The following is a 53,678-nucleotide window of genomic DNA, read 5'->3' as shown; positions in this document are numbered from 1 at the left end:
AAGAAGGAGGCGGAGAAAAAGAAGAAGAGGGGAAAAGAAGACGCCAGCGGAAAAGAGGCGGGGGGCAACAAGGGGGAGGAGCCCCCCGGGGGGGGGGGGGGGGGGGGAACCCCCCCCCCCCCCCCCCGCCGTTCGTCCCGTCACAGCCTCGTCCGGATGTTCGGGCGGAGGCCGCGGTGAGCGAGGCCGTCCGGATAGGGTGGACGGATGACGCGAGCAGAGCAGCCAGACCGCCTCGGTGATTCCGACGCCGCACTCGTCGCGGATTCCCGGGAGCGCGCCGTCAGCGCCCTCTTGCGCCATCAGCCCTTGCGCCGGCTGTGGAGCGCACACGCGCTCGGCAGCACCGGCGACGTCCTCGCGCTCCTCGTGCTCGTCCTCCTCGGACTGCAGGCGGCCGTCGCCGAGGGCGCGCTCGGGGGCGGCTACCGGGGCGCCGCGTTCGCCGTGGCCGCCGTCGTGGGCGCGCGCCTGCTGGCCTCGGTGGTCTTCGGCGCGGTCCTCCTCGGACCGCTGACCGCGCTCACCGGGCCCGGCGGCCCGCTCGACCGGCGCTGGACCATGATCGGCGCCGACGGGCTGCGGCTCGCGCTGCTCGTCATCGCCCCGCTGTGGATCGACTGGGTCCCCTCCGCCGCCCTCTGGTACGTGCTCGGCACCGTCTTCGTCACCGGCGCGGCCGAGCGGCTCTGGACCATCGGCCGCGAGGGCGCCGCGCCCGCGCTGCTGCCCGCCCCGCCCCTTGAGGGCGCCGCCGTACGGCCGCTGCCCGACCACCTCGGCGCGCTGCGCCGGCTGTCCCAGCGCACCGGCTTCCTCGCCGTCCCGGCCGCGGCCGCCGCCCTGCTGGTCGCGACCCTGGCCGGCAACCTGCTCGGCGCCGGATTCGACTGGTTCTCCCTGCACCAGGCCGCGCTCGGCTCGTACGTCGCCGCCGGTCTCTTCGCCGCCTCCGTCACCGTCGTGTACGCGCTGACGCTGCCCGGCGGCGAGACCCCCCGGCCCCGCTCGCCCCTGGAGGGCCTGCGCCGCCCGTCGGCCGCCAAGCCCGCCGCCGGCGACGCCGAGGCCACCGGGACGGCCCTGTCCTCCGGGAAGGCTGCGGCCTCCGGCAAGGCTGCGGCCTCCGGGAAGGCCGTGGCCGACAAGGGCCGTACCGGCGCCCTGCCGCTGCTCGTCCTGACCTGCGCCACCGTCGCCGGGGCGATCGCCGCCGCCGCGTCCGTCGCCGTACTCCACGCGTACGACCTGGGCGGTGGCCCGGTCACGTACGCCCTCCTGGTCCTGGCGCTCAGCGGCGCCACCGCCGTCGGCATCCGCACCGCGGGCTCCGTGCTCCCCGTCCTGTCCCGGCGCCGGCTGCTCGCGCTCTCGACCACCGTCACCGGCGTCGCCCTGATCGCGATGGGCCTGGTGCCGGACACGGCGACCGTGCTGTTCCTCGCCGTCCTCGCCGGATACGCCGCGGGCGTCGCCGCGAACACCGGCCACCACCTCGTCGACCAGGAGACCGAGGAGCCCCGCCGGGCCCGCACCACCGAGCACCTCCAGGCCGCCGCCCGGGTCGGCATGGCCGTCGGCGCGCTCGCCGCGCCGCTGCTCGCCGCCGCGATCGGGCCGCACCGGCTCGCCTCCGGCGACTTCGTCTTCGCGCACGGCGGCGCCGCCTTCACGCTGATCCTCGTCGGCGCGCTGCTGCTGCCCGTCGCCGCGCTCGTCCTCGCCAAGACCGACGACCGCGCCGGCGTCCCGCTCCGCCGCGACCTGCGCGACGCCCTGCGCGGCTCCGACCCGGTCCAGGCCCCCTCCGCGACCGGCTTCTTCATCGCCCTGGAGGGCGGCGACGGAGCCGGCAAGTCGACCCAGGTCCAGGCGCTCGCCGAGTGGATCCGCGCCAAGGGCCACGAGGTCGTCGTCACCCGGGAGCCCGGCGCCACCCCGATCGGCAAGCGGCTCCGCTCGATCCTCCTCGACGTGTCGTCGGCGGGGCTCTCGAACCGCGCCGAGGCCCTGCTGTACGCCGCCGACCGCGCCGAGCACGTCGACTCCCTGGTCCGGCCGGCCCTGGAGCGGGGCGCGATCGTCCTCTCCGACCGGTACATCGACTCGTCCGTGGCCTACCAGGGCGCGGGCCGCGACCTGTCCCCGACCGAGATCGCCCGCATCTCCCGCTGGGCGACCAGCGGACTCGTCCCGCACCTCACCGTGGTGCTCGACGTCTCGCCGGAGACCGCGCGGGAACGGTTCACCGAGGCCCCCGACCGTCTTGAGTCCGAGCCGCCGGAGTTCCACGCGCGCGTACGGGCCGGTTTCCTCGCCCTCGCGGCCGCCGACCCCAGCCGCTACCTCGTCGTCGACGCCGGCCAGGAGCCGGAGGCCGTCACCACCGTCGTACGCCACCGGCTCGACCGGATGCTGCCGCTCTCCGAGGCCGAGGTGAAGGCCGCCGAGGAGGCCCGCCGCAAGGCCGAGGAAGAAGCCCGCCGCCTCGCCGAGGAGGAGGCCGCCCGCAAGGCCGAGGAAGAGCGCCAGGAGCGCGAACGGCAGGCGCAGCTCGCCAAGCTCCGCGCCGAGGAGGAGGAGCGCAAGCGGCGCGAGGAGGAGGAAGCGCGCCGGCTCGAGGCCGAACGCCAGGCGGAAGAGGCCCGGCGCCAGGCCGAGGAGGCCCGGATCGCCGCCGAGCTCGCCGCCGAGGAGGAGCGCAAGCGCCTCGCGGCCGAGGAGAAGGCCCGCCAGGAAGAGGAGGAGCGGCTCCGCAAGGAGGCCGAGGAGGAGGCCCGGCTGCGGGCCGAGGCCGAGGAACGCCGTCTGGAGAAGCAGCGCAAGGCCGAGGAGGCCCTCCTCCGCGCCGAGGAGGCCCGCCGTATGGCCGAGGCCGCCGCCGCCGCGAAGGCCGCCGAGGAAGCCGCCGCCAGGGCCGCCGCCGAGAAGATCGCCGCCGAAGCCGCCGCCAAGGCGGCCGCCGAGCGCGCCGCGGCCGAACGCGCCGCCGCCGAGCAGGCCGCCGCCCAGCGCGCGGCCGCCACGAAGGCCGCCCAGGCCAAGGCCGCCGCCGAGAAGGCGGCCGCGGAGAAGGCCGCCGAGGAGAAGGCGGCGGGGGAGCGGGCCGCCGAGGAGAAGGCCGCCGCCGAGCGGGCCGCCACCGCGAAGGCCGCGGCGGAGGCCGCCGCCGCGGAGAAGGCCGCCGTCGAGGCCTCCGCGAACGAGGTCACCGTCGAGACCCCGATCGTGAAGCCCGGTGCGAAGCCGGACGCGAAGTCCGACGTGCCCGGGGTCTCGCCCGACGAGATCACCGTGGCCACCCCGATCGTGAAGCCGGGGGCCGACGAGACGGCCGTCCTGCCCCGCGTCCGGGACACGCGGGCCGCCGACGAGACGGCGGTGCTGCCCCGCGTCCGGGACACGCGGGCCGCCGACGAGACCGCCGTCCTGCCTCCCGTACGGGACACCGCGCGCGGTTCCGCTCCGGCGGCCGCCCCGCGCGCGTCCGACCCCGCCGACCGGGTCCCGCAGGGCATCTTCCGCGACGAGTCCGCCGGGCACGGCGCGCACGACGAGCCGCACGGGGCGAACGACCGGACCCGCGAGCTGCCCCAGCTCGACGAGCACGGCCGGCCGCGCCGCCGCTCCGACTGGGCCGAGGAGACCCCGCTCGACGACCTGCCGACCCTCGCGGACGAACTGTTCGGCCCGCACGACGACGAGGGCGACGGCCGCCGCCGATGATCTCCCCCGGGTGGGGGTGTAGCTAGCACCACCCCCACCCGGCCAGCCAGCTCCATACCGCTGCGACCTGCGCTTTTCTAGCGTGGTCGGCATGATGACGACAGCAGTGACGGAGACCGGCGCGGCCCTCGCCCTGGACGGGGTGACCCGGACCTACGGAGGCGGCGCGCCCGCCCTCGACCGGGTGGACCTGACCGTGCCGCGCGGCCGGTTCGTGGCGGTGATGGGTCCGTCGGGCTCCGGCAAGTCCACGCTGCTGCGCTGCGCGGCCGGACTCGAACGGCCGACGGCCGGAACGGTACGGATCGGGGGCACCGACCTCGCCACCCTGAAGGCCTCCGGCCTCACCCGGCTCCGGCGGGACCGCATCGGCTTCGTCTTCCAGTCGCTCAACCTCGTCTCCGCGCTGAACGTCCGCGAGAACGTCACCCTCCCGCTGCTCCTCGCCGGAGCCCGCGGCGGCCGTGAACTCGACGCCCGCGCGCTGGCCGGACTCCACGCGGTCGGCCTCGCCGACCGGGCCGACGACACCCCCGAACACCTCTCCGGCGGCCAGCGCCAGCGCGTGGCGATCGCCCGCGCCCTCGTCAACGAACCCGAGGTCGTCTTCGCCGACGAACCCACCGCCGCGCTCGACCCCGTCACCGCCGCCGGCGTCCTCGCCCTGCTCCGCCGCGCCGTCGACGAGCGGGGCCGCACGGTCGTCCTCGTCACCCACGACCCGGTGGCCGCCGCCTGGACCGACCAGGCCGTCTTCCTGGAGCGCGGCCGGCTCGTCGGCCGCCTCGACCGGCCGGACGAGGCAGCCGTACGGGACGCGCTCGGCGTCCGCGCCGGAGCCGTACGGTCCCTGGCGGCGGCCCGATGAGCCGCCTGCGGAACCCGGCCGTCGGGCTGCTCGCCGCCCGCTCGCTGCGGACGCACCGGAAGGCGTGGGCGGCCGTGTTCGCGGCCGTCGCCGTCACCTCCGCGCTGCTCGGCACCCTCGCCCTGGCCCTCGGCTCGGCCGGGCTCGGCCACGCGCGCGTGGAGCGGTACGCGGCCGCGCCCGTCGTCGTCGCCGGCGACCAGGAGGTCCGCTGGACGGCCACCCCGTGGGCCGGCGAGCCCACCACCGTGACGGCCGCCCTCACCGAACGCGTCCGCGTCCCGGCCGCCACCGCCGACGTCCTCCGCACGGTCCCGGGCGTCCGCGCCGCCGTACCGGACGACACGTTCGCCGTACGGGAACCGGGGACGGGCAAGCCCGAGGCGGAGGGCGGTACGGGGGTCGGTACGGGAGGCGGTACGGGGGCCGGGGCGCGGGCCTACCCCGGGCGGTCCTGGGAGTCCGCCGCGCTCGCCCCTTACCGGCTGGTCGACGGGCGGGAGCCGCGCCAGGCCGGAGAGGTGGTCGCGGGAGGGGGAGCGGGAACGGGAGGGGGAGCGGGTACGGGAGTGGGACCGGGCACGGCATCCGGTGACGGGCCCATGGGTGAGGTCCGGGTCGGCGACACCGTCGCCGGGCGGACGGTCGTCGGCGTGGCGGAGGGGCCGGCCGCGCTGTACTTCACGGCGGCCGAGGCGCGGAAGCTCGCCGGCCACCCGGGGTCCGTGGACGCCGTCGGGATCGTCGGCGAGCCCGGCGTGCCGGTGGACACCCTCCACGCGCGCGTGCGGGCGGCCCTGGACACCGCCGGCCTCAAGGACACCGCCTCGGGGCAGCCGTTGCGGGCGTTCACCGGCGACGGCCGGGGCGGCGCCGAGCACCTCGCCGCGCCGCCCGCTCGGTCGGACCTCCTCCAGCTGCTCGCCGCCGTCTCCGGGACCTTCGTCCTCGTCGCCGTACTCGTCCTCGCCTCGCTCGTCGCGCAGGCGCTCCAACAGCGCTCCGGCGAACGGGACATGCTGCTCACCGTCGGCGCGACGCCCCGGCAGGTGCGGGCGGCGGCCGGCCGTGAGGTGACCCGGGTCGCGGGCGCGGCGGCGCTGCTCGGCGCGCTCGCGGCCGTACCTGCCTTCCTCGGGCTGTGGTCGATGCTGCGGGGCCGTACCGGAGTCGTACCGGAGGGCCTCGAACTGCCGTCGCCGCCCTGGCTGTTCGCCGGCGTCCTCGTCGTCGCCGCCGTCGTGGTGGGCCTCACCCGGCTCGTGGTCCTCTTCGCCACCCGGCGGCCCGGACGTCCGGGCAAGGGCGTCGCGCGCAGGGTCACCGGGATCGCGATGTTCGCGCTCGGCGCGATGGCGGCCGGGACCGCCACGGTCCAGGGCGGGGAGGCGGCCTCGGCCGCCGCCGGGGCGGCCACGGTGACGCTGGTCGCCGGGTGCGCGCTGCTCGGGCCGTGGATCGCGCGGGCCGCGATGGCCGTCCTCGACCGGCCGCTGCGCCGGCTCGGCGGTGCGCCCGGGCGGCTCACGGCGGCCGGTGCGAACGCCCACTCCCGCCGCCTCGGGGCCGCGCTCGTCCCGGTCGTCCTCGTCACCGCCTTCGCGCTGGTGCAGCTCTCGGCCGGCACGACCATGGAACGGGCCGCCGAGGCCCAGGCGCGGACCGCGACCACCGCCGACCTCGCGTTCACCGGCACGACGGCGGAGCGCGTACGGCGCCTGCCCGGGGTGAAGTCGGCCACGGACGTGCTGCGTTCGACGGTCGTCCTGGCCCGCACCGAGGCCGGAACGCCACGCCTCGACCGCCTCCCCGTCCTCGGCGTCGACGCCGCCGGACTCGCCGGCACCCTCGACCCCGGCGTCGTCGCGGGCGACCTCGCCGCACTCGGCCGGGCCGGCACGGTCGCGATCGGCTCCACCATGGCCGACTCCCTCGACGCGAAGCCCGGTTCGACGGTCGAGCTGCGCCTCGGCGACGGGACGCCGAAGCGGCTGCGGGTGGTCGCGGTCTACGAACGCTCGCTCGCCCTCGGCGAGTTCCTCCTCCCGAAGTCCGAACTCGCTCCGCACATGGGGGACCCGTACCCCGCGCGCGTACTGGCGTCCAAGGGATCGGCGTCCAAGGGATCGGCGTCCAAGGGATCGGAGTCCACGGGATCGGCGTCCACGGGACCGGCGTCCGCGCACGGCTCCCCGGCACCCGAGCAGGTGACCCTCCCCGGCGCCGAACTGAACGGGATCGTCTCCGCCGCCGTCGTCGGATCCATCGGCGGCCTGACCCTCCTCTCGGTGCTCAGCACCCTCGCCCTGATCGGGGCCGGTCGGCGCGACGAGCTGGGGCTGCTCCGGCAGGTGGGCGCCTCGGCCGGTCAGCTCCGCCGGATGCTCGGCCTGGAGGCCGGCTTCCTCACCGCGACCGGGCTCCTCATCGGGGCGGTGGTGGCCGCCCTGCCGCTCACCGCCTTCGCCTGGGCGCTCACCGGCGGCCTGCCCTACCTGCCGCCCGCCCAGGCCGGGCTGATCGCCGGGACGGTGGTGCTGACGGTGGCGGCGGGCGTGTTCCTGCCGGGGGCGGGGCGCCGGGCGAGGGGCTGACCCCCGCGCCTTCTCAGGCGTCGAGGTACGCGAGCACGGCGAGGACCCGGCGGTGGCCGCCGCCGTCGCTCGGCGGCAGGCCGAGCTTCGCGAAGACATTGCCGATGTGCTTGTGCACGGCCCGCTCGGTGACCACCATCGAGCGGGCGATCGTGCCGTTGTCGTGGCCCTGCGCCATCAGTTCGAGGACCTCGCGCTCGCGGGGCGTGAGGGAGTCGAGCGGGTCGTCGCGCCGGCGGGCCAGCAGCTCGGTGACGACCTCCGGGTCCAGGGCCGTACCGCCGGACGCGACCCGTTCCAGGGCGTCCAGGAACTCGTCGACCCGCCCCACCCGGTCCTTCAGGAGGTAGCCGACGCCCCGCGCGCCGCCGCCGAGGAGCTCCGCCGCGTACGTCTCCTCCACGTACTGCGAAAGGACGAGCACCGGCAGCTCCGGCAGCCGCTCGCGGGCCGCGAGGGCCGCCCGCAGCCCCTCGTCGCGGAAGCCGGGCGGCAGCCGCACGTCGAGGACGGCCACGTCGGGGCGGTGCTCCAGCAGCAGCGGCAGGATCTCGGGCCCGGTGGCCGCGACGCCCGCCACCTCGTGGCCGGAGGACGTCAGCAACAGCACCAGGCCCTCCCTCAGGAGGGCGTTGTCCTCGGCGATCACCACACGCACGGCAGCTCCACTTCGATCACGGTCGGGCCCCCTTCGGGGCTGGTCAGTCGTACGGTGCCGTCCAGCGCGGCGACCCGGCGGTGCATGCCCGTCAGGCCGGACCCGCCGCTCTCCCCGGCCTCCGCCCCGCCCCGCCCCTCGTCCCGCACACGCACGCGTAGCCCGGTCCGCTCACGGGCCAGACTCACCGAGGCCCGCGCCGCCCCGCTGTGCCTGGCGGCGTTCGTCAGCGCCTCGGCCACCACGAAGTAGGCGGCGGCCTCGACGGCGGCGGGGGCACGGGGCTCGTCGGAGCCGCCGGAGCCGCCGGAGCCGCCGGAACCGTCCGAACCATCGGAACCATCGGAACCATCGGAACCGGAAGGGTTGGAGACCTCGACCTCCACCTCCAGGCCGCTGCTCGCGGCGAGGGCGCGGACGGCGCCGGCGAGGCCGCGGTCGGTGAGGATCGGCGGGTGGATGCAGCGCACCACGTGGCGGAGCTCGGCCAGGGCCTCCTCGGCCTGCGTCTGGGCGTCGTCGAGGAGCTTGCGGGCGGTCGCGGGATCGGAGTCGTACGCGCGCCGGGCGAGGCCGATCCGCATGGAGAGCGCGACCAGCCGGGCCTGCGCGCCGTCGTGGAGGTCGCGCTCGATCCGGCGCAGCTCGGCGCCGTGCGCGGCGACCGCGCCCGCCCGGGTGGCCGTCAGCTGCTCGATGCGGGCCGCGAGGGCGGCGTCCCGGGCGGCCGAAGGGGTCGGCGTCAGGAGCGCGCGCGACCAGTCCGCGGCCAGCCCGGCGAGCCGGCCGATCAGCGGCAGCGCCACCGGCCGCCGCCCCGCGAGCCCGGTCCACACCCCGTCGACCAGCAGCGCGGGCCCCCACGCGATGAGCGACAGGTACCAGAGCACGGAGCCGTACAGCAGCTGTGCGGCGGCCCAGACCAGGTCCTGCCGGGTGCCGGGATCGGTCACGGCGGTCCGCACGCGCGCGGGGAGCGGCCCATCGAGCGGAAGGTACGCCTCGGGCACGGGCGTCCCGGTCCACGCGCCCGTGCGCCGCCGCTCCCAGCCCGCGATCCGGCGCAGCAGCAGCACGCTCTCGGGCAGCACACCGGCGCCGATGACCGTGACCGTCAGGAACGCCGTGAACAGGGCCACGCCCACCATCAGGCAGCAGAGCAGGGAGATCGCGGCGCCGACGGTGAGCTGCAGCCACCCCCGTGCCGCCTCTTTGATCGCCTCGCGCATGGGGCAAGGGTAGGCGGCGGCCGCCACGCGGGCGGTGGAGCGGGCTACACCATCGATCCGGGGGCGGGCACCGCTGTGCGCGGGCCACGCGCGCACGAGGATCGAAGAGCCGCCGGAACACGGCCGGCCACCATCCCGCGATCCTCCACGGAGTCCTCTCATGCGCGCCCTTCTCTGGCTGCTGCTCGCCGCGAGCGTCCTGGCCAACGTTTTCGTCACCACCTTCGCCGGGTGGACCGGCGCCCTCCAGATCGCCGGAAGCGTCTGCACCGGCGCGGTCCTGCTCGGCTCGGCGGCCGGCCTGTGGCTGACCCGGCCCCGCGACGAGGCCTGAGACTCCACGCGGTCGCGCCGTCCGGCAGGGGTTGTCAGAGGACTGCCCCACAATGGAGTGCGTACCTGAGGAGGGGCAGACATGGCCGTATGGGACGACTTGGTCGGGCAGGCGCGGGTCGAGGAGCAGCTCGCCGCGGCCGCGCGCGACGCCGACGCGCTCGTGACCGCCCATGCCGCCGGGGAGCCCGCTCCCGAGGCCTCGAAGATGACCCACGCCTGGCTCTTCACCGGTCCGCCCGGGGCGGGCCGGGAGACGGCGGCGCGGGCGTTCGCCGCGGCGCTGCAGTGCGTGAGCCCCGACCGGGCGCTGGGCGGGGCGCCGGGCTGCGGCTTCTGCACCGGCTGCCACACCACCCTGGTCGGCACCCACGCGGACGTGACCACGGTCCAGGCGGTCGGCGCGGTGGTCCGCGCCGAGGACATGCGCGACACCGTGCGGAAGTCGTACACCGCCCCGGCGAACGGCCGCTGGCAGGTCATCCTGGTCGCAGACGCCGAGCGGCTCAACGAGAAGTCGGCCAACGCGGTCCTGAAGGCCGTCGAGGAGCCCGCCCAGCGGACCGTGTGGCTGCTCTGCGCGCCCTCCATCGAGGACGTGCTCCCCACGATCCGCTCCCGCTGCCGCCACCTCAACCTGAGCACCCCGTCCGTGCGGGCCGTCGCCGACGTTCTCGTACGCCGGGACGGCATCGAACCCGAGGCCGCGTACGCGGCGGCGCACGCCACCCAGGGCCACGTCGACCGTGCCCGCCGCCTCGCGACCGACGACCGGGCACGCGCGCGCCGAGCCGCGGTCCTCAAGGTCCCCCTCCGCGTCGCGGACATCGGCGGCTGCCTCAAGGCGGCCCAGGAGCTCTTCGACGTGGCGGAGGAGGACGCCAAGCAGGTCGCGGAGGAGCTCGACACCAAGGAGACCGAGGAGCTGAAGGCGGCCCTCGGCGTGGCCCCGGGCGGCCGGCTCCCGCGAGGCACCGCCGGCGTCATGAAGGACCTGGAGGCCGACCAGAAGCGGCGCAAGACCCGCACCCAGCGCGACAGCCTCGACCTCGCGCTCACCGACCTCACCGGTTTCTACCGGGACGTCCTCACCCTCCAGCTCCGCTCCCGCAGCGCCCTCGCCAACACCGACGTGCGGGACGCCATCGAGCGCGTCGCCCAGGACTCCACCCCCGAGCGCACCCTCCGCCGCATCGAGGCCATCCTCGCCTGCCGCGACGCCCTCGACCGGAACGTGGCCCCGCTCCTCGCCATGGAGGCCATGACGCTGGCCCTGCGCGACTAGCCCGCCGTCCGGCGATGCGGGGGACGCGCGATTGGACACGGTGCGTACTCGTCCGGATACGCTCCGGGAATGGACTCCAGGCGCTTGCTCCGCACGTCCGCCACGGCCCTCGCGGCCGCCGGACTGATCCTCTCCGGCTGTACGGGCGGAAGCGACGCCGCCGCGTCCCGGAGCACCCCGCCGGCCGCCCCCGCCGCCGCGTCGCCCGAGGCCGGGGCGCTGAAGAAGTACTACGGGCAGAAACTGAAGTGGCGCGACTGCGGGGTCACCGGCTTCCAGTGCGCGACGCTGCTCGCCCCCCTCGACTACGCGAAACCCGAGTCCGGGGACGTCAAGCTGGCCGTCTCGCGGGTGAAGGCCACCGGCCCCGGGAAGCGGCTCGGGTCGCTCCTCGTCAACCCGGGCGGGCCCGGCGGCTCCGCCGTCGGCTACCTCCAGGGGTACGCGGGCATCGGCTACCCCGCACCGGTCCGCGCCCGCTACGACATGGTGGCCGTCGACCCGCGCGGAGTCGCCCGCAGCGAGCCGGTCGACTGCCTGACGGGCCCGCAGATGGACGCGTACACCCAGGTCGACCAGACGCCCGACGACACGGCCGAGGTCAACGCGCTCAGTGCCGCCTTCAAGGAGTTCGCGGCCGGCTGCGAGAAGAAGTCCGGCGCGATCCTGCCGCACGTCTCCACCGTCGAGACGGCCCGTGACATGGACGTCCTGCGGGCGGTGCTCGGCGACGAGAAGCTCACGTACGTGGGGGCTTCGTACGGGACCTTCCTGGGGGCCACGTACGCCGAGCTGTTCCCCGCCCGGGTCGGCCGGCTGGTCCTCGACGGGGCGATGGACCCCTCGCTCCCGGCGGTCGACCTCAACCGCGACCAGACCGCGGGCTTCGAGACCGCCTTCCGCGCCTTCGCCGCCGACTGCGTCCGCACCCCGGACTGCCCCCTCGGCACCGAATCCGTCGCGGCGGCCGGCGAGGCCCTGAAGGCCTTCTTCCGCGACGTCGACGCCAAGCCCGTGCCCACCGGCGAGAACCGCGCGCTCGGCGAGTCCCTCGCCACCACCGGCGTCATCGCCGCCATGTACGACGAGGGCGCCTGGCCCCAGCTCCGCGAGGCCCTCACCCGCGCCATCGGCGGCGAGGGCTCGGCCCTCCTCGCCCTCGCCGACAGCTACTACGAACGCGAGGCGGACGGCACCTACGCCAACCTGATGTTCGCCAACGCCGCCGTGAACTGCCTCGACCTCCCCCCGGCCTACGCCGACCCCGCCGCCACCCGCGCGGCCGTCCCCTCCTTCGAGAAGGCCTCCCCGGTCTTCGGCGCCGGCCTCGCCTGGGCCGCCCTCAACTGCACCTACTGGCCCACCCCCGCCACGGGCCGCCCCCACCGCATCACCGCCCAAGGCGCCGCCCCCATCCTCGTCGTCGGCACCACCCGCGACCCCGCCACCCCCTACCAGTGGGCCCGCTCCCTCGCCGACCAGCTCTCCTCCGGCACCCTCCTCACCTACGACGGCGACGGCCACACCGCCTACGGCCGCGGCAGCGACTGCATCGACACCGCCATCAACACCTACCTCCTGGAAGGCACCCCTCCACAACGCGGAACCCGCTGCTCATAGCCCCACCCCCCACCCGAAACGCCCCTGGTCGGACCACCTCCGGAAACTGTGTAGACTTGGCCGCGCTGCTGCACCCAACATGGGTCCACACAGCACGCCGCCTTAGCTCAGTTGGCCAGAGCAACGCACTCGTAATGCGTAGGTCTCGGGTTCGAATCCCGAAGGCGGCTCGGATTAACCCCAGGACTCACTCGCCGTGACCTGGGGTTTTTTCATGCCCGGACCAATCGAGGGCGGAACGCGATGATCTTCGCGCCGTCCTGCGTGCCCATTGCGTGCCCATTCTGCTGAGCAGGAACCGGTGTGACCTCGACCACGGCCTCGACCTCGGCGACGACTGCAACGGGACGTCGGACGGCCCCCCTCGGGACCATGGCGGCCGTAGCCTCGGCGGCGTCGCGCGCAGCCTTGGGCATGACCGACTGATAGATGTCTCGCGTGATCCGGCTGTCACTGTGGCCGAGGGTCTCGGACACGATCTTGACGTCGACGCCGGCCGCGAGCATGAGCGAGGCGGCGACGTGGCGCAGATCGTGCAGGCGGATCGGCGGCAGACCGGACAGCTCGACGAGCCGCTCGAACTGGTCGGTCAGCCACCCGGGGTGAATCCACTCGCCGCTTTCCTGAGTGAACATCCGGCCCGTGTCCTGCCACGCCTCGCCCCATTCGATGCGCTCGGCGCCCTGCTTGGTCCGATGCGCTTCGAGCACCTCGACCGTGTACTCGTCGAGCGAGATGATCCGCTCGCCGCTGTCCGTCTTGGGCGCCGACTCGACGACTTCCCAACCGTCCTGCACGAGCTGCGTTGCGACCGTGAGCTCGCCCGTGCCGGTGTTGTAGTCGGACCACCGGACGCCGCACGCCTCGCCGCGGCGCAGACCTCGGAACGTGATCAGGTGGAACAACGGCAGCAGCCGGTGCCGGAAGTCGGCGAGGAAGTCGAGGAACGCGCCCGCCTGCTCGGGCGTCCACACCATGACCGCGCTCGGCTTCTCGCCGGTCCGCAACCATTCGGCGATGCGCTCGTCGGTCCACACCATCGCTTTCGGACGCTTGGCCGCGACGAGCTCGACGTGCTGCGCAGCGTTGAACGTGATCGAGCCTCGGGCTATCGCCGTGTTCAACGCAGCCCGCAGCGTCGCCCTGATGTGCTGCTGCGTCGAGGGCCCGGTGATCCGCCGAAACGGCGGCATGGCGTCGATGGCTTCGCGCATGGCCTTACGTCGGGCGCGGTTCTCCCCTCCCTTCCAAGGGATCGTCTTGAGCTCGGCGACCGCGGCGCGACGCGTGGTGTTCGCCTCGGTGATCTCGATGTTCGTCTCGGCGATGCCCTCGAACATGGCGTCGAGGTGCGGCACGGTGAGGCGGTCGAGGCGGATGTGCCCGATCCGGGGGCGCAAGTGGCACCGGATGTCGAGCTCGTACCGGTCGTGTCCGCTCTTGCGCAGCGCCTTTTTGCCGGCGAGCCACAGGTCGAGCCACTCGGCGACGGTCATGTGCTGCGTGAGCGACTGGCCGGTGCCGAACTTGCGCTTGGTCTCGTCGTAGTCGGGGATCGCTTCCTTGGTCGCGCCGACGGATTCGAGCAGGTCGCCGATGCGGGCGCGGCCGTCCTTGTCGTCCTTGTCGGCGATGTTCAGCAGGGCGCGAACCTTGTCGAGGTCTGCCTGCGCATCGGTCTGCGTGTCGTATCCGGCGCGGCGGAACAGTCGGCGATCGCCGTCCTTGGTCGGGGGCAGTTCCTGCCGGATCGACCACACGCCGTGGGTGCGCTGCTTGAGCTTTGGGCAGGAACTGCCCAGCGGCTTACCGGCCTTGTCGCGGCAGTAGCAGCGTTTCGTCGTTGTGCCTTTCGCGGTCACTCAGTACCTCTCGGGTCGATCTGGTCGGGATGGTCGAGCAGGCCGAGCCGCTTCAAGTCCTCGCCCAACTCGGTTGGCAGAGCGGGGGCGGTGAGGCTCGCGCGGTGCATGTCGTTGACGATCTGCGCGAGCTCTTCGAGGCGGTCGACGTACTCGGTCTGTGCGGATGGGTCGAGCGCGGCGCGTAGTCGGGCCTTGTGGGCCGTTTCGCGGCGCCGTGCGAGTTCGGGGTACAGCGAGGCCGGATAGGCCGCTGTGGCCCATGCGGCGGCCCACGTCTGGCCGGTGCCGGCGATCTGCCGGGAGTCGGTGACGTACCGCCCGTCGAGGGGGCCGTCGAGCGTCGGCGTCGCCTCGCCGGTCATCCACTGCCACACCGTGTACGGGTCGCGCGGGGCGGCGGCCGGAACGGTGGGCACTGTGGTCTCGCTCCCGAGAGGGAGCATCAGGAGCAGTGGAGGAGTGGCGAGGGCGAGGCCGAGCACGAACAGGTCGTCGACGTCCACCGGACGGCGGCGCTGTTTGCCCTCGCCGCCGGATCGGCCGGTCTCGATGCTGACGATCACGGCGTACGTGATGTCGGGGCGCCCGAGGCGGGCGCACTCGGCGGCGAGCTCGTGCCTGTTCATGCCGAGGCGCTCACGGTGCCGGCGGATCTGCGCGGCGACGACGTCGCCCGCCGTCTGGTGACTGTGCATATTGCAAAGCTAGCTTTGTCAGTTGCAAAGCGCCAGTCTTGATCGTACGTTGCTGATCTAGCACTACTCGGCACCATCGGGCCGACGTGCACACCGATGTCACAGGGGGCAGATGATGAGCAGCACAGAGCAGGGGATGACACACGACGAGCTGATGACGCTTCCCGTCGCCGTCCCCCTGGAGACCGCAAACCGCGCGCTCCACCTCGGCCGAACAACCGGGTACCACCTCGCGCGGACGAACCGGTATCCGGTGCGGGTCCTACGCCATGGGCGCGCGTACAAGGTGTCGCGGTATGACCTGCACCGGCATCTCGGCGTCGCGGAGTCTCCCGAGTCATCCGGTGTTCAAGGAGAGGTGTAACAAGCGAGCAGGCCCCGCCCGAGAGCGATCCGGGCGGGGCCTGCTCGTGTTTCAGAGTCCTTGACGCCTGACGTGTTCGCCCGCGGTCGGTGCGGGCGTGTAGCGAGGGGCGCAGTCGGGGCACGCCGAGACCGTGACGGGCGCGCCGCTTTGGCGCTCGATCGACCTCACCGGGATCGGGGCGGCAGTGTCGCGGTGACAGCCACAGCAGACGGCGGCGATCACAGGGCAGCGCCCGCGGGGATCGGCGCTCCGGGGTAGCTGTACGGGTATTCCTTGCCCGCCGCCGCGAACGCTGCTGCTCGGCATCGCTCGCGTTGCCATTCCTGCTCGGTTCGAGGCGGGGGGAATCCTGCGACGTAGGGGCGGACAACGTCGGGTAGCTCGTCCTCGAACGGTTCGTTTCGCTCGGCGATGTGCGGCGAGGGTGGTGTCGTCCACTGCTTGAGCCAGATCGAGGGAGAGAGCTCGACGGGGGTGGGCTGCGCCGTGAAGTGGGCGGCGGAGTGCCGGCCCGGCTGCCTGGTGCGGAAGACCAGCAGGAGTAAGGGGGCGGCCCACAGCAGCCATAGCAGCGGGTACAGGGGGGCGATAAGGTCGCGCATGTCGTCAGCTCCTCGAAAGCTGGTGATGTTCGGCCCCCGGCGGGCCGGGCCTAATCGGCCTGCCGGGGTTCTTCGTTGGCGACGGTAGCCAACTTGTCTACCTACGTCTACCGACGTACGGCAACGAGTGGCGACGCTCGGCGATGTGGCCAGTTGTCTACCCTCTTGGCATGGCAGTTAGTGAAGGACCCGCCCGAGAGGTCGACCATGGGTCGGCGACCCCGGTTTATGTGCAGATCGCACGATTCGTGATCGAGGACATTGAGAGCGGGAAACTGCCCGTCGGGCGGCGAATCCCGTCCGAGTCGGCGATGAAGGGCGAGTTTGGGGTCGCGCGAGACACCGCTCGCCACGCCGTCGACTACCTGCGCTCCGAGGGGTACGTGCACACCGTGCCGCAGCGCGGGACGTTCGTCCTCGACCGGAGCGCAGCACCCGAGGCCGAGTAACCGTCCGCTCGCCGCCCTCGGGGGATGGGGCGACGAGCGGACGGGCACGGCGGGAGCTGCGGCCCCGTGGGGGAGCACGAGTACGGCCGCGGCGATCCCGGTCGGGGCCGCGGCTCGGTCAGCCGCGGGTCGCGGCGAGCACGCGGCTTCGCAGGGGCTCAGCGGTGAGCGTGTCCGCGAACTGCCATGAGAAGTTCGTGACCTCCTCCTCCTGGAGCTCGACCGCATCCGCGGTGGTGCGGAACAGGAACCGGAAGTCGAAGTGCATGTGCTCGGGTTCACCCTTGGCGTCGTTCGCCGGGATGACGTGGGCGTCGATGTGCAGCGGACCGTCGCCGACGACCTCGACCTGCTCGGCCCTGATGCCGGTTTCCTCGGTCAGCTCGCGCAGCGCGGCGTCGAGCAGCGTGTCGTCGTCCCCCTCGATGTGGCCACCCGGCAAGAGCCACTTCTGTAGGGCGCGGTGTTCGATGGTGAGCACGCGACCGTCGGCGCGGAGCAGGATGGCGCCGGCCGTGGCGTGGCCTCGGAACTCCTTCCGCGATCCGATGGTGTCGCCCGCGACGTCGAGCGTCTCGGAGAGAGGCGCAAGCGGGTCCTTGTCCGCCGGATGCTGGTCGAGATAGGCGTCGAGGGTCTCGCGTACGTGCTGTGCCGTGATCGGCATGGTGCGGTGTCTCCCTACTGGTTGCGGTTGAAGAAGTCGAGCCAAGTAGCGGCGATGGTGGCCCGGTCGTCGGCGCCAACCTCGTGCATACCGTGGCCGAGCTCGCCGTGCGTGAGCTTCTTGATTCCGGCGAGTATTTCGGCCTGAACCAAGAAGATGAACGGCCCTACGCTGGCGCCGTGCAGGAAGTTGACGGCGTTCCCCCCGTTGAGGAGGTAGAAGAAGTGACCAGTGGTCTGGTACTTCGTGACGTGGTCCGCGCTCGGCGTCTGCTGGTAGACATCCGGGAGCGCGGCGAGGTCGAGCTCGTCCTCGCTTGAGGTCACCGTGGCGACGTAGGCCCCGTTCCTGAGCGTCGCGAAGTCCTCCCCGCGTAAGGAGACGCTGCCCGTCGCGCACAGCACGAGCCCGGCGCCGTGCAGGGCTGTGTCGCGGTCCCGGGCGACGCCGAACCCTTGCGAGAGCGCCTGAGTGGTTCGCACGGGGTCGATGTCGTACACCGTGACCCTGATGCCCTTGGCGTGCAGCAGGCGAGCGATGCTCGAACCCAGCTTGCCGAACCCGAGGACCAGGGCGTTCCGGCCGTGCAGGATGTCGCCGCGGCTGCGCATGAGCGCCTCTGTGGAGAACACCACGCTCTGACCAACGAGGTAGTCCTCGGGGTCCTTGAGGGGTGAGCGGGCCACGGACACGACAGGGCACGGCAGCTTGTCCCGCTCGGCGTAGCGACGGTGCCCGTTCTCGGTGTCCTCGACGACGCCGAGGATTCGGCCGGAGAAGCGATCACACAGGGCGTCGAGGGCGGGCGCGAAGTACCCGCCCACGTCGCACAAGACGACGTCCTCGCCGGCGGCTCGGGACTCCAAGTAGTCGACCGCAGTGTCCGGGTCCTCGAACATCTCCCGGGTCAGTGTGTCGCACTGCGTCATCTTCTCGACCGTGCGGCGGGCGGCCGGGTCGATGCTCTTGGGCTTCGGCAGGACGACGCGCAGGTCTGTTGAGGTGCCGATGCCTCGGACGAACGAGGGGCGCTCGGGGAGCAGGTGGGTGATCAGGAAGGACGCGGGGCGCTCGCGAGGTGCAAAAGTGCGCGAGATGCGCGCGAAATACGAGTCGAGGCGGGCACGCTCGAACTGTTCCATGGACTCACTTCCCTTGGGGGACGGTAAGGATCAGGACAGGTGCGGTGGGGGTGGGGAGCGTGGCGGTGGTTAGGCGCGAAACGGCGCTCGGCGATGACGGCCCGAGCCCCCGAGGGTGAAGCGGGAACGCGCTGCGGGCGCCGGTGGGGCGGACGGCCCGCGAGCCGGAACGGGATAGACGTTCAGGCAGTACCGGGCGTCGTAGTCGCTGATGCTGATCAGATAGGCGTCGCCGGCGCTGAGCACACGTATCGCCCGCTCGTACTCGGTTTCGCTGTGGCGCCAAGCGCGTAGAGCATCGTCGGGCCGTGGATAGGACGGATCGACGATCGAGAGCGGGGCGTCCCGCAGAGCCGATGACTGAGGATCGAGAGAGAATCGGCGCGCGAGCCGTTCCGCCTCGACTCGCAGCCATCGGGCGGCGAGGCGCGGTGTACTAGCGCGATAGACAGCGAGCAGTACCTCGCGGGAGCCAGTGAGGTCGGTTGCCGTTGTCTCGCACCGGTACGCGAGGACGGTCTGCGCGAGTGGACGTGCTGACGCCGGCGGGGCGAGCGTCAGCACGCGCGCGCTCACCGCGCGCCCCTCGCCTCTTCGCGGCGCTCGATGAGCTGCCCGAGCTGGATGTAGTACAGCTCGACCTGACTCGGGGTGAGGATGAGTACCGACTCGGCAGAGCCGCCATCCTCGTTGTGAATCAAGACCGGTAGGGCGGCCTGCTCGGCCCTGTGGTCGTAGATCACATCACCGCGCATGGGTGTGATGTGGGTGGGCTTCGCCGGAACGGGGCGCAGCGTCGTACCGTCTGCGCGGGCCGACCACTCGGGGCCACCGCCCGGGGGGCGCAGGTGGTACGACGCTGAGGTGTCGCTCGGCAGAGTGACCACGACACCGATGTTCCCGCCCTTGGCGAGGTCGGCGGCGAGGTCACCCAAGCGTGGTTGGAACGGGTCGCCTGCACGTAACTGGGCGTCCCGCGCAGGGCGTTGCACTGCGGTCTGTTCGGCCATGCCCCGAAGTTAGGGCGCGGGTAGCAGCCCAATATGAACCGGAGGAATACCGCACTCAGCCGTCGAGGTGGAAGCGGTCTGACATGCGGCGCAGCTTCTCGCGAGTGACTGCCCGTTCGGCGTACACGATGCCACGCAGGGTTGACCGGGCGATCGGGTGGTTGCGGATGAGCTGCGGCGCGATCCGCTCGGCCGTCTCAAGCTCGGTCAGCGCCTTGTCGCGGTTGCCGTCCCACAGCCACGCGCGGGCGAGATCCATGTGATGGTGGCCCTGTCGCGAGTTGGGCAGCGCCTCAATCAGCGCCGGATCGGTGCGCCGGCTTATGGCCAGGGCATCCCGCTGCTCGCGCATCTCCAGGGCAACGCTGATCGCATGAATCTGCACGTTCCCCGGAGAGAAGGTTAGAGAGTGACGGTCGTACACCGGCGGGCCGGCGTACTGCCCCAACCGCTTTGCGGCGGTCTTGGCGTGCTTGATTCGGTCCTTGGCCTCAGACTTCCGTCCGCCCCGCGCTGCGGAGACAGCAGCGCGCAGTTGCAGCGATCCCCATGCGCGCAGGGCGAGCGGCTCACCCTGGTCAAAGCCCTGCTGCACGCTCTTGATCGCCTTGTCTGAGAGGGCAATGGCGTCTTCCCAATCGGCAGTTGCCCACATGTCCCAGACTCGCATCCAGTCGGCCACGGCGGGCATGACCGAATCTCCGGACAGCCGAGCCGACCATGCGGCACGCTCGCACGACATGGCGACTAGCTCGGGGTGCCCAAGGGCGTGAGCGGCTGTGTGCGCGAACTTGCAGCACACGGCGTAAACGGCGTACGCCTCTTCCCGCTCGTGGCCGGTGGTCACCTCGGCCAGGGCGCGCGATTCGCGAAAGAGGTCGGGCAGAACCTGGATGATCGCAGTGTTGGCCGCCGCGTCCCGCAGACGGTGCAGGCGGGTCGCCTCCTGCCACAATTCCCGCGCGGGTCGCGGCGTTCCTTCGAACACTGGTGCAAGGTCGTAGCGGCGCAGCTCGCGCAGAATGGACGACGCCGCGACCTGCCACTGATTCTCGGTTGGTGAGCTGCTGTATGGGCGCCCGATGAGGTCGTTGGGGTGCACGTGAAGTTCTGCGGCAACCAGATTGAGCAGGCCGACGCGGTCGAGCTCGATTTGACCGCGCTCGACCTTGGAAACCCAACCCTGCGACTTGCCAACGGCGGTAGCGAGGTCAGCCTGCGGCATCCCCAACCGGAGGCGAGCGCGTCGTACGCGGCGGCCGATCTCTTCGGCTTCTTCCAGCATCAGCGCGCCCCCCTTTCGGGGGCGGGGCGGTGGCGCTCAAGCGATCGGCTACGCATCGGGGCTCCATCCGTTCAGGCTCATACTCCAGACGGTACCCACGGGGTGGGGGGCGTGTGGAGCGCTACCGGCAAGGAATGACCGGCAAGAACGCCAAAACCGCCCCCTGCCCGCCGGATGGCAAGGCAGGGGGCGGGGAATCAGCGGGCCGCGGCCTGCCAAAGCGTGATGGCGAGACCGACTACGGCGACCAAGGCAACGATGCTGGGGACCGGCCATCGGTTCTTTTCGAGGGCGTCGAGCCGTTGCTCATGGTCGGCGAGGCGGGTGTCGAGTTGGTCGGACCGTTGGACGAGTAGGGCGAGCGCTCCGTCGAGGCGGGCGAACCCGGTCTCGACGGTCGCCCGCAGCCTTTCGAGTTCGAGGGCGACGTCGCCCGGGGTCGGATCGGTCACAGCCGACCGTCGGGGCGGCGGTCGAGGGCGAGCAGCTCGGCGTCGCGGTCCGGGCCGGTCCGCAGCCATGCGGGCAGCAGGTTCTCGACGACAGGCAGGGCCATCACGCGGGTAACGCCACCTGCGACGGCGAGGGCGAGGCCGACGCCGGCCGCGGTCTGCGGGATGCCCGAGGCGTCGATGATCAGGGGGAGTCCGGCGGCGAGGGCGAGCACGGTCTGCACCACGGTTCGGACGGTGCGGCGGGTCGCATCGGTCATGGGGTGTACCTCTCTTCTGTCCACAGCTTGGGGAAGGGGCGCCCGCCCGCGGTGAGCGGGCGGGCGCAGGGGGAGTGCTCAGACCCTGGGGACCTTGAGCGCGGCCCACGAGGACGGGCCCGGCCACCCGTCGGCGTCGTCGCCGGAGTAGCCGAGGTGGCGCTGCCACGCGGCGTAGGACTGGCGGTCGGACTCGGTCCACTGCGGGCCCGGTCCCTGCGAGTAGCGGCTGCACCCGACCGCGACGAGGCGGCGCCCCATGGCGGTGATGAGCGGCGAGCGGGGGTTCTGCTTGAACCACGAGACGCCGGGGAACGGCGCGTACTGCGTGGCCGGGGGCTCGGTGGGCTTGGGCTGCTCGGGGGCGCGGCCGAGGCGACGGTCGATCCGCTCGCGCATGTCGTCCATGGACCACCCGCGCGGGTCACTCTTCCAGTCGCTCCACTCCTTGTGGCCGATGACCGATGCGGCCGACCACCCGTACGCTCGGCAGATCGCCGCCGAGGTTCGCTCGATCGCGTCGAGCTGCTCGGCCGGCCACGGGTCGCGGCCGTCGCCGAGGTTGATGCACTCGAACCCGTAGAAGTGGGCGTTCCCGTCGAGGGCGCCGGCCGACCCCTCGTGCTTGTTCGTCGCGGGCAGGGACTGCTCGGCGACGACCGCGGCGAGCACCCGCCCGTCGCCCCCGCCGGCGTGGTTCGCGCGGCCGGCCGAGATCAGGTAGACGGTGCCGTCCTTGGCGATCACGCCGTGACACAGCGGGCCGGGCAGCTCGTCGTATCCGTCGTAGCAGAGCCGCACCGATGAGTCGGTGCCGCTCGAAACGGTGTGGTGGATCATCACGCCGTTGATCGGGCCGAACGGCCCCTTGTGGTTGCGGTTGTGGGTGCGCCACTCGTCGACCTCGACGACGCGCACGCCCTCGGCGCGCAGGATCGACACGAGTCGATCAGGGCTGAAAGGGACTGCCATGGGTGGTGTCTCCAGACATGAAAAAAGCCCCGGCCAGAGCGGCACGGGGCGTACGAGAGAGGGGGTTAGGCGAGGGCGCACCAAAAGCGATTGGCGCCGTTCTCCATCGAGGCGACGTTGATCGTTGCGGGAGCCGTGGCGGCGCCGGCGGTGTAGACGCCGAAGCGGCGCACGGGGGTGTGCCCGAACACGTTGGGCGGGGCGCCCGCGCCGCTCTCGGCGGCGAGGAGCATCGGCCCGTCGCCCGTGGTCGTGTTGTACTGCCAGCGCGAGGCGACGTAGTAGACGCCGGCCGGCGCTGAGTAGGACGCGGTCAGGGGCGAGCTGATCGTCGCGCCGCCGGCCGTGTGGACCTCGGCGGGCTCGTACGTGGCGGTGGACATGTCGCCGGTCTGCGCCACGCGGTTACCGGCCGAGTCGTAGAGCGCGGCCCATGAGCCGGTGGTGAGTCCGCCCGCGTAGCCGGTGGCGAACCACACGATCCGGGTCACGGTGGCGGTGGTGCGCAGGATGACGGCGGTTACCCGTATGGGGCCACTGCCGGGGTAGAGGGCGGTCGACTGGCCGAGCGCGGGGTCGAATGCCCACGTGAGCAGTCCGTGATCGGACGGGAGCCACTCGCCGCCCCCGAGCCCGTCGACGTAGCTCTTGCGGGTGAGGTGGTTCGAGGTGGTCGGCGAGGCCGAGCTGCTCGGCACGCTTGAGAACGTCTTGCTCCCTGCGACGGTCTGCGTCCCGGTCAGCAGTACCGCCGTACCCGCAGCCTCGGCGCCGACGTCGCCGGCGACGAGCGTCACGGCGCCGGTTTTGCCCGCGACGGACTGAACGGGAATCGCTGCGGGCTGGACGTACCTTGCATCGGCCGCGCCCTGGTCGAGCGCGCCGACGTCCGTCGCGGTGAGCACGACGGCGCCGGTCTTGCCATTGACCGAGGCGACCGCGCCGCCGGACGCGGGGAGCTGCGCGGCGGGAACCTTGCCGGTCGCGTCGAGCTGCGCGACGCCGTTCGCGACGCCGGCCGCGGTGGTGGCGAGGGCGCCGACATCGGCCGCGGTGAGGGTGACCGATGCGGCGCTCTTGCCGTTTACGGACTGGACGACGCCGGCCGCGCCGGTGGCGCCGGTGGCGCCGGTTGCTCCGGTGTCTCCCTTCGGTCCCTTCAAGTTGCCGAGGGCGGTCCCCCAACCCGAGGCGGTGCGCTGCCAGAGATCGCCGGTATCGGTGCGCAGCAGCAGGTCGCCCGGTTTGGTGTTCGTGCTCGGGGTGGTCGTGTTGTTCAGGTACCACGCGGCGCCGCGGACATCGCCGCCGATCTGCGTCCACGCTCCGGCAGAGCGCTGCCACGTCGAGACGGTCGTCGAGGTGACGCCGAGGAACGTCGTCGTCTCGTACCGCACGTAGAGGTCGCCGTCGACGCCGAGGGCGGCCCCGGGGGCGGCGGTGCCGCTGTAGATCCGCGATCCGGGCGCCCCGGTCGCGCCGCGGTCGCCCTGCGGTCCGGGTACGCCTACGTAGTTCGGTTTCGAGGGGTCGGTCGGGGCGATGTCGGCGAGGTCGACCTCGGGCTGCGCGCGGGGCAACAGCACGTTGTACGAGCGGCCCACGGGGGTTCCCGAGAGCTGCTCGGTCACGATGTACGCCCACCCGCCGGGGTCCATGTCGGGGGCGTCGGTCGCGGGCAGGGTGACCTCGATACCTCCCTGCGCGTCGAGCTGGACGGTTACCGGGCCGCCGAGGATGACGTCGGCCGCGGGAAACGTGAGCGTTGCCGGTGCGCGGAAGACGAGCGCCCCCGACAGCGGCGTGCCGTCGGGGGCGAGGAAGCGACCGCGCACGGTCACGGTGGGGATGGACGGGGGCAGCAGGGCAGGACCCTCCTTAGTCGTCGATCGTGCGCAGCCCCGACGGGGCGCGCGTCGGGTCGGGCCGCCGCTTGACCTCGGCCGGCGGCGTCTCGGTCGCCGCGGGGCCGGTGCCCTGCTGCGCGGTGGTCGTGGCCGTCGGGGGGCGGGTCGGCACGCGGGGGGCCTCGTCGGGCGTGTAGGTGTGGCGGTAGAGGGCCGAATAGAGCCGCGTCTCGACGTCGCGGTTCGGTTCCTTGTTGCGGTGTTCGACCGTCCACGTGACCCACTGCATGAACTCCACGTCATGCATGGGCTGCGTAATGAACCGGTTGGTCCACTGGCCGGGGGCACAGTCGTACTCGGCGACCGTGACGGCGGTTCCTCCCTCGGGCGCCATGGTGACCTTGACCTGTCCGCCGCCGGTGTTGGCGTAGGTGAAGAGCTCGAGTTCGGCGACCGCGTGCGTTGCCGGCCCCGAACCCCACCACGCCGGTTGATAGGTGGTGAGCGCCGTGTTCTGTCGCTCGGTGGGGTGGAGCTGTATCGGCAGCATGGGGCGGCCGAGGAACCGGTCGCTAAACGCGTCGTCCATGAGGATGGGCGTCGGACGTTCCTTGTCGCGGCTCCAGATGCGGATCATCTGATCCTCTTCGAGGATGTCGTCGCCGACCGTGAGCGCCCGCGTTCCGGTGGCGCGGCGGATGAACACGCCCCAGTCACCTTGGGGGGTCTGGCCGACCTTGAACGTCGCGGTTCCCTCGGGCGTCTGGGCGATGAGCTGTCCGCCCTCGCCGATGGTGATGTCGCCGTGCAGGATCTGATCGAGGGCGGGGCGGATGTTCGCGCGGCCGGCGAGGGTGCGCACCTCACGTTCGAGAGCGCGGATGCGGTCGAGCAGGTCGAGGGGGATTGCTGCCACTAGGCGGCCTCCAGGAACAGGCGGGCGGTTTCGGGCCGCCCGCGGAGTGCGGGTGAGATCGCGAGGCCGACGACGCGGTACCTGCGGTCGAGCCCCTCGGCCCACCACAGGTCACGGATGCGCACGCGGATGGTGGCCCCGAGCAGGGCCGGCGAGAGCGGCGTGCGGTCGAGCGCGACCGTCACCTCGGGGATCGTCTGCGGGTGCAGTGCGGCGGCGAGGTCGGCGCGGGCGTGGGCGTCGAGGGTCTGCTGCTCGGTGATCGTCGAGTAGTCCGAGGTCCCGTCCAGCCGCGGCCATCCGGCCTTGAGCATGTCGTCGTCGACGAGTGGCTCGCTCATCAGCGGCAGTGACTCTTTGGTCTGGTTGCGGTTGTCGGATGCGCCGCGGGACTGCCACGTATTCGCCTGCACGGTGGCGTCGACGGGCCAGCCGTAGGACGTGATCGGGCCCGGGTGGTCGAGGATGATGTCGCTCGCCCCGGTGCGGATCACGGGGGAGCCGAGATGCAGCTCTTTGATCCGCCGGCCGGTGTTCGGATCGCGGTAGCTCGCGATCCTCCACTCGAATCCGCCCTCGACGGCGGCGAGTTGGTCGATCAATTCGCGGATGCGCGGGACGTCGTAGCGGCGAAACACCCGGTCACGCTTGACGCCCGAGAGATGCTCGCGGTCCGCCTCGATGCCGATATCGCCACCGGGCAGACTGGCCGAGTAGTCGATCAGTCCGCGCACGATGTCGAACTGGTCGACCTGCTCGGCGAGTTGGGTGTCGAGTACGGCTCGGTGGTCGAGGTAGGACGCCCACCCGCCGGCCTGCACCTGTAGGGCGAGAAACCCCCGGTTGTTGCTGGTGAGGTTCGCGGTCCACAGGATGCCGCCCCACCAGATTTCCCGCCCGCGTTCGATCCACAGGGCCGTACGGCCCGGTTCGACGGCGGCGCGGGCGCGAGCGGCGATGGCACGGTTTGGCAGTGGGATCGTGGCCGAGGCCGAGCCGATCTTGCCTATGTAGTCGTCGAACGACACGTCGGTGACGGGCAGGACGTCGAGCACCTGGTCGGTGCGGACGTCGCACAGTACGGCCCGGTAGGTGGGGGCGATCAAGGATCACCCCCTACGCGTCGAGCGGGTACTGCACTCCGCCGAGCGCGGCCCACGTCGTCAGTCCCGTGGTGGAGATCAGGCGGAGTTGCCCGTTCGTCTGAGCATCGAGCTTGATCGCTGCGCCGCCGCCGGCGATCGCCACGGAGGTGAGGGCCGCCGGCCGGCAGTTCGTCGGCAGCATCGAGGCGAGCAGGTTCCCCGTGTTGGGCGGGTTGCCTGACGCAGTCCAGGAGACGCCGCCGCGCAGTTGCAGGTGCGGTACGCCGCCGAGCATGATCCGCCGGTACCTGACGTTCCCCTGCGAGTTGCCGTTGTTGCTGTAGCCCGCGGCCAGGGTGAGGGCCGTCCAGCCGATCACGGGGTCGAGGGTCTGCCACGCCGCGCCGTCCCACCGATCGAGCCCGAGCCCGTTGTCGCGGTACTGGCCCGGGTAGGACCCCGAGAAAGAGAGCCCGTACCCGCGCGGGATGATCCCGCCGTACGCCGAGGTGTACCGGCGCCGATCATTCAGCGCCGACGCCCACGTGATCCCCCCGGTGCCCGCGGACACCCCGGCGGGCACGGTGACTTCCCACAGCCGCAGTGCGGCCGAGGGGAGCGACGGCGCGCTCGGGTTGGCGTTGGGCTGGCCTTGCAGGATTTCGAGGCGGGCGAGGGTCTGGTCGCCGAGGTCGTACAGCGAGTCGTACACGCGCAGCACCACGGCGTCGATCCGCGGATTCTGCGCGTTGCCGTCGGCGATGGTGAGGGTCTCGGGGGCGGTGATCGCCACGGGGTAGGCGCCTTGTGTGTCGGTGCCCTGTACGAGGGCGCGGCCGACGCCGATCTGCACCTGCATGGCGCCGGCCCCGGTTGCGTTCAGCGCCGTACCGCCGGCGATCACGCCGTCGCGGCTAGCCATCGCGGACTCGGGCGCCATGGCGCCGAGCGGTACGAGGCGGGTGTCTTCACGGGTCTGCCCGGTGGGGAGCAGCCATCCGGCGCGCACGGTCACGTCGTGTCCTCCTTTACCAGTAGGCGGAACGCCACCGGATCTCGGCCGAGGCGCGGGGGTCGGTCGAGCCGGGGGCAGCGCGAAAGAGCAGCGAGACCGACCCCGGGGGCAGGGTGAACACGTTCTCGGGGCTGCTGCGCGCGGTCGCGGTGTAGAGGCGGCTCGCGGTGCCGTTCAGCGTCACCGTGCCGTCGCGGGTATCGACGAGCAGCTCGTCGTCGGCGGCGAGGTCGAGGTCGTACTCGACGAGCTCGCCCGTGTTGATGTTGGTAATCGAGGGACGCGAGACCGGGCCGCGGATCAACAGGGTGGGGTGCGCCGGCGCGTCGCCGTCGTTGACGGCGCGCAGTGACCCCGTGCTGCCCGGGGCGCCAAAGTCGAGCGGGTACGTCACCCCCTCGGGCCCGGGGGCGAGGTGCCAGTCGAGACCGGGCTCGGCCCGTGGAAGGTTCGCGGTCGCCTGCTGCTCGGCCACGCTGTACCGGCGGGGGTCGGTCGCCTCGAACTGCGCCGCGGCCCCCGTCACGACGCCGATCGCGTACCCGCCCGTTCCCACTGGCACTACCCGTCGGATGCACCGCACCCACGACAGCAGCGGCGGGGAGTCGTCGAGGCGGATCACGAGCGGCTGCTCGTCGTCCCGCAGCGCGGTCGCCGCGGACAGAGCGCGGACCGCGGCGCCCATGCGTCCGGGGTCCGTACGGATCACTACACCATCGAGGGTGATCGTCCGCGGCTGAGCGAGCAGCCGGCCCGGGTAAGCGCCGTGGGCATCGGACCGGTTGACAGTGCCCGAGTCGTACGCGGGTGTCTCCTCCCACCCGGTCAAGGTCTGCCACCCGTAGCCGGTGCGGGGGCCGAGCAGCAGGTCGCCAATCTGCACGTGTCCGGGGAGGGTGACGAGATCACCAGGGGCCAATTCGTCACCCCCTTGCCTTGGCGTGCCACGCGAGCGCGACCGCGGTCTGATCGGCGGTGGCCTCGCCCGCGTGCCAGTTCTCGATGTGGACTGCCGGACCGCCCCAACCCCCGCCCGCGGCAACGCCGTTGGCGGGCGCGCCCGCGGTGGCGAATTGCGGGCCGGCGGGAACCGAGACGAGATTGCGCATGGTGCGGTCGATCGCGGGGGCACCGGCCTTGATGCCCTCGACGATTCCCGCCGGAATGAACTTGCCGATCTTGTCTCGCATGAGACGCGACGGAGAGTGAATCCCGAGTGCCTTTGCGATCGGCCCCGGAATCAAGTTCTTGGCCCAAGACATGAGCGTTGATCGCAGCCAACTGCCCATGCCCTTAATGCCGTTCCACAGGCCCATGATCAGATCACGGCCCTTGTCGTACAGCATCGAGCCGAAATCGCCGAAGTAGCCCGCGATCATTCCGGGCAAGCCTCGGACCCAATCGAGCATTTCGCCGGCCTTGCGAACGGTGCCCGACTTTATGGAATCCCAATGCTTGATGATCAGCCCGACGAGCGTCCAGTTAAGGAAGAAGTCGACGATCCGGCCGGGGATGCCGCGAACCCAATCCACGGTTGCATTCCACGCGGATACGGTTCCGCTCTTAATGGAATCCCAGTGCTTGATTATCAGCCCGACGAGTGTCCAGTTAAGGAAAAAATTGAGGATCGCCTGCCCGACCCACTGGAGTTTCCCCCACACCCAATCCCAGGCGGCCGACGTCGCCGAGACGATCGTGTCCCAGTTGGCGACCACAAGCGCGACGATGCCGACAACCGCGGCGATGATCAGCCCGACGGGGCCCATCGCCAGCAGCCACGCAGCAGCCATGCGCGCGCCCTGAATCATGGACTGTGTACCCATGAGGACCCACGCCCCGACCACCCGCAGCGCGGCGGCGCCGGCGCTTGCTCCCTGCGCCACCCAACCCGCCAACATCAGGGCGTTGACCAGCACAAACCGGGCTGCAGCGGCTACGCCGGCCGCGGTCTGAGTGGCCCATCCGGTGACGACTGCTGTCGTCGTCGTCCACGCGGTGACGCCGAGCGCGACGAGCGTCGGGAGCATCAGGAGCGTGATCACGCCGGCGGCGATCGAGAGCGCCGTCGAGTGCTCGGATATCCACCCCACTGACGCGCGCAGCGCGCCGCCGAGGCCACCCTCGCCGATGAAGTCAGCGGCTTTTTCAAGGGCGGGTACAACGTTGTTTCCGAGGACGGTTACGACTTTGTCAATCGCCGCCCGCTTGAATGCCTCGAACTTGGTCGCAGCGTTGTCGCGCATCGCGTCGCCCGCCGCATCCGTCGCGCCCTTGACGTTACCGAGAGCGGCGACGGCAGTTTTTGGGTCGAGCTTGAAAAGGGCTTGCTGTAGATCCTCGGCCTTGGTTCCGAAAAGGGCGACCGCGGTCGCATTCCGTTCCGCGGGGTCCTTAATCGCCTTGATGCGGGTAAGGACTTCCCCGAGGGCTTTCGAGGCTTCCGGTCCACCCTTGGTGAACGTGGACGCCATCTTGTCCGCGTTGAGTCCGATCGACGTGAAAGCGTCGACGGACGTCTTGCTCATGTCCTTTGAGCGGATCGCGAACTCTTTAAGGGCGTCCGCGACGGTGTCGGCGTCGCGTGCACCCCCTTGCAGCCCCTGCTGCATGAGGCCCATTGCGGTCTGCGCATCGAGCCCCAAGTCGCGGAACTGCGTCGGGTATTCGCTGAACGTGTCGAGGAGATCCTCGGCCGAATTGACGCCGTTCTGACTGCCCTTTACAAGGACGTCCATCGCCTCTTCGGCGTTCTTCGCGATGCCCGATTTCAGCATCACGCCGACCGCACGCGAGACCTTCCCGACGTCCTCGCCCAGGACCGAGGCGGTATCGGCGACCTGCGTCGCCATGGTCTTGATCTGGCCCTGCGTGGCCTCGGGCGGCAGCAGACCCTGCTGCGCGATCCCCTTCAAGATGTCGGCGCCGTCGGCGACCGACTCGACGATCGCGCCCGAGTAGAGCTGTCCGGCAACCGCGCCGTACTCCTTGGCCACCGGGCCCGACGTGCCGAGCTGCGCCTGCAACTTGCCGGCGACCTTGCCGCGGTCCATCGCTTCGGCGATGCCGCCCATGAGCGCCGTACCGATCGCCCCGCCCACCGCGGCGGCGGCGAAACCTTTCAGCGCGGTACCGATACCGCCGGCCGCCCGGTCGCCGCCGTCGGCCGCTCCCTCGGCGAGACCGTCGCCGAGGCGGTCGCCCGCTTCCTGCCCGGCCTGATCGGCCGCGGCGGCGATCTGGTCGCCGCCCGCCTGCACCGCAGCGCGGGCGCGCGCCATTCCGGCATCTGCGCCCGAGTCGTCGATCGTGATTGTGGCGGCGAGCTCGCCCACCATGAGGGCCACGGGGACTCACCTCCTGGCGGGTGCACCTCCCGTCGGGGAGGCATCGGGGGGAGGGGTGAGCACCCGGGCGAGGCGAGACTCGGCCGAGAGAAGCGCGAGGATGCGTGTCCGCAGCCATCGCCAAGACCGGGCTTGCAGCAGCCCGGGGGCGCCTACGTCGATGCCGTAGACCTCGTGCAGATCAGCCTCGACGAGCGGCCACTCGCCGAGGATCGCCGCCCACGTCAGCGACGCTTGCGGCCCTTCTTGCCCGCGCCGCGGGCGGGTGCCGGGTGGGTACTCGTACCACTCGTAGAGCCCCGAGACGGGGTCGAGCTCGCCGCACCCGACTGGCTGCGGCGGGCCGCCCGGTTCGGGGCCAGACGAGAAGGGTCGCCGGCCGCGCCCCAGTAGCGTTCGGCCGCGGCCTTGTCCTGCGCGATCCACACCATGGCGGTGATCGCCGCGTGCTTGAGGGTCGGCCACTTCACGCCGTCGGCGATCATCTCGTCGTGCGCGGGCCCGAGTACATCTCGGTACAGGTCGCGCTCGGCGGCGTCGCCGAGCACCTGCTCGTCGGCGCGTCCCCCGTCGGCGGCGACCGCGGCGGCATGGATGAGCGCTTGCGTCCGCAGGCCGATCTCGGCCGACGGCGCGGGCACCTTGTAGAGGCGGCCGGCGACGGGCAGCTCGATCGACTCGTCGAGCAGTTCGCCGAGTTCCTCGAACGCCACTACGCGTCACCCCCCGTCTTGGCCGCGAACGTTCCCCCGCCGGCCGCGGGGTTGGTGATCTCGGCGAGCGGGCCGGACCCGGTAAGCGTGACCTTGATCGTGTCGACCTCATCCGGGCCGCCCCCGTCCGGCTCCCACGTCACCAGGGCGAGACCCTGCTGCGCGTCGTCGGCGCCGTTGCGGTCGTAGTAGCGGATGCTCACGTACGACTTTGCGCCGAAGCTACGGGATGCCTTACGCAGGGCCTCTTGGGCGGCGTTGAACTTGCCGGTCACCGGGTGGGCGCGGTGGGCGATCGTGGTCTCGATGCTCCACGCGAGCATGGTTACGGCCTGCTCGCTCCAGCCCTCGGCGTCGTAGGTGGTCACCTCCTGCTGAGTGGGTTCGATCTTCGGCGTGAACTCGGTGACCCCCGGAACGAGGGTCCATAGCGGCGTACCGGGCGTCGTGCCCATGTCCAGCTCAAGGCGGTACCGGCGGGCGAGTGCGGTTACGGTCTCGGCCGGGGGCGTCGGGGTGCTCAAGTGGGCGCCTCCTATTCGAGGTGGGGGTGCGCGCGGTGGGCGCGGGCGTAGTAGTTGGCGGATCGCTCCCAGCGGCCGGCCGAGTCGGCGCCGATCGGGGTGGCCGAGACGCGATAGACGAGCTGCACGGGCACGGCGCCGAACCGGTGCGGTCCGGACGCGTGCAGCAGCTCGTGCACCTGGTCGTCGAGGGCGTCGACCTCGCGCGGGTCGGCGCCGGCGCGGGTGCGGACCTGAATCCCGGTGGTCGTGTCGGTGAGCACCGACGAGTCGGTGACCGGGTAGGCAGACAGGCAGATGACGCGGTCGGGCGCGGGAGGAAGGGCAGCGACGGTGATCGCGGTCTCGCCGGCGGCGTACGGGCCGTCGGTGCGGTAGGTGCCGACGCCGGCGGCGTGCAGCAGGCGGGCGAGACCGTCGAGCAGGTCGACGGTGTAGGTCATCGCAGCGCGCGCCGGATCTGCGCGGCGATCAGCGCCTGTACCTCGCCGGCGGTTTCTGGCAGCACGCTTTCGAGGTACTTCGCGCTGCGCCCGGGGGAGTGCCGGGCGGTCATGTCCTCATGGACGCGGGCGGCGTACGGGGTGTCGTAGGACACCGCGGCGACGAGCTGCTGCTCGTCGACCGAGGTCGCGCCCGAGCGTTCGAGGGTGCCCTCGTTGATCGGCACGCGCTGCCTGCTCGCGGCGAGGACGTGCTCGGCGCCGAGCAGCACCCCGCGGGCCGCGGCGTCGCGGAGCGCGCCGGTTACGGCGTCGCCGTTCCAACGGAGTCGGGCGCGCTGCGGGCTCATTCGCACATCACCTCCGTGGACGCGGGGACCGGTAGGCCCGGGGCGGTGTGCGAGGCGGTCGTGATCGCCGTGGTGATCCGTCCGCCGGGCAGGGTGACGCGCGATCCGGGCGGACAGTCGAGGCCCGGGGCGGCGATGATCTGCGCGCTGCTGGTGACCTCGCGGCCGTCGGGAGCACGCACCATGCGCACGGCCTCGCCGACGAGCGCGGGGTGCCCGACGAGCGGCCCGTACGTCGGGCCGTACGCGCCGTCGCCGAGGTAGGGCTCGACGCCGATTCGGTGGCGGAGCAGGGACGGGGGGACGCGGGTCACCACGGGATCACCCGCCCCGGTTCGAGGCCGGCGCGGCGCAGCGCGCGGGCGGCGCGCGGGGCGAGCTCGACGCCGGACGCGCCGGCGGTCGAGGCGGCGCGGCCGGAGAGGGATACGGGGCCGATCGAGACCGAGTCCCACTTGCCCGCGGCCCCGGTGCCGTCGTCGCCGGCGGCGAGCCAGTATTCGACCTGCGCGCACGTCGCCGAGCTGAGCGCGGCGGCGATCGTCTGGTCGAGCGGGTCGCCGTCGTCGTCGACGGGGTAGATCGCGGTCAGCAGCGCCGAGTCGATGTCCTCGCCGGCCCGCGCGATCAGCCGCTCGGCGTCCGGCGGGGCCGGCGTGCCGAGCCATGCGGCGAGGGCCTCGGGGGTGGCGTAGGGCAGTCGCGCCACCCGGTCACCCCCTCGGCTTGCCGCGGCCAGCAGAACGGCCCGCCGACTTGTCGTCTGGCGGGCCGTCCGGTTCGGTGCTGAGCTCGTCGCCCGGGGGGTCATGGTCGAGGGGCTCGACGGAGTAGCCGGCCCCCTGGCAGTAGCCGATCACGGCCCGGTCGCTGGTGGTGGCGATGCCGTTCACGAACGGGACGCCGCCGGGCCCCTCCCCGGTGAAGTCGGCGACTGGGGCAGTAATGCGCACGGTGATCATGTGGTGCCCCCTCACGCGCTCTTGATGTTGCGGAACACGGCGGCGGCGCGGGTGGCCTTGAGTACCGGAGCCACCGGCCCCATCTCGACCTCACCGACCTTGACGGCGCCGGCCCGGTCGAACTCGGGGAGCCACGTGTTCACGAGCGGCGAGCCGCCCCCGACCGAGGCACCGTGGAAAGCGTCGAGCCCGTACCGGACGGCGTAGAGATCGCCGAGGCCGGTCACGTTCCCGCCGGCGCCGGCGCCGTCCGGGTCACGGGTGACGAGCGAGATCACGTCCGTGTTCGAGCCGGCCTTGCTCTTGAGGTCGACGAGCGGGATTCCGTTGTACGCGGTGACTGGGCGGCCGAAAGCATCGGTGCTCTTGTCGAGCTGGTCGGTCCACGCCGCGATGGTCTTGAACAGAGACAGGGTCTTGCGGTTGCCGTAGATCACATCCGGCGCGTCATCCATGGTGGCGAGCCAGTCGTCGACGTGACGCTGCGCGGCGAGCGCGGCGCCCTTGTCGGTGATCCCGGTCCAGTCGACGAACCCGGTCGCGACGCCGTTGTTCAGCGGCAGGTACTCGGTGCTCGACCCGGTGAGGATCTTCGACAGACCGTCGAACCCCTTCGCGTCGGTGGCCTTGTCGCCGTTGATCACGGCGTCGGCGAACCGCGCCCGCGATGCCTTGATGAGCTGCTGCATGTTCAGCGTGACGGCGCCCGATGCGGCCGGCCCGATACGGGCGATCACGCGGTCGATCTGGAAGGACCCGCCGAGCGGTACGAGATCGACGGTGTAGCGCTGCGTCGAGACCTCGGCGGGGGTGTACTCGGTGTTCAGCGCGCGGAAGTCTGCGGCGCGCTGCGTGATCAGCCGGCGGTACCCGTACGTGAGGGTGTCGCCGCCGGTCGGGGAAACGACGTTGTCGAACGTCATCCGGTCGAGGATGTCTGAGCTCTTACGGAACTCGTCAATCACGTTCACGTCGAGGTCATCGGCCGCGTTGTTCCGGGCCTCGGCAAGGGAGGTGGGCAAAGGTATCTCCTAGGTGATTCAGCCGCCGAGGCGGGCGGCGACGGCGTCGTGCAGGGAGGTCGCGCGCCGGTCGCCGGCCGGCGGGCCGTTGAACTCGCCGCCCCCGCGCGGGGGCCCGGTCGGGGTGGCGCGGTAGAGGTCGGGGTCGGCGTCGACCGCGGCTTTGATTGCGGTCGTGAGCGCGGCGTCGAAACCGGCGTCGATGGGGTCGAGCTCGGCGACCGAGGCGAGGAAGGCACGGGAGTTGAGCAGGCGGTCGCCGCGGGCGCCCTGATCGGCGGCGACGCGGGCGACGGCGAGCTCGACGCGCGCGGAGCGCAGCGCGGTCGCGTTCTCGGCGAGCAGCCGGTCGCGTTCGGCGACGGCGGCGGCGAGCGCGGCGGGGTCCTTCTCTGACTCCGGATCGTTGGGATTGAGCGCGCGCGTCACGGCGTCCAGCGCGGCGCGCAGCTCGTCGCGTTCGGCCGCGGCCTGCTCGGCTCGGGTCGTGGCCGCGGCGAGCTGCTGCTCGGCGGCGGGGTCACCCGTTGGCGGAGCGCTCGGGGCCGGTGCTGGGTTGGGGTCACCGGTCGGGGCGGACGGAGTGGCGGGGTCGCCGCCCTCGCCCGAGCCGCCCTTGATCGGCCAGATAGCGCGGCCGTCGCGGCGGCGGCCGAGGGCGCGCTCGCCGGTGCGTGGGTGGACAGGAAGGCCAGTATGTTCGGTGATGGTGAACTCCAAATCAGTGTGGCTGGAGGCCGCTAGAGTCGCGAGATGACGACTGCTGCGAATGGCCAGCCCAAGAAGAAGAAGCCGGAGGACGCCGCCTTCTGGCTCGCGTACGAGAAACGGGTAGCCGCTCTCGTCAAGGCTCTGGATGAGAATGCGACGATCACGCACAACGAGAGCCGACTCGGCGAACTCAGCGGAGTTGCACGCCAGATCGACGCCCTTGCCGAGGGCTTGGTGGCCGGGCAACAGCTGAGGGTTGTCATTGAGGCCAAGTGCTACGGCCGACGGGTGTCAATCGGCACCGTCGACGAGTTCATTGGCAAGCTCCTCGACCTTGGTGCAGAACGGGGCATTCTCTACGCAGCGGGCGGGTTCACGAGCGGCGCGGTAGCGCGTGCCGAACGTGCGTTGAATCCCCGTGTGGGCCTTGAGCACGTAGTGCACGCTTCCCGGTGGCCTGCTGGCGCGACACGGCCGAAGGTGCGGCGAGGGGCGGCGAAGCGAGCGGATCGTCGCCCCCCACTGATTGACGAGCATGGGGCACTTCAGCGGGAGGTACCGATCGCGCAGTACCTGCGGCAAATCCCAGACGCCGGCCTGAGCCTGGAACGACGATATGAACCGTCGGTAACGACCACAACGAGCTACCGGCAGTTCTTGCGCGGGGAAGCCTTCTTCTACAAGACGTCGTGAGGGGGTGGGTGGGTACGTTCGCAGTCCGTCCTACCTTCCCGCAGCCACGTAGCCGCGCATCCATGCGGCAGTCAGCCGTGGGTCGGTGTAGCGGGGGGCGTCGGTCGGCGGCCGGCCGGCGCGCGCGGCGGCGAGCCCCTCGCGGCGGGCACGCAGCGCCTGCTCGCGGAACCCCAACAGATCACCCCCTACTGCTTGAGCCACTGGGCGTGTGCGGAGTGGCGGGCGGTCTCGCCGGCGCCGGTGCGGACGCCGGTCACCTGCTCGGTGAACTCGGCGAGGGTGATCCGGGGCGAGACGTCTTCCCAAAACCTGATCAGGTCCTCGCTCGCGCGGGCGTACGCGACGTGGGCCGGCCCTGAGAACAAGAGGTTCGGGTTATGCCCCGCGGCCCGGGCCTGGCGGTTGAGCAGGTTCCCGCGGGTGTAGTCCTCGGCGGCGAGCAACTGCACATAGATGTGCTCGTCGTACATCTCGCGTATCTCGGCGCGGCTGTACGCCCCGCGCGCCGAGCGGGCTTCGAGCTCGCGCTCGTACACCCATCGCTCGGTTGAGGACATGTGCTCGGTGCCGTCCGGGCCGCGCTCGACGTCGGCGCCATACGGCCCCCACTCGTCGGGGTCCGCGGGCGACGGATCGTCGAGGCGAATCGGGTGCATCGCGTCCTCGAGGGCGTCGCGGGCGGCGAGGGTATCGGCGACCGTCGCGCCGGCCGCGGGCGGCGGCGGGGCGGGTGGGTGCCGGCGGTCGATCTCGCCGGCGATCCGCTCGGCGTCCGCCGGCGAGGCGTAGCGGATGCCCCACACGAGCAGCTCGTCGCCGAGCTCGGAGAGATCGCCGGCGAGGCGCCCGCCCGGAAACAGGGAGTCGAGCAGGCGGCGCCGGTGGATCTCGGCGCCGATCGCCGGCCGGTCCTCGGGCACGTGCCGCGCCCGGTTGGCGAGCGCCTGCTCGGACATGCCGAGCAGGTCGGCCCGCACTCCTGGCATGGCGGCGTCGACGTCGCGGCGGTCGGCCTCGGCCATGACGCGCAGCAGACCGTCGTCGTCGAGGTGCAGCGCGACGCGGGCGAGCTCGTCGTCGCTGAACTCGGCGAGGCTGTCGACCATGCGCCCGCCGGGGCGGATGCGGTCGAGCAGCGCCCGCTCGTCGCGGCGGTCTGCCTCGGCGGTGATCCGGTCGCGGTCGCGCTCGTCGAGCACCCCCGGCCGCAGCGCGGCGCCGAGCTGCTCGTCGGTCATCTCGGGCAGGGTGCGCTCGTCGCCGGCGCGAACCCGCGCAGACTCGAACGGGTCCGACCCCGGGCCGCTCGGCGTACCGGGGCGGCCGGCGGTGCCGCCCGCCGGCGGGAGGTTGCTCGCGCCGGGCTGCTCGCGTTCGCGGCGGCGGATGAGCTCGGGGTGCTGCGCGAGGTGATCGCGCATCCGGCCCTGCCACTGCCGTACCCGCGCCTCGGCCGCTTGCTTGGCCTCGGGCGTCGTGGCGGTGGCGCTGCGGTTCTTCCACTTCCTGATAGCGCGCTCGATCGCCCTCTGCCTCTGTGTTGCTTCGTAGCCGACGGGGTCCTCGGAGTGCTCGACTGGGGCCCGGGTGACCCCGGGGAGATAGGCGCTCGTGCTGTGCCGGCAGTTGGGGTGTTGCAGCCCGTGCCGGCGTGCGTCGTCGAGCGATCCGGCGACGTGCACCTGCACGGTGCGGTCGTCCTCGGTGGCGTGCTCGACCTCGATCGTCCGGGCGCCGCCCGGTCCGTCGAGCGCAAGCACCTTGCCCTCGAACGGGTCGCAAAGATCGCAGTTGTGGGGGGCGTTGGAGACGATCACGAGGGAAACGCCGGCGGCGCGCAGCTTGTCGCCGTGCGCCTCGACCGCGGCCCGGCCGACGGCGGTCCGTACCGCCATCTCGGCGTAGCTCGTCATCTGCCACGCGCGCCCGCTCTTGTCGACGAACGTCCGCAACCCCCGGTCGGCGAACCGTTCGAGGGCGCGCTGCGTAGCCTTTCGACGGGTGTCGATGCCGAGGAGCGGCGTCGCCGATACCTCGCTGATCACCTGCCGGTATCCGTCCTCGACGCCGCGCAGAATCCCGCGATGCGTCTCGGTGACGAGCTCGATCGTCTCGGCGGCGAGGCGGTCAACGGCCCGGGTGCTCGGGGTGCTGTCGGCGATCCGTCGGGCGTCGGCATCTGTGAGCGCGCCGAGCTCGGCGAGACCGGCGCGCGCCCCGACGTCGTATGCCTCGGTCACGGCCGAGAACACTTCAAGGTCGGTGGCGGTCGCGAGTGCGTCGACGACGCTCTGCGCTGCTCGCCGCAGGGGCTGAATCGCGGCGAGTTTGGCGACCGCCCATCCGGGGGCGTCGAAACCCTCGGCGAGCTGTCGCGCGACGATGCCGAGCAGGCGCTGCTCGGCGTCCGCGTACAGGTCGCGGACGCCGGCCGAGAGATCCTCGGCCATGGCGGGGTGAATCGGCATGACACCCCCCGCCATGAGTCACAGCAGTGCGCCGGCCTGCATCGGGTCGGGGACGGCGGCGCCGGTCTCGGTGAGGATGCGGGCGACCTCGGCCTGCACGGCGGTCGCGTCCCACTCGGGGTGAAGCATCCGCACCCGGGTCTCGGCCGAGACCGCTTGCGCCTGCTGGAGCAACGACAGGGTTTGAGCGAGCGAGGACGTGTCCTCGGTGATCGAGTCGCCGAACTTCACACGGGGTCGCTCGGGAACGATCCGCGGGGTGAAGAACTGCCGGTCGAGCAGCAGCAGCACGAGCAGCATGTCGGCGACGGGCGGCGTCCAGTACCTCACTTTCTTCCCCCGAGTGATCAGGCTCTTTCGCTCGCGCGCCTTGACCTCGGTCGCGGTAACGGCGGCGCCCTGGTCGCCGAGCCCGAACGTCGCCGCCGAGTATCCGGCGCTCATCACGGCTTGCCGGGTGATCGCGGCCGAGGTGCGCTCGTGCTCGTCGACCCGGATCGAGAACTGCGACAGGGTGATGCCGGCGCCGCCCTGCTCGGTCGGCGGGATGTTGAGCAGCGTCCAGATTTCCCGGTCGTCGTCAAAGCTCGCGCCGCGCCCGGGCCCGTGGTCACGTAGGTAACCGTCGGGCACGAGCAGCCGCGCCCGGGCGAGCCGCAGATCGCGAATCCAACTCGTCCATGTCGTATCGAGGCTGTCGAACAGGTCATACAGCGGGGCGGCGTAGTCGCTGCGCCCGAACGGTGAGCCGCGGTGCTTGCGGTGGGGGCGGATGTTCGGGCAGTAGGCGGCGGTCAGCAGGTCGATACCGGTCTCGATCGCGTCGCCCTCGGGGCCGAGCGAGTCGGCGAGCGCGGCGACGTCGGGGTGCTCGGTGAGCGGCACCCTTACGCCGAGGGCATCCTGCGATCCCTGGTAGAGCCCGTGCTCGATCCGGCCCGGGGAGTGCCGTTCGAGGTGGCGCCACATGGTGACCGAGTCCGAGGTGAGCTCGCGCCAGAACGTGACGGCGACGAGCTGCCCCCAGCGCCACTCGGGCACGGCGGCGTCGGGGTGCACGGTGGTGAGCAGCGGCCGGCCGGCGAGCGAGCGATCCCACGTGACGCGCAGATAGACACCGCCGAGCGCGGCGGCGACCTCGGCCGCTTCGAGCAGGGTGTTCGCGATGCCGTCCGACTCGGCGAGCTCGTCGAGTCGGTCCTGCGTCGTGGTGTCGGCGACGGTGAGAACGGGCGGCTCGGCGAACAACAGATCGGCGCTCGCGGTAGCGATGTCACCGGGCAGGGGAATGTGTAGCCGCTGATCGGGCACCCCGGGCTGCTCGGCCCGGTCGCGCCCCCACAGCCGGCGCCGACCGTCGCGGCGCTGCGGCTGGTTGCGGTAGACGCTCGCGAGCTTGTCGCGGTCGCCGGAGTACCAAGCGTCGTCGACCCGCAGCTCGGCATAGTGCCGGGTGAGGGCGGGCGGCGGCCACGGGGCGCCGGTGTCAGGAAGCGGCACAGCTCACCCCCTGCCGACGAGCCCGAGCTCGCCACGCTGCGCACGGCCGACAATGCCGGGTGCCGTTCGGCGCGACGTAGGTGTTCGCTCCGTTGAACCGGTGCCCGCGGGCGCAATGGGTCTGACGGGCGCGGCGCGCGGCGGGGGAGATCCCGCGCCGGATGTTGGTCCGGTGGCTCACCACTTCGAGGTGGTCGGGGTTCACGCAGTGCCGCCGGCGGCACAGGTGGTCAATCACGAGACCGCGGGGGATGCGACCGCGGGTGAGCTCGTACGCGACGCGGTGCGCGTACTGCGGCCGGCCAGCGATCTTGAACTGCCCGTATCCGTTGGGCTTGACGTGTGCGGTCCAGTCCCAGCACCCGAGGGGGCCGGGGGCGACCTTGTCGAGGAACCGGTCGGTCAGCTCACGCACGCGATCACCCCCTCGCGTGCTCGGGCCCCGGCGCAGTGCTGCACCCGGGCGGGGGAGTTGGGGGCGATCAGGCGGCGGTCGTCAGCAGGCCGCGCCACTCGTGCACGGTGGAGTGCACCGCGTACCGCAGCGCGTCGAGCGAGTGGTCGTCCTGCTTTACGGGGCGGTCTTCACCGCGGGCCGCGGCGGCGTCGTCCCACACGTACGTGGGGAACTCGGCGAGCAGCCCCTCGCACGACCGGTGGATGAGCAGCGCGCCGGCGTCGAGCGCGTTCGCCACGCTGCGGATGCCGTCGAGCACTGCGTTATTGGCGCGGGCGACGTTCGGGTACCCGTCGGCCCACAACTGCGTGGAGAACGACGCCGCGCTCGGGTCGATGAACGTCCACTCGGGCCGCACGCCGAGCGTGTCGATCCAGTCGCGGACGGCGCGGCTGTACTGCGCGTCGGTCATCTGCCGATGCACGGCGCGGGCGTCGTGTCTCCACTCGCTCACCGCGTACAGCCGGTTGTCGACGCCGAGGCCGAGCAAGATCGCCGAGAACGGATTGCTCGTGCCGTAGTCGATGCCGACCCAGTAGCGGCGCATCTCGGGCAGCTCGTCGACGACGTGCTGCTGCTCGTCGTACATGTCGTAGATCGCGCCCTCGGCGACCACCCACTCGCCGAGGATCATCCGGCGCCGCCATAGCCCGGTGTACTCGGCGGACAGTGCCTTGACGTAGGCAGGCGACAGGGCCGGATTGTCGGCGAGCTTGAAGTGCCAGGAAGCGAGGTCGAGCTCGGGAGCGCGGTCGAGGTACTTCGCTTTGAGCCAGTGCCGCGGCCCGTCGGGGTTCGTGGTGCCGATCAAGATTGCGCCGGCGACGGACAGGCGGGCGAGTAGCTGCGTGAAAAACGCCTCGGGCAGCAGCGTGACCTCATCCGCGTACGCGACCGACGCGGTCAGACCGCGCAGCCGCCCCTCGGACCGGGAGTCACTCGCGCCGATCAGGTGCACAACCCTGCCGAGGATCACGGCGGTTGTCGCGCCTCGGGTGTGGTGGACCTCGGCCGCGGTGTCCGAGAACAACTCGGGGTCTTGCAGCGGCTCGATCACGTTCCGCTCGATCGTGGCGAGCGATCGACCCACGATCAGAATGAGTCCCGAGGCGGGCGCCCGCCGGACGGCGAGCAGGAAGCGCAGCAGCGACGAGATCGTTTTGCCGGAGCGCACCGACCCGTGCCAGAGATTGATACGGGCGGTCGCCTCGCGGATCGACCGCAGTTGCTTGTCGGACAGGTGGCCCGTCGAGGGAATCACCCCCCGTCGGCGTCGTCCCCCGTGGGCCCGAGCAGGGCGTCGGCGAGGCGGTCGAGCATCCCGCCGGCGCTCGTCGACTTGTTGGAGCGTGCGAGCTCGGCGACCTTGGCGTGTACCTCGGTCAAGGCACGGGCGGCGGTGGCGTAGTCGCGGGCGTCGCGTGCTGAGTCGGCGGCGCCGACCCGCTCGACTTGAGCGAGGGCGCCGTCGAGGGCGTCGTCGGCGAGCTGCTCACGTCGAGCGGCGGCGTCGGCGCGACGGGCCTCGGTGGCGGCGGCGACGCGCGCCCCGCCGCTGAACGCGAGCCCGAGCTCGGCGGCGATCTTCGAGACGGTGGCGGCGCTGCGCCCGATCGCTCGGGCGATGGCGTTCCGGGACTTGCCCTCAGAGTGCAGGCGGCGGACCGCCTCGCGGTCGCGTTCGGTGATCGGCTCGGCCATGCGGTCACCTCCTGCCAAGCGCCCCCAATGCAGAGCGGGCCCGCTCGCGGAACTCGCCGGCATTGCTGCGGAGTTCCCGCAGGGCGCTCATGAAGGCGTTGGTTCTAATGATTGAGGTGGCAGGCGTGACGTGAGCCTCTATCGCGATGTCGTGTGCGGCCGAGGCCGCGGCGAGTACGTCGTACGCGATGTGGCAGAGGGCATCCGTTTCCGTGACCTGAATCCGGCCCACTTGTTTGCGCAGCTCGCCGAGCTTGGTGTCGAGCTCTGTCGTCAGCTCGTCCGGGACGGGGCTAGAAGCCTCCCAGAACCGTTCGAGGAGACCGCGCAGTTCCTCAGTGAGAGCTAGGAAGTCGCCGTATCGCGACTCGCGTTGGTCTCGGAAGCGTTGGTCTTGATCACGCGTCCACTGGGCACGTTCGCGTGAGTTGGTGAGCCATCCGCCAAGGTAGGCGCCACCTAAAGTGCCGATCACTCCCGTTACAGCCGTAACCAACGCCACCCATGATGAAGCTGTCATGGGGCGATCATGCCCCGTCGTCTGTGTGGGCAGCAGGGCCTAAGAGCGAGGAATGTTTCCGGGCACGCCGGAGGCGCTCCCGACTCTAGGTCACGAATGCATAACGGTGCAAGCGTCATCGTGTCGCCGAGTCGCCGCGATCTTCCCCCAGAAGGCGTAAAATGGGGCTAAACCTCCTCTAAAGGGCGCTGGTGGTGTGAGCGCGGTTGGCTGCCACGGTCCTCGCCGCCTTGTTCCCGGCAGAGAGAGGTGAGGGCATGGCCGAGCCCGATGACGGTGAGGTTGCTGTAAAAAGCAGGGCATTTGGGGTCTGGAAGCGCACAGTGAAGGTGCGTAGGGCAGTCGTTTCATTTGGTAAATGGGTGCTCATAAAGCTCCTTTGGGACGAAATTGCAGGTGATTGGTTCTAATGCCCTACGCCCCCGAATGCCCCAGTCGGCAAGCGCTTGCCGACTGGGCGTTCTTTGGGCTCAGCACCCGTTGGGAAGCCCGCCCGGTAGGGCGGCGATCAGGTCGGGAAGGTCGTCCCACCCCCACACCCGCAGCCCCTGCTCGTCGAGCGACGCGGGCGCGGTGCAGCTCGCTCGGCCCGAGCAGGTTACGGCTGGCGGCCCGTCGGGGGCGGTGTGCAGGACGAGCTCACCCGCACACCATGGGCACGGCTCGGGTAGCAGGGTCTCGCGCTGGTCGAGGCCGAGGGCGCGCAGCACCCGGGCCTCGGCGATCCGCGCGATACGCCTCGCTTCATGCAGCAGGTGGAGCGGCAGCACCTCGTACGGCGGGGCGCCGATCGCTCCGTCGAGCTCAGCCTCGGGGGCGGTGTCCTCATTGAGCACCCGCCCCTCGACCCACACGCACGCGAAGTGCAGCCCGTGCCGCCTGCTGCCCGCTGCGCGGTGGCTGTCGGGCGCGTCCGGGTCCGGGGACAGCCACGCCCGGGGGTCGCCCGGCTCGGTGCGTTGGACGGCAGCGGCGAGGGTGTCGGCAAGACCGAAGATCAGCCGCTCGATCCCCTGCCCGGCATCGAGCGCGGAGAGGTTCAGCGGGGCGGGGTGCTCGCGCAGCACGAGCGGCGCCCGGTCCTCGATGAGCAGCTCGTCGTCGCCCTCGCGCATCGAGTGCGCGAGCTGCCGCGGCGGCCAGTGATCCGCCGGCGGCGTCTCGATCGCGAGCAGCAGGTCGGCCCACCGGCCCCGGATCACACGCAGGGCGCGCACGGTCTCGCCCACAGCCTGTGAGTAACTCATCGGCTCCCCTCCTTGCCGAGCAGCGCCTCGACCTCGGCGGCGTACGCGTCTCGCTCGGCCTCGATCTCCTGCATGGCCTGCTCGGCGGCGTTGATCCGGTGGCGCAGCTTGAGCGCTGCCGCCTGCTGCCCGCCGGCGGACTGCCGGAAGCGCTCGCAGTCGGCGATCTCGGCCTCGGCCAGGTCGCGGAGTTGCTTCGCGTCCCCCGTGGTGAGAGCGCCTCGGTCCGCACGGGCGAGCAGCAGCCGCAGGGCCGTGCGACGCTGCTCGCGCACGCCCTCGCGGGTGGCGGTCCGTCCACGCCGCGACCGGGTACGGGTGTTGTCGTTCATCGGGTCTCTCCGTTCTCGGCTCGGCGGGTCGTCGAGCAGGCGGTGCAGGTGGTCGAGCAGGGGCGGCGGCCGAGGCGGCGCAGCTCACGGTCGAGGCGGTCGTCGATCCGGACCGTGTAGGCCAGGGACGCGCCGAGCGCGAGGGCGAGCACGACGGCGAGAGCGAGCAGGGCGGAGCTCATGAGGTTCTCTCTTTGTTCGTTGGGGCACGGCCGAGTAGCCGGGCGAGGGAGCGCCGAGCGCGCGGGATCTCCCGCGCGCGAGGCGCGACCGGTCGCGCGGGGTAGCTGTCGGTCATGTGCCATCCCTCGATGGCGAGGCGGTCGGCGAGGGCGGCGACAACGACGGTCGCGAGATGCGGGTGCACGTCGAGCTCGTCGGTCAGGTGCGCGGCGATCACTGCGCGCGCGGCGGGCGGGATCATCGGGCGTCCCCGCCGCTGGTGTGGCGAGCTCGGCCGTCTCGTCGCGGCGCGGGCGGTTGGCACATGATCCGGGCGAGCTTGATCTGTTCGGCCTCGGCCTGCTCGTCCACCCCGAGGTGAGCGACCAAAGCATCGACGCGCGAGGGGTGGATGCCCGCCAGGGGGCGCCTGCCCTTGCCGCGGTTGCGGAAGCTCGATCGGCACTGCTCGTCGATGGCGGCGAGGCAGTGGGGGCACTTCACCCCGAGCGGGTCCGGGATTCCCTCGGCGGCGAGCTGTTCACGGTGGGCGCGAGCCTTCCGGAACGGGCGCAGTTCGGCGGCGACGTGGGCGGGCATGTAGCGGCGCGGTCCGTCGCCCACTCCCGACAGCAGTGCGGCGAGACGTTTCTGCCCGGTGCGGTCGATCTCGGGCCGGTGGTGCGAGGGCGCGGCGTGCCCGGTCGCGACCGCGGCCCGGGTGCCGAGCAGTTCGGCCCGCCACGCTGCCGGATCGTCCGGGTTCGCCGCGGGTACCGGGTCGGTGTGGCGGTTCATGAGCTCGGCCCGGAACGGGCCCCATGCGGCGAGCAGGTCGTGCGGCTCGATCGGCCGGTACTGCGCCGACTTGTCGCCGCCGCGCTGCTCGTAGTAGCGGCGAGTCGCGCGGGCGGCGTCCCATGAGACACCCGGCATGGTGGCCGGAACGTCGGCGACGGCGGCGGTCCACTCGGCGATGGTGCGGGCAGCCTGCTGCGGGTCGGCGAGGGCGCGGCGTACCCGGGAGTCGAGCGTTCCGGCGAAAGCGAGCAGGGCGGCGATCTGCTGCTCGTTCATGGGGTGCCCTCCTTCTGTGCAGTGATCAAGGCGAGGCCGGCGGCGAGGTTGTCGGCGTAGGCGGCGGTCGACGACGGCGCACGGCGGGGCGCTGAGGCTGCCGGACGGTCGAGGTCGGACCAGACCTTGAGCCAGTAGCGCGCGGCCTTCGGTGCCTCACCCGGGACGGTGCGGCGGGCGGCGAGGTCGACCAGGGCCTCGACGCCGTGCTGCTGCATCAACCGGTAGACGTCGCGCTGCTCGCCGAGGCCGAGCGACCACCGGACGGTGATCGAGGCTGCGGTGAGGGCGTCGTCGAGCGGGCGCAGTTCGGGAATCAGAGCGGACGAGCTCGCGCGCGGCTGCTGCTGAGTTGGTGGTGAGTAAGTAAGTAAGTTCTGGGGGCCGGTATCCGGCCCCCCGGGGGCCGATCTGCGGCCCTCCCCCGGGCCGGTCTCCGGTCCCCCCGGGGCCGATGTCCGGCCCTCCCCGGGGCCGCTCACCGGCCCCCCGGGGGCCGATTCCCGGCCCGGGGCGAAATCCGGTCCGGGCCGATCCTCGGCCCCCCTCTCATCGAGGAGCGGGAGACGATAGACCGTCTCGCCACCGGGACCGATCCGGCCCTCGACGATGGCGAGCTCGCCCGAGGCGAGTAGCGCGTCGACCGCATGGCGGACGGTGGAGCGGGCGGCGCGGGTCCGCTGCATGAGCGCGGCCGTACCGGCGTAGGCGACGCCGTCGGCGCCGGCGCGGTCAGCTACGGCGAGCAGGACCAGACGAGCGGCGCCTCGGGCGCGGGAGTGGGTCCAAACCCAGTCCGTCGCGGCGAGGCTCAACGGTTCTTCTCCTGACTGGTGTTGGCGATCCGGGGGATTCGGGCCGCCCGGCGAGTGCAGCGGGTGTGTGGGCGGGGCAGCGGTGCCCGGTGAGGTAGTGGCGTACGCCGCGGGCGGCGCGGCAGTAGCGGCGGGCAGCGCCGTCCCAGTGGCCGCAGATCACGCGGCGGGAACCAGACCGGCACGGTCGAGGAGCAGCCGCAGCGCTGCCTCGGCCTGCCGGACGACGACCCCGTTCCCAAGGGCGCGCAACTGTGCGTTGCGGCCCAGACCGGGAACCCCGGTCACGTGGCCCTCGCCGAGTCCGTGCATCCACTCGACGAATGGCGGGTCGAGGCGACCTCGATCGTCAACTGCCCGGGGAGCGGGGCGGGTGAGTCGTTCCCACCGGTCGACGGCGTCGCGGTAGATGCCCCAGTCGAGGGGAGCATCGTCACCAGCAGAGGCAGGGGCGGTGCCCCGATCCCGTTCCGGTGCTTGGCCCGCATCCGCTCGCGCCGTGCCCGCCAGACTTCCGGCGCCTTCCCGTCGTCGTGGCCGGACGCCGAAGGGGTCGGCAGCAGGTGCTCGACCTCGTCGGCGAGCGTCGGCCCATGACCACCCGCACGCCGCTTGTCCGGGTGCTGAGAGCCCCCGTTCGACCCCAGGTTCGACGTCGGGGTTTTCAGCAGCGGGCCACGCGACGATGAACACGCGCTCGCGACGGTGGGGAGCGCCGATCTCCGACGCGCTTACGCACGCCCACTCCGCATCGAACCCGAGGCGGGCCAGGTCTGCGAGTACGGCGCCGAGTGCGCGCACAGCAGGCTTACGGCTTCCGTCTCCCACGCACCACGGGCAGCGTTCCATGTCGCTATGGGCCGCAGCCGAGAGAAGTCCGCGGACATTTTCGATCACCACCAACGAGGGGCGTAGGGACTGGATAGCTCGGGCGACGTGGAGCCACAGGCCGGACCGGGTGCCCGCCGCGATACCGGCGCCGAGGCCGGCCTCGCTCACGTCCTGGCACGGGAACCCGGCGGTCAGCACGTCGGGACGGTCGACCAGGGCGAAGTCAACGGCGGTCAGATCGCCGAGGTTCGGCACCTCGGGCCAGTGGTGCCCGAGGATCGCCGCGGCGTTCGTGTCGTTTTCGACGTGCCACGCCACCGAACCGCCGAGCACGGACTGCACGGCCATGTCTAGACCGCCGTACCCCGAGCACAAGCTGCCGATCCGCGGACCGGCAGTCACTGCTCTGCGCTGCCGATGTACCGGGCGTATACGCGGTACTCGGTCGCGGAACCTTCGGTCACTGTGCGCGCGACGGCTTCAAATGAGCCACGCGGGGCGTAGCTGGGCAGGCGGGCCTCGCGGATCGCGCGGGCGGCCGAGGCGGCGCTGTCGAGGCTTGCCGGGCGTCGTACAACTCCCCACACCTGCGGGCGAGATCGCAGCTCGCGAGCGATTCGGGCGTGCTTGGTGTTGCGCTGCGCGGGCGGCGGCCCCAGGTACTCCACTGAACTCATGATCAACCCCCTGTGTCAACAGACGTGAACAGCCCTGGTTACGGCACGGCAAAACCGGCAGGTAGGCTGTAAACGTTCATGAACACTTACGACCCTAGGTCGACCAAAAGTGCACGTCAACGAGATTCGAGACTGGGTGTTTCGGGTGCTGGCTGATTAGATGGCCCCCGACGTTCACGTTTGCTGACAAAGAACGGGGGTGCCGGGGCCGTGCCCGACGCCGACATACACGCGCCCGAGCCCGAGCTCGGCACGCCTTTCGCCGACCTCGTACGCGAGGCGCGCGCAGAGCGAGAGTGGTCATTCCGGGAGTTCGCCGAGGCGGCGGTCGACCCTGCGACGGGCTACAGCCCCTCACACACAACCGTTTGGAACATCGAGAAGGGCAACCCGGTGAAGGTGTCGCCCGCGCTCGTGCGAGCGGTCGCTGCTGTGGTGCCTCAGTCTCTTCGGGAAGTCCAGATAGCTGCCGCAGCGCAGTACATCGGCATGACGACGAGCGCCTCGGGGGCTGAGCGTGCGCCCCTCATCGCCGAGTCGTCGGGTGAGCAGACGGTCGTTGCCCACGTGCCGGGACTCGACCTGACCGCGGAAGAGATGCCGCTCGTTCGCAAGCTGTTGGAGAAGATCGACCAAGCGGCGCAGCGGGCCGGCTAGTCCTGCTCGATCGCCCGCTCGCACGCACCCTCGGGGCCCATCCACCACGCGATGAGCTGATACACCGTGGCGACGTCCAGCCGTGCGCGCAGCTCTGACAGGGCGTTGCTGATGGTTTTCGAGCTGTACCCGAGGTGCTTTGCGATCTGCTGCTGATCGCGTCCGTCGCACAGCTCGCGCAGGATCGTGCGCTGTAGGGCGGTCGTGATGGCCGATCGCTGCGGTGGCTCCTGTGTGTGCCAGTCGAGCGCGAGCTGCCACTCTTGCTCGAACTGGGCGGCGAAGAAACCGCACGCCGCCCGATCCCGAACAAGGTACGCGCCGTCGAAGCTCGGCCGGCCGTCGGCGTGGTCTTCGACGATCGCGAACTCGCGGTCGATCAGCACCAGTCGCATGAACGGACGGGTCAAGGTCCGGAACTGCGCTCCGTGAGCGGTGAGCAGGGAGACGCGCTCGACCGCCCCGGGGTTCGAGCGGGTGCTCGTGCTGTAGAGCGTCCGCATCGCGACGCCCCTGTCTACCGCGTCGCGGTCGCGGTCCGTCGACAGGTCGATGACCTTTCGGGGCCGGGGGCCGGGCTGCGCGGTGAGCATCTCGTGCCGCGCGCCGTCGACCGCAACCGCGATCGCCGCGTTCACGGCGTCCTTGCCCTCGATCCACACCGACCCGGTGCCCACGCTGCGAGTGCGGGTGCGACCACACGCCCGCAGCTTCTCGACGAACTCGGGGATCTCGGCGAGCAGCCGCGCGGCCCCTTCGAGTTGCTGCTGTACCGAGGTCCGCAGCCGGCCCTCTATCTCGTCGATGTCGACGGCGGCGTACCCGCTCGGCTGGAACGCGTCAGGGACGATCAGTCCCGCCCCGAGCAGCCGCCCAGCCGCCCCCTTGTCGGGGTCCGCGATCGGCTTTCCGTCGGCGATCAGGCCATAGACCCACAGCTCGGCCTCAGACAACAGCGGCGCCCCCGACACACGTCCCCCTACGGTTCGGATCTTGGAACTTCCTACCTTTGAGCAGGGGAAACGGTTGTTCGAACCCCCCGGGATCGTGCAGCGTATCCCGTAGTGGAATCTATGTCGCTGGTGTATCTAAGTGGCATATCCAACATACGGGAGGGGAACCCCACAAATGATCATGAAGCGTCTTCGCGCAAGTGTCGTCGCGGCACTGGCGATTGGTGCCGTACTCGTCGGACTCTCCGCGATCGAGGCCGAGGCCCCCGGCGCCGTCCGCGCCGACAGCTCATGGAACTTCGTCCCGCTGCCGGTCGAGCCGACGCCCGCGGCACCGACGCCCGCGCCGGCCGACAGCTCCTGGAACTAGGCGCCCCCCGACGGGCGTTGCAGGCACGCAGCGAAGGACAGACAGAACCAACGGATAGCGCAAATGGGGAGCGTCCGATCAGGACGCGACCGCGGGGGGCGGTAATGATCTCTGTAATCCGAGCACCACTCGACAGCGGCGTATGGGCCGTCGCCACGACGCGAGGGGGGCGGGTGTACGTCGCCCTTGACGAGCAGCACATCACGGCGGCCGGCGCCCAAGCTCTCGAACAGGTGCTCAACGATCTTCGCGAACCCGGGCCAGGCGCACCGAGTGCCGAGGGGGACGCCCCCCGGGCCGCATGACAAAAGGGCCGCACGGTGCGAACCGTGCGGCCTCTTCTGTGTGTCGGTGGGCCGGTGTAGCGTGTGGTTCGAGCAAGTGACGTTCATGCAGGTCAGGGGCCGTTTTCTGAGTGCCCGTTGCGTGCCCAATGCGTGCCCATTGCGTGCCCGAACTGCTCTGTACCGGTTGTCACGAGTCGGCACGGGAAGGCACCGCCGCACGGCTTGACCTGCGGTTATCGCCATACGGCGGCACCCCGTGGAACTATCCGACAGGACTCATCTGGCGCTCGTAATGCGTAGGTCTCGGGTTCGAATCCCGAAGGCGGCTCGGATCAGCCCCAGGACTCACTCGCCGTGACCTGGGGCTTTTTCTATGCCCGGGGGGTGTGGAGGTCCTGTTGGGCGAGGAGGTAGCCGGCTTGGAAGCGGGATTCGGCGCCTAGGGCGGACATGACGTCGGCGACGTGGCGGCGGCAGCTGCGGACGGAGAGGCCGAGGCGGCGGGCGATGGCGGCGTCGGTGAGGCCTTCGGTGAGGAGGCGGATGATGGTCTGCTTGAGCTCGTCGGAGATGTCCATGATGGTCTGGCGGTCCCATTCGGTCTCGAAGGGGAGGGCTTCGAGCCAGAGGCGTTCGTAGGCGCCGACCATGAAGGCGACGACGTGGGGTTCGCGGATCAGGACGGCGGCCTGGGGGTCGTCGGGGACCGGGATGACGGCCGTGGAGCGGTCGAAGACGAGGAGGCGCATGAACTCGTCGTCGAGGGTGCGGACCTGGGCGCCGAGCCGGCCGACGCGTTCGACGTAGGCGCAGGTGCCGGCGGAGAAGCGGGCCGTGTGCTGGTAGAGCATGCGCATGCGGACGCCGCGGCGCAGGAGTTCCTCGTCGCGGGCGACGGCCTCCTCGAGGACCTCGGCGCGTCGGCCGCCGCCCGGCTGGGCGGTCAGGACCTCGCGTTCGCAGGTGCGGCCCAGTTCGGTGATCGCCTCCCGTACCGAGCGCAGGTCGGTGAGCAGCTCGATGTGCTCGGTCTGCTTCTGGTGGGTGAGTCGGCGCAGGTGGGACTCGTACAGCGGCATGAAGGCCATCAGCTGTTCGCGGCTGCGTTCCATGTGTCGGCGGCGGGCGCGCATCTCGCGTTCGAGGGGTCCGAGGGTGCGCTGGACGGCCTCGTCGGGTGCGACGGGCAGCACGGCGCGTTCCGGGGTGCGGCGTAGCAGGCCCATGTCGAGGAGGGTGGAGACGGCGGATTCCACTCGGGCCAGAGGGAGTTGCAGTTCCTCCGCGAGCTCCGTGGAGTGTGCTGCGGGCCGTGCCGGGTCGCGGTCGAGGACGCGGTCGTAGACGCGGGTGAGGGGGTCGTCGTCCACGGCCGGGTCCCCCGTGGCGGCGGGGTCGGTGGGCCCCGGGGTGGGTTCGTCCGGTGTTCGACTGCTGCCTGAGCGGTGCCTTCTGTCCGTTATCGGCATGTTGTCCCCCGTTTGTCATGGCGTCCTGTTGCTGCCATGCAGGCTCATGAGCCATGCGGTCGGACCCATAGGCATGCAGGTGCGGGATACGTTCATCCCACCGCCCAGAAGGTCAAAGCTCACCAAGCGCGCACAGCCCGTGAAGCTCGCAACCCATCACAGACCATCACGACCTCCTCACGACGCCCTCGTGGGGTCCTCGCGGCGCCCTCGGGGCGCCCCTCGCGGAAAGAGACACCTGTCATGAAGCGGCGGATCCGCAGCACCCTCATCGCGACCACGCTGATCACCGGCCTCGCGGGCCTGGCGACCGTGACCGCGACGCAGGGCACCATCGAGCCCGGCGGCGACACCGGCTGGGGCGCGAGCGCCCTGAGCGGTGCGGACGCCGGCGCGGGTGCCGGGCGGGCCGTGCCGGTCGCGGGCACCGGCACGTACGACACCGGCTGGGGGTGACCGGATGACCCTGCTCGACTGCACCCTGCGCACCGGCGGGCAGCTCACCGGCGGCTCCGTACCTCCCGCGCTGGCCGCCGACTACCTCGCGGTCTGCGCGAGGATCGGCGTCGACATCGTCGAGCTGGGCACCGTCCACGACCCCGCCGGGCCCGGGGCCCCACGGGGCGACCTGCTGCCGGTCCCGCTTCCCGGCGACCACGACGAGCGGTACGGGCCGCGTTTCTCCGTCCTGCTCGACACGGCCGCCCTGCCCGTCACCGACACCGCGGCCACGGCGGCGGCGGGCCGGATCGCCGAGGCGCTCACCGCGGGCTCCGTGCCCGTGGGCCTGGTGCGGCTCGCCGTCCGGTACGACCGGGTGGCCCGCGTCGCCGCCCCGCTGCACCGCCTGCGGGAGGCGGGGCTCGGCGTCTGTCTCTTCCTCACCGACATCGACCTCGCCTCCTATCCCGAACTCGACCGATGTCTCGGCGAGGCCTCGGCGCTCGGGCCCCTCGACGCCGTGTTCCTCGTCGACTCGCTCGGCTCGTTCCGCCCGGAGCGGGTCATCGAACTCGTCCAGTCCGCCCGCGCCGCCGTCGCCGCCCCCGTCGGCATCCACGCCCAGGACAACCAGGGCTTCGCCCTGCACAACACCGTCGTCGCCGGCAGCGCCGGCGCCACCTGGCAGGACACCGCCGTCCACGGGATCGGTCCGGGCGCCGGACAGACCCGGACCGAACAGCTCCTCGCCCTGCTCGGCGCCGCGCCCGCCGACCTCACGCCCCTGCTCGCGCTCATCGCCACCCATGTCGCTCCGCTGAAGCGGCGGTACGGGTGGGGGGCCGGGCCCCGCCAGGTCATGGCGGGCCTCGCCCGCATCCCGGTGACGGCGGTCCGGGGGCTCGAATCCCCGCCCGTAGCCGGCTGATCGACGCGGCAAGCCGCCCGTCTCAGGAGACCCGTATGCCCTTCACCGCCCCGATCCCGCCGCCGGGGGTGGCGCCGCTCGCCCCGACCCCGTACCGCGAAGTTCCCCGAGAGACCCGAGAGACCCGAGAGACCCGAGAGACCCGAGAGACCCGAGAGACCGGAGACGTCAGGATGGCCAACCGCTTCCGCATCGACCGCAGTTCCGCGACGGAGGAGTTCGGGCTGGCCTGTCAGCGGCTCATTCCGTGGGCGGGCGGGGAGGAGACGCCCGTGGGGGCGATGGCCTGCTTCCTGCGGCCGGGGGGTGATTCGGACCCGGATTGCCACAACCAGGACGAGGTCATGATCATCCTGGCCGGCGTGGGGGCCGTGACGCTGGACGGCGAGCTCGAACCGCCGTTCCGCGCGGGGGACGTCGTCGTCCTGCCGCGCAACCAGGAGCACGTCGTGCACAACACCGGGGACGCCGAGCTGAGTTGGGTCTCCCTCTACTGGCCGCTGCGCGAGCCCGCGCCCGCCGGCACCACGGACACCACGGACACCACCGACACCACCGACCAGAACAAGGAGGTCGCCGCATGAGCGACAACGCCCAGTGGATCACCGCCACGCCGCCCACGCCCAACGGTGACCTGCACATCGGCCACCTGGCCGGCCCGTACCTCGCCGGTGACGTGCTGCGCCGCTTCCTCGCGGCCGAGGGGGCGGGGCCGGTCCGCTACACGACCGGTCTCGACGACCACCAGAGCTATGTGCCGGTCCGCGGCCTGAACGACGGCGGGCGCAAGGGCGAGGAGGTCGCGGACGGGTACGGCGCGTCGATCGAGTCGGTGTGGAGCCGGGCCGGCGCGGACTTCGACGCGATCGTCCGGCCGCGCCGCGACGTCGGATACCAGGCGGCCGTGCAGGAGTTCTTCCAGCGGCTGTACGACGCCGGGCACATCGTCGCGCGCACGGCGCCGCTGCCGTACTGCACCGGCTGCGAGCGCTGGCTGTACGAGGCCTATCTGAAGGGCGACTGCCCGCACTGCGGCTCCGGCTCGAACGGCAACGCCTGCGAGCCCTGCGGCCGCCCCA

Annotated in this window: 57 protein-coding genes and 1 tRNA gene (1 of these 58 running past the window's edge); 15 read left to right on the top strand and 43 right to left on the bottom strand. The window is 71.7% G+C overall.

Annotation, left to right across the window (positions count from 1 at the left end):
* The first annotated feature begins 207 nt into the window (after positions 1-207).
* From tmk to ACZ7G1_RS25585, 3 genes are all read left to right on the top strand, one after another.
* Positions 208-3,726, top strand: a complete 3,519-nt coding sequence (gene tmk, locus ACZ7G1_RS25595; protein ID WP_470876084.1) for a dTMP kinase — start codon at positions 208-210, stop codon at positions 3,724-3,726.
* A 91-nt stretch (positions 3,727-3,817) separates the two neighbouring features.
* Positions 3,818-4,594, top strand: coding sequence for an ABC transporter ATP-binding protein (locus ACZ7G1_RS25590; RefSeq protein ID WP_470876082.1), 777 nt, complete (start codon positions 3,818-3,820; stop codon positions 4,592-4,594).
* Positions 4,591-7,188, top strand: coding sequence for an FtsX-like permease family protein (locus ACZ7G1_RS25585; protein ID WP_470876080.1), 2,598 nt, complete (start codon positions 4,591-4,593; stop codon positions 7,186-7,188). Before ACZ7G1_RS25590 ends, ACZ7G1_RS25585 begins: the two co-directional genes overlap by 4 nt.
* A 13-nt stretch (positions 7,189-7,201) precedes the next feature.
* On the opposite strand, the gene ACZ7G1_RS25580 is transcribed toward ACZ7G1_RS25585, so the two are convergent.
* Complete coding sequence (locus ACZ7G1_RS25580) at positions 7,202-7,846, bottom strand: LuxR C-terminal-related transcriptional regulator (protein ID WP_470876078.1); 645 nt, start codon at positions 7,844-7,846, stop codon at positions 7,202-7,204.
* Positions 7,834-9,075 carry a sensor histidine kinase gene (locus ACZ7G1_RS25575; RefSeq protein ID WP_470876076.1) on the bottom strand — a complete coding sequence of 414 codons (1,242 nt, stop codon included), beginning with the start codon at positions 9,073-9,075 and terminating at the stop codon, positions 7,834-7,836. Before ACZ7G1_RS25575 ends, ACZ7G1_RS25580 begins: the two co-directional genes overlap by 13 nt.
* Positions 9,076-9,235: 160 nt before the next feature.
* Between ACZ7G1_RS25575 and ACZ7G1_RS25570 the strand changes: the two genes are divergently transcribed.
* The 4 genes from ACZ7G1_RS25570 (at position 9,236) to ACZ7G1_RS25555 (ending at position 12,483) form a co-directional block, all read left to right on the top strand.
* Positions 9,236-9,409: a hypothetical protein gene (locus ACZ7G1_RS25570; RefSeq protein WP_470876075.1), complete on the top strand. Its 174-nt coding sequence runs from the start codon at positions 9,236-9,238 to the stop codon at positions 9,407-9,409.
* An 81-nt stretch (positions 9,410-9,490) separates the two neighbouring features.
* On the top strand, positions 9,491-10,693 hold the full coding sequence (locus ACZ7G1_RS25565; RefSeq protein WP_470876073.1) for a DNA polymerase III subunit delta': 1,203 nt from the start codon (positions 9,491-9,493) through the stop codon (positions 10,691-10,693).
* A 69-nt stretch (positions 10,694-10,762) separates the two neighbouring features.
* Positions 10,763-12,313, top strand: a complete 1,551-nt coding sequence (locus tag ACZ7G1_RS25560) for an alpha/beta hydrolase (RefSeq protein WP_470876071.1) — start codon at positions 10,763-10,765, stop codon at positions 12,311-12,313.
* 96 nt (positions 12,314-12,409) lie between these two features.
* Positions 12,410-12,483, top strand: a tRNA-Thr gene (locus ACZ7G1_RS25555).
* Positions 12,484-12,525: 42 nt separating this feature from the next.
* Here the strand turns inward: ACZ7G1_RS25555 and ACZ7G1_RS25550 are convergent.
* From ACZ7G1_RS25550 to ACZ7G1_RS25540, 3 genes are all read right to left on the bottom strand, one after another.
* The gene (locus tag ACZ7G1_RS25550; protein WP_469883061.1) at positions 12,526-14,175 is read right to left on the bottom strand and encodes a tyrosine-type recombinase/integrase; all 1,650 of its coding nucleotides are present in this window, start codon (positions 14,173-14,175) and stop codon (positions 12,526-12,528) included.
* The gene (locus ACZ7G1_RS25545; RefSeq protein ID WP_470876069.1) at positions 14,172-14,873 is read right to left on the bottom strand and encodes a helix-turn-helix domain-containing protein; all 702 of its coding nucleotides are present in this window, start codon (positions 14,871-14,873) and stop codon (positions 14,172-14,174) included. Before ACZ7G1_RS25545 ends, ACZ7G1_RS25550 begins: the two co-directional genes overlap by 4 nt.
* A gap of 585 nt (positions 14,874-15,458) precedes the next feature.
* A complete protein-coding gene (locus ACZ7G1_RS25540; RefSeq protein ID WP_469883063.1) occupies positions 15,459-15,842 on the bottom strand; it encodes a hypothetical protein in 384 nt (127 codons plus the stop codon).
* 170 nt (positions 15,843-16,012) lie between these two features.
* Between ACZ7G1_RS25540 and ACZ7G1_RS25535 the strand changes: the two genes are divergently transcribed.
* Entirely contained in the window at positions 16,013-16,291 is a 279-nt protein-coding gene (locus tag ACZ7G1_RS25535) for a GntR family transcriptional regulator (RefSeq protein WP_393889062.1), read from the top strand.
* 118 nt (positions 16,292-16,409) lie between these two features.
* Here ACZ7G1_RS25535 and ACZ7G1_RS25530 read toward each other — a convergent pair whose 3' ends face one another.
* From ACZ7G1_RS25530 to ACZ7G1_RS25420, 23 genes are all read right to left on the bottom strand, one after another.
* Positions 16,410-16,958: an NUDIX hydrolase gene (locus ACZ7G1_RS25530; RefSeq protein ID WP_393889061.1), complete on the bottom strand. Its 549-nt coding sequence runs from the start codon at positions 16,956-16,958 to the stop codon at positions 16,410-16,412.
* 14 nt (positions 16,959-16,972) lie between these two features.
* Positions 16,973-18,100 (bottom strand): adenosylhomocysteinase, encoded by a 1,128-nt coding sequence (locus ACZ7G1_RS25525; protein WP_469883064.1) that lies wholly within the window; start codon positions 18,098-18,100, stop codon positions 16,973-16,975.
* A 69-nt stretch (positions 18,101-18,169) separates the two neighbouring features.
* Positions 18,170-18,676, bottom strand: coding sequence for a hypothetical protein (locus ACZ7G1_RS25520; RefSeq protein WP_471204264.1), 507 nt, complete (start codon positions 18,674-18,676; stop codon positions 18,170-18,172).
* A complete protein-coding gene (locus tag ACZ7G1_RS25515) occupies positions 18,673-19,110 on the bottom strand; it encodes a hypothetical protein (protein ID WP_469883066.1) in 438 nt (145 codons plus the stop codon). Before ACZ7G1_RS25515 ends, ACZ7G1_RS25520 begins: the two co-directional genes overlap by 4 nt.
* A gap of 55 nt (positions 19,111-19,165) precedes the next feature.
* The gene (locus ACZ7G1_RS25510; protein ID WP_469883070.1) at positions 19,166-20,395 is read right to left on the bottom strand and encodes a helix-turn-helix domain-containing protein; all 1,230 of its coding nucleotides are present in this window, start codon (positions 20,393-20,395) and stop codon (positions 19,166-19,168) included.
* A gap of 197 nt (positions 20,396-20,592) precedes the next feature.
* Positions 20,593-20,847 (bottom strand): hypothetical protein, encoded by a 255-nt coding sequence (locus ACZ7G1_RS25505; protein ID WP_371677902.1) that lies wholly within the window; start codon positions 20,845-20,847, stop codon positions 20,593-20,595.
* Positions 20,844-21,107, bottom strand: coding sequence for a hypothetical protein (locus ACZ7G1_RS25500; protein ID WP_469883073.1), 264 nt, complete (start codon positions 21,105-21,107; stop codon positions 20,844-20,846). Before ACZ7G1_RS25500 ends, ACZ7G1_RS25505 begins: the two co-directional genes overlap by 4 nt.
* A 78-nt stretch (positions 21,108-21,185) precedes the next feature.
* A complete protein-coding gene (locus tag ACZ7G1_RS25495) occupies positions 21,186-22,079 on the bottom strand; it encodes a peptidoglycan-binding protein (RefSeq protein WP_469883074.1) in 894 nt (297 codons plus the stop codon).
* Between the two features lie 65 nt (positions 22,080-22,144).
* Positions 22,145-23,920, bottom strand: coding sequence for a hypothetical protein (locus ACZ7G1_RS25490; protein ID WP_470876066.1), 1,776 nt, complete (start codon positions 23,918-23,920; stop codon positions 22,145-22,147).
* A gap of 37 nt (positions 23,921-23,957) precedes the next feature.
* The gene (locus tag ACZ7G1_RS25485; protein ID WP_470876065.1) at positions 23,958-24,842 is read right to left on the bottom strand and encodes a hypothetical protein; all 885 of its coding nucleotides are present in this window, start codon (positions 24,840-24,842) and stop codon (positions 23,958-23,960) included.
* Positions 24,842-25,945 (bottom strand): hypothetical protein, encoded by a 1,104-nt coding sequence (locus ACZ7G1_RS25480; RefSeq protein ID WP_470876317.1) that lies wholly within the window; start codon positions 25,943-25,945, stop codon positions 24,842-24,844. The genes ACZ7G1_RS25485 and ACZ7G1_RS25480 overlap by 1 nt, the downstream gene beginning before the upstream one ends.
* 13 nt (positions 25,946-25,958) lie before the next feature.
* Positions 25,959-26,942: a hypothetical protein gene (locus ACZ7G1_RS25475; protein WP_470876064.1), complete on the bottom strand. Its 984-nt coding sequence runs from the start codon at positions 26,940-26,942 to the stop codon at positions 25,959-25,961.
* 13 nt (positions 26,943-26,955) lie between these two features.
* The gene (locus tag ACZ7G1_RS25470) at positions 26,956-27,825 is read right to left on the bottom strand and encodes a phage distal tail protein (RefSeq protein ID WP_469883085.1); all 870 of its coding nucleotides are present in this window, start codon (positions 27,823-27,825) and stop codon (positions 26,956-26,958) included.
* Positions 27,826-27,865: 40 nt separating this feature from the next.
* Positions 27,866-30,277, bottom strand: a complete 2,412-nt coding sequence (locus tag ACZ7G1_RS25465) for a phage tail tape measure protein (RefSeq protein WP_470876315.1) — start codon at positions 30,275-30,277, stop codon at positions 27,866-27,868.
* A gap of 233 nt (positions 30,278-30,510) precedes the next feature.
* Complete coding sequence (locus tag ACZ7G1_RS25460) at positions 30,511-30,999, bottom strand: DUF7426 family protein (RefSeq protein WP_469883087.1); 489 nt, start codon at positions 30,997-30,999, stop codon at positions 30,511-30,513.
* Positions 30,999-31,523 carry a phage tail tube protein gene (locus ACZ7G1_RS25455; RefSeq protein ID WP_469883089.1) on the bottom strand — a complete coding sequence of 175 codons (525 nt, stop codon included), beginning with the start codon at positions 31,521-31,523 and terminating at the stop codon, positions 30,999-31,001. The genes ACZ7G1_RS25460 and ACZ7G1_RS25455 overlap by 1 nt, the downstream gene beginning before the upstream one ends.
* Before the next feature lie 11 nt (positions 31,524-31,534).
* Positions 31,535-31,966 (bottom strand): minor capsid protein, encoded by a 432-nt coding sequence (locus ACZ7G1_RS25450; RefSeq protein ID WP_469883091.1) that lies wholly within the window; start codon positions 31,964-31,966, stop codon positions 31,535-31,537.
* Entirely contained in the window at positions 31,963-32,316 is a 354-nt protein-coding gene (locus ACZ7G1_RS25445; RefSeq protein ID WP_469883094.1) for a hypothetical protein, read from the bottom strand. The genes ACZ7G1_RS25450 and ACZ7G1_RS25445 overlap by 4 nt, the downstream gene beginning before the upstream one ends.
* The gene (locus tag ACZ7G1_RS25440) at positions 32,313-32,630 is read right to left on the bottom strand and encodes a hypothetical protein (RefSeq protein WP_469883096.1); all 318 of its coding nucleotides are present in this window, start codon (positions 32,628-32,630) and stop codon (positions 32,313-32,315) included. The genes ACZ7G1_RS25445 and ACZ7G1_RS25440 overlap by 4 nt, the downstream gene beginning before the upstream one ends.
* A complete protein-coding gene (locus ACZ7G1_RS25435; protein ID WP_382637668.1) occupies positions 32,627-33,025 on the bottom strand; it encodes a hypothetical protein in 399 nt (132 codons plus the stop codon). Before ACZ7G1_RS25435 ends, ACZ7G1_RS25440 begins: the two co-directional genes overlap by 4 nt.
* A gap of 4 nt (positions 33,026-33,029) precedes the next feature.
* Entirely contained in the window at positions 33,030-33,278 is a 249-nt protein-coding gene (locus ACZ7G1_RS25430; protein WP_469883099.1) for a hypothetical protein, read from the bottom strand.
* 11 nt (positions 33,279-33,289) lie between these two features.
* Positions 33,290-34,300, bottom strand: a complete 1,011-nt coding sequence (locus ACZ7G1_RS25425; RefSeq protein WP_393889041.1) for a major capsid protein — start codon at positions 34,298-34,300, stop codon at positions 33,290-33,292.
* An 18-nt stretch (positions 34,301-34,318) separates the two neighbouring features.
* Positions 34,319-35,020 (bottom strand): hypothetical protein, encoded by a 702-nt coding sequence (locus ACZ7G1_RS25420; RefSeq protein WP_470876063.1) that lies wholly within the window; start codon positions 35,018-35,020, stop codon positions 34,319-34,321.
* 33 nt (positions 35,021-35,053) lie between these two features.
* On the opposite strand from ACZ7G1_RS25420, the gene ACZ7G1_RS25415 reads away from it, so the two are divergent.
* Positions 35,054-35,704, top strand: coding sequence for a restriction endonuclease (locus ACZ7G1_RS25415; protein WP_470876062.1), 651 nt, complete (start codon positions 35,054-35,056; stop codon positions 35,702-35,704).
* A 188-nt stretch (positions 35,705-35,892) separates the two neighbouring features.
* Here the strand turns inward: ACZ7G1_RS25415 and ACZ7G1_RS25410 are convergent, their stop codons facing one another.
* From ACZ7G1_RS25410 to ACZ7G1_RS25350, 13 genes are all read right to left on the bottom strand, one after another.
* The gene (locus ACZ7G1_RS25410; protein WP_470876061.1) at positions 35,893-38,175 is read right to left on the bottom strand and encodes a phage minor capsid protein; all 2,283 of its coding nucleotides are present in this window, start codon (positions 38,173-38,175) and stop codon (positions 35,893-35,895) included.
* Positions 38,176-38,193: 18 nt separating this feature from the next.
* Complete coding sequence (locus tag ACZ7G1_RS25405) at positions 38,194-39,675, bottom strand: phage portal protein (RefSeq protein WP_470876060.1); 1,482 nt, start codon at positions 39,673-39,675, stop codon at positions 38,194-38,196.
* Entirely contained in the window at positions 39,662-40,090 is a 429-nt protein-coding gene (locus ACZ7G1_RS25400) for an HNH endonuclease signature motif containing protein (RefSeq protein ID WP_470876058.1), read from the bottom strand. Before ACZ7G1_RS25400 ends, ACZ7G1_RS25405 begins: the two co-directional genes overlap by 14 nt.
* A 67-nt stretch (positions 40,091-40,157) precedes the next feature.
* Complete coding sequence (locus tag ACZ7G1_RS25395; RefSeq protein ID WP_470876057.1) at positions 40,158-41,393, bottom strand: PBSX family phage terminase large subunit; 1,236 nt, start codon at positions 41,391-41,393, stop codon at positions 40,158-40,160.
* A complete protein-coding gene (locus ACZ7G1_RS25390) occupies positions 41,390-41,833 on the bottom strand; it encodes a helix-turn-helix domain-containing protein (protein WP_470876056.1) in 444 nt (147 codons plus the stop codon). The genes ACZ7G1_RS25395 and ACZ7G1_RS25390 overlap by 4 nt, the downstream gene beginning before the upstream one ends.
* Before the next feature lie 4 nt (positions 41,834-41,837).
* Positions 41,838-42,353 (bottom strand): hypothetical protein, encoded by a 516-nt coding sequence (locus ACZ7G1_RS25385; protein WP_470876055.1) that lies wholly within the window; start codon positions 42,351-42,353, stop codon positions 41,838-41,840.
* Positions 42,354-42,823: 470 nt separating this feature from the next.
* Positions 42,824-43,600, bottom strand: a complete 777-nt coding sequence (locus tag ACZ7G1_RS25380; protein ID WP_470876054.1) for a hypothetical protein — start codon at positions 43,598-43,600, stop codon at positions 42,824-42,826.
* Positions 43,597-43,932 (bottom strand): hypothetical protein, encoded by a 336-nt coding sequence (locus tag ACZ7G1_RS25375; RefSeq protein WP_470876053.1) that lies wholly within the window; start codon positions 43,930-43,932, stop codon positions 43,597-43,599. The genes ACZ7G1_RS25380 and ACZ7G1_RS25375 overlap by 4 nt, the downstream gene beginning before the upstream one ends.
* A complete protein-coding gene (locus ACZ7G1_RS25370) occupies positions 43,929-44,114 on the bottom strand; it encodes a hypothetical protein (RefSeq protein WP_470876051.1) in 186 nt (61 codons plus the stop codon). The genes ACZ7G1_RS25375 and ACZ7G1_RS25370 overlap by 4 nt, the downstream gene beginning before the upstream one ends.
* A complete protein-coding gene (locus ACZ7G1_RS25365; RefSeq protein WP_470876049.1) occupies positions 44,111-44,356 on the bottom strand; it encodes a hypothetical protein in 246 nt (81 codons plus the stop codon). The genes ACZ7G1_RS25370 and ACZ7G1_RS25365 overlap by 4 nt, the downstream gene beginning before the upstream one ends.
* Positions 44,353-45,171 carry a zinc finger domain-containing protein gene (locus ACZ7G1_RS25360; protein WP_470876047.1) on the bottom strand — a complete coding sequence of 273 codons (819 nt, stop codon included), beginning with the start codon at positions 45,169-45,171 and terminating at the stop codon, positions 44,353-44,355. Before ACZ7G1_RS25360 ends, ACZ7G1_RS25365 begins: the two co-directional genes overlap by 4 nt.
* Positions 45,168-45,986, bottom strand: coding sequence for a hypothetical protein (locus ACZ7G1_RS25355; RefSeq protein WP_470876045.1), 819 nt, complete (start codon positions 45,984-45,986; stop codon positions 45,168-45,170). The genes ACZ7G1_RS25360 and ACZ7G1_RS25355 overlap by 4 nt, the downstream gene beginning before the upstream one ends.
* A gap of 159 nt (positions 45,987-46,145) precedes the next feature.
* On the bottom strand, positions 46,146-47,165 hold the full coding sequence (locus tag ACZ7G1_RS25350; RefSeq protein ID WP_470876043.1) for a DNA cytosine methyltransferase: 1,020 nt from the start codon (positions 47,163-47,165) through the stop codon (positions 46,146-46,148).
* Positions 47,166-47,704: 539 nt separating this feature from the next.
* On the opposite strand from ACZ7G1_RS25350, the gene ACZ7G1_RS25345 reads away from it, so the two are divergent.
* A complete protein-coding gene (locus ACZ7G1_RS25345; RefSeq protein ID WP_470876041.1) occupies positions 47,705-48,151 on the top strand; it encodes a hypothetical protein in 447 nt (148 codons plus the stop codon).
* On the opposite strand, the gene ACZ7G1_RS25340 is transcribed toward ACZ7G1_RS25345, so the two are convergent.
* On the bottom strand, positions 48,148-49,104 hold the full coding sequence (locus ACZ7G1_RS25340; RefSeq protein WP_470876039.1) for a LuxR C-terminal-related transcriptional regulator: 957 nt from the start codon (positions 49,102-49,104) through the stop codon (positions 48,148-48,150). The two genes, ACZ7G1_RS25345 and ACZ7G1_RS25340, sit on opposite strands and share 4 nt — an antisense overlap.
* A gap of 181 nt (positions 49,105-49,285) precedes the next feature.
* On the opposite strand from ACZ7G1_RS25340, the gene ACZ7G1_RS25335 reads away from it, so the two are divergent.
* Entirely contained in the window at positions 49,286-49,474 is a 189-nt protein-coding gene (locus ACZ7G1_RS25335) for a hypothetical protein (RefSeq protein WP_470876037.1), read from the top strand.
* A gap of 658 nt (positions 49,475-50,132) precedes the next feature.
* On the opposite strand, the gene ACZ7G1_RS25330 is transcribed toward ACZ7G1_RS25335, so the two are convergent.
* Positions 50,133-51,131 (bottom strand): LuxR C-terminal-related transcriptional regulator, encoded by a 999-nt coding sequence (locus tag ACZ7G1_RS25330; RefSeq protein ID WP_470876035.1) that lies wholly within the window; start codon positions 51,129-51,131, stop codon positions 50,133-50,135.
* A 342-nt stretch (positions 51,132-51,473) separates the two neighbouring features.
* On the opposite strand from ACZ7G1_RS25330, the gene ACZ7G1_RS25325 reads away from it, so the two are divergent.
* The 4 genes from ACZ7G1_RS25325 to ACZ7G1_RS25310 form a co-directional block, all read left to right on the top strand.
* Positions 51,474-51,686, top strand: coding sequence for a hypothetical protein (locus ACZ7G1_RS25325; protein WP_470876033.1), 213 nt, complete (start codon positions 51,474-51,476; stop codon positions 51,684-51,686).
* Between the two features lie 4 nt (positions 51,687-51,690).
* Entirely contained in the window at positions 51,691-52,599 is a 909-nt protein-coding gene (locus tag ACZ7G1_RS25320) for a beta/alpha barrel domain-containing protein (protein ID WP_470876031.1), read from the top strand.
* 173 nt (positions 52,600-52,772) lie between these two features.
* A complete protein-coding gene (locus tag ACZ7G1_RS25315) occupies positions 52,773-53,183 on the top strand; it encodes a cupin domain-containing protein (protein WP_470876029.1) in 411 nt (136 codons plus the stop codon).
* Positions 53,180-53,678, top strand: partial view of a class I tRNA ligase family protein gene (locus ACZ7G1_RS25310; RefSeq protein ID WP_470876027.1) — the 5' end (the start) only. It continues 1,103 nt past the right edge of the window; the window shows 499 of its 1,602 coding nt (coding positions 1-499); it begins with the start codon at positions 53,180-53,182; the stop codon falls past the right edge of the window. The genes ACZ7G1_RS25315 and ACZ7G1_RS25310 overlap by 4 nt, the downstream gene beginning before the upstream one ends.

The sequence above is a fragment of the Streptomyces sp. NPDC037273 genome (assembly GCF_055603625.1).
This window is presented reverse-complemented; position numbering and strand designations above follow the sequence as displayed.

Coding starts and splice junctions, on each gene's coding strand:
- tmk (WP_470876084.1), top strand. CDS start 208: ATGACGCGAGCAGAGCAGCCAGACCGCCTCGGTGATTCCGACGCCGCA.
- ACZ7G1_RS25590 (WP_470876082.1), top strand. CDS start 3,818: ATGATGACGACAGCAGTGACGGAGACCGGCGCGGCCCTCGCCCTGGAC.
- ACZ7G1_RS25585 (WP_470876080.1), top strand. CDS start 4,591: ATGAGCCGCCTGCGGAACCCGGCCGTCGGGCTGCTCGCCGCCCGCTCG.
- ACZ7G1_RS25575 (WP_470876076.1), bottom strand. CDS start 9,075: ATGCGCGAGGCGATCAAAGAGGCGGCACGGGGGTGGCTGCAGCTCACC.
- ACZ7G1_RS25570 (WP_470876075.1), top strand. CDS start 9,236: ATGCGCGCCCTTCTCTGGCTGCTGCTCGCCGCGAGCGTCCTGGCCAAC.
- ACZ7G1_RS25565 (WP_470876073.1), top strand. CDS start 9,491: ATGGCCGTATGGGACGACTTGGTCGGGCAGGCGCGGGTCGAGGAGCAG.
- ACZ7G1_RS25560 (WP_470876071.1), top strand. CDS start 10,763: ATGGACTCCAGGCGCTTGCTCCGCACGTCCGCCACGGCCCTCGCGGCC.
- ACZ7G1_RS25545 (WP_470876069.1), bottom strand. CDS start 14,873: ATGCACAGTCACCAGACGGCGGGCGACGTCGTCGCCGCGCAGATCCGC.
- ACZ7G1_RS25540 (WP_469883063.1), bottom strand. CDS start 15,842: ATGCGCGACCTTATCGCCCCCCTGTACCCGCTGCTATGGCTGCTGTGG.
- ACZ7G1_RS25535 (WP_393889062.1), top strand. CDS start 16,013: ATGGCAGTTAGTGAAGGACCCGCCCGAGAGGTCGACCATGGGTCGGCG.
- ACZ7G1_RS25530 (WP_393889061.1), bottom strand. CDS start 16,958: ATGCCGATCACGGCACAGCACGTACGCGAGACCCTCGACGCCTATCTC.
- ACZ7G1_RS25525 (WP_469883064.1), bottom strand. CDS start 18,100: ATGGAACAGTTCGAGCGTGCCCGCCTCGACTCGTATTTCGCGCGCATC.
- ACZ7G1_RS25515 (WP_469883066.1), bottom strand. CDS start 19,110: ATGGCCGAACAGACCGCAGTGCAACGCCCTGCGCGGGACGCCCAGTTA.
- ACZ7G1_RS25510 (WP_469883070.1), bottom strand. CDS start 20,395: ATGCTGGAAGAAGCCGAAGAGATCGGCCGCCGCGTACGACGCGCTCGC.
- ACZ7G1_RS25500 (WP_469883073.1), bottom strand. CDS start 21,107: ATGACCGATGCGACCCGCCGCACCGTCCGAACCGTGGTGCAGACCGTG.
- ACZ7G1_RS25495 (WP_469883074.1), bottom strand. CDS start 22,079: ATGGCAGTCCCTTTCAGCCCTGATCGACTCGTGTCGATCCTGCGCGCC.
- ACZ7G1_RS25465 (WP_470876315.1), bottom strand. CDS start 30,277: ATGGTGGGCGAGCTCGCCGCCACAATCACGATCGACGACTCGGGCGCA.
- ACZ7G1_RS25450 (WP_469883091.1), bottom strand. CDS start 31,966: ATGACCTACACCGTCGACCTGCTCGACGGTCTCGCCCGCCTGCTGCAC.
- ACZ7G1_RS25445 (WP_469883094.1), bottom strand. CDS start 32,316: ATGAGCCCGCAGCGCGCCCGACTCCGTTGGAACGGCGACGCCGTAACC.
- ACZ7G1_RS25430 (WP_469883099.1), bottom strand. CDS start 33,278: ATGATCACCGTGCGCATTACTGCCCCAGTCGCCGACTTCACCGGGGAG.
- ACZ7G1_RS25415 (WP_470876062.1), top strand. CDS start 35,054: ATGACGACTGCTGCGAATGGCCAGCCCAAGAAGAAGAAGCCGGAGGAC.
- ACZ7G1_RS25410 (WP_470876061.1), bottom strand. CDS start 38,175: ATGCCGATTCACCCCGCCATGGCCGAGGATCTCTCGGCCGGCGTCCGC.
- ACZ7G1_RS25390 (WP_470876056.1), bottom strand. CDS start 41,833: ATGGCCGAGCCGATCACCGAACGCGACCGCGAGGCGGTCCGCCGCCTG.
- ACZ7G1_RS25385 (WP_470876055.1), bottom strand. CDS start 42,353: ATGACAGCTTCATCATGGGTGGCGTTGGTTACGGCTGTAACGGGAGTG.
- ACZ7G1_RS25380 (WP_470876054.1), bottom strand. CDS start 43,600: ATGAGTTACTCACAGGCTGTGGGCGAGACCGTGCGCGCCCTGCGTGTG.
- ACZ7G1_RS25375 (WP_470876053.1), bottom strand. CDS start 43,932: ATGAACGACAACACCCGTACCCGGTCGCGGCGTGGACGGACCGCCACC.
- ACZ7G1_RS25370 (WP_470876051.1), bottom strand. CDS start 44,114: ATGAGCTCCGCCCTGCTCGCTCTCGCCGTCGTGCTCGCCCTCGCGCTC.
- ACZ7G1_RS25365 (WP_470876049.1), bottom strand. CDS start 44,356: ATGATCCCGCCCGCCGCGCGCGCAGTGATCGCCGCGCACCTGACCGAC.
- ACZ7G1_RS25360 (WP_470876047.1), bottom strand. CDS start 45,171: ATGAACGAGCAGCAGATCGCCGCCCTGCTCGCTTTCGCCGGAACGCTC.
- ACZ7G1_RS25350 (WP_470876043.1), bottom strand. CDS start 47,165: ATGGCCGTGCAGTCCGTGCTCGGCGGTTCGGTGGCGTGGCACGTCGAA.
- ACZ7G1_RS25335 (WP_470876037.1), top strand. CDS start 49,286: ATGAAGCGTCTTCGCGCAAGTGTCGTCGCGGCACTGGCGATTGGTGCC.
- ACZ7G1_RS25325 (WP_470876033.1), top strand. CDS start 51,474: ATGAAGCGGCGGATCCGCAGCACCCTCATCGCGACCACGCTGATCACC.
- ACZ7G1_RS25320 (WP_470876031.1), top strand. CDS start 51,691: ATGACCCTGCTCGACTGCACCCTGCGCACCGGCGGGCAGCTCACCGGC.
- ACZ7G1_RS25315 (WP_470876029.1), top strand. CDS start 52,773: ATGGCCAACCGCTTCCGCATCGACCGCAGTTCCGCGACGGAGGAGTTC.